Origin of the sequence: Gordonia aichiensis (genome assembly GCF_039946255.1) — a bacterium.
GTDB lineage: Bacteria > Actinomycetota > Actinomycetes > Mycobacteriales > Mycobacteriaceae > Gordonia > Gordonia aichiensis_A.
In genome coordinates this window covers 1-56,895 of record NZ_JBCDWL010000018.1, presented here as the reverse complement: position 1 = coordinate 56,895, position 56,895 = coordinate 1, and the positions used below count along the sequence as shown (strand labels likewise).

Here is a 56,895-nt window from a genome sequence, read left to right as displayed (position 1 = left end):
CGAGGTGCTGGCGGCCGTCGTCGTCACCGAACCGGTCAGCCCCGCCGAACTCCTCGAGTTCTGTGACGGCAGGATCCCGGCGTTCGCGCGTCCCCGATTCATCCGAATCGTCGACGCCCTGCCGAAGACACCGTCGGAGAAGGTCCGCAAGGCCGTCCTGCGCGAACAGGGTGTGACCCCGGATACGTTCGACGCCGAGGCGCTTTCCGATCCGGAACCCACCGGCGACACAGTCACCGTCTGATACCGACCATCACGAGAGGACAGTCCCAGTGGACTACACACCCGACTCCACCCACGAGGACATCCGCAGGGCCGTCGAGCAGTTGTGCGGGCGCTTTCCCGACGAGTACTGGATGGAGCACGACGACTCCCACGAGTTCCCGTGGGAGTTCTACAACGCGGTCGCCGAAGGCGGCTGGCTCGGTCTGACGGTCCCCGAGGAGTACGGCGGCGGCGGGCTCGGCGTCACCGAGGCGGCGGTCGTCGAGCGCGCGATCTCCGCATCCGGCGCAGGCATGGGCGGCTGCAGCGCCGTCCACATCGGCATCTTCGGATTCGAGCCGATCATCCACCACGGCAGCGAGGAGATGAAGCGCAAGTATCTGCCTCGCGTCGTCACCGGCGAGTTGCACACGTCGTTCGCGGTCACCGAACCCGATGCGGGCACCGACACCACCAATATCAAGACGTTCGCCACCAAGGTGGACGGCGGATGGCGCGTCACCGGCAAGAAGGTGTGGATCACCAAGGCCCAGGAGGCGGAGAAGATGCTGCTGCTGTGCCGCACCTCCCCGCGCGAAGACGGGGCCAAGCGCACGGCGGGCCTGACGCTGCTGTTCGCCGACGTCGACCGCGACCACGTCCAGATCCGGGAGATCCCGAAGATGGGGCGCAACGCCGTCGACACGAATGAACTGTTCATCGACGATCTGTTCGTCGCCGACGAGGACGTGGTCGGCGAAGTCGGGCACGGCTTCCGCACCATCCTCGGCGGTCTCAACGCTGAGCGCGTCATCTCCGCGAACGCCGCGCTCGGCATCGGCGAAGCGGCGCTCCGACGCGGCGTCCGGTATGCGAACGAACGCGAGGTCTTCGGCCGCCCGATCGGCAAGAATCAGGGCATCGCCTTCCAACTCGCCGAGGCGCGCATCAGGCTCGACGCCGCGCAGGCGGTTCTCGACAAGGCCGCCTGGATGGTCGACCAGGGTCTGCCGTGCGGCCGCGAGGCGAATGCCGCCAAGTACCTGTGCGCCGAGGCCGGCTTCTTCGCCGCAGACGTCGCGCTGCAGGTCCACGGCGGATTCGGCTTCGGCAAGGAGTTCCACGTGGAACGCTATTTCCGGGAGGCTCGACTGATGCGCATCGCGCCGATCAGCCAGGAGATGGTGCTCAACTACACCGCCGAGCACGTCCTCGGACTGCCGCGCAACTACTGATCGCCGGCCGCATCGAGACAAGCACGAGAGGCAATCATGCATCCCTACCGTTCCATCCTCTTCGTTCCCGGACATCGGCCGGCGTGGGCCGAGAAGGCGATCGCGGCGGGCGCCGACTGCATCATCCTCGATCTCGAGGATTCGGTGCCCGCCGCGCAGAAGGCGCAGGCGCGCGACACCGTCGCCGAGTTGATCGGGACGCTTCGCGCCGATCACCCGAGGGTCGGCCTGTTCGTCCGCGTGAATCCGTTGGCGACCAGGCTGACCGGCAGCGACCTGGAAGCCGTCGTCGTTCCCGGTCTCGACGGAGTCTTCGCCCCGAAGATCGAGTCCGGGACCGACGTCATCCGGTACGACGCCCTGCTCGATCACTTCGAGATGCGCAACAGTGTCGAGGGATTGGAGTACATCGTCCCCATCGAGACGGTGAAGGCCATCTGGAACTGCCGGGATATCGCGGCGGCCTCGCCCCGTGTCGGCGCGATGATCGGTCCGACCGCCGAGCACGCCGACATCGCCCGTGAGGTCGGCTTCGAGTGGACGCCCGAAGGTGAGGAATCGTTGTACCTGCGCAGCCGGGTCCTGCTCGCCTGCCGGGAGTCCGGCCTGCACGCGCTCACCGCGCTGTGGGAGGACCTGGAGAACATCGACGGTCTGCGCGCCTTCGCGACGCACGGCCGCGGCCTCGGTTTCCGCGGCATGATCGCGATCCATCCCAACCATGTCGCGACCATCAACGACGTCTTCAGCCCGTCGGCCGCAGACATCGAGTTCTACCGAGGCATGGTCGACGCCTACGAGAAGGCCGCGGCCGAGGGCGTCGGCGCGCTGCGCTACCGCGGCCTGCACATCGACAAGGCCCACTACGACAAGGCGGTCGGCTGGCTTCAGCGCGCCGCGACCGTCACCGGCGAATGACATGCTGCCCGACTCGCCGCTCGCACCGGCCCTCCCCGCCGTCGACGCCGGCCCTCGAATTCGTTGAAAGGACTCTGACATGCCTGACTCAGACCGGACCGTGGACCAGTCGTGGGTTCCGCCCAACCGCACGCTGCTGATCGGCGGCGCCGACGTGGAACCGGACGGTGCCACCTGGGAGGTCGTCAATCCGGCGACCGAGGAGGTCATCGCGACCGTCGGCGGGGCCTCCGCACCACAGGTCGACGCCGCGGTCGCCGCCGCGCGAGCGGCCTTCCCGAAGTGGGCGCGCCTGTCGGGCGAGGAGCGGAGCGTCCACATCCACCGACTCGCGGACGCCCTCGAACGCGCCGCGCACAAGCTCCTGCCGTCGATCGTCAACGAGGTCGGCACCCCTGTCGCGCTCGCCGAATACCTGCAGGTCAAAATGGCCGTCGACGAGCATCTGCGGTGGGCTGCCGAGGCAGCCAAGGTCGACCGCACGCTGCACCTGGGCGCCTACGACAAGCCCGTTCCGACGATGAGCGACGTGGTCCACGACCCGGTCGGGGTGGTCGCCGCGATCACCGGCTACAACTACCCGCTGAACCTCGCCGTGTTCAAGTTCGGCGCGGCCTTGGCCGCCGGATGCACCGTCGTCCTGTTCCCGTCACCGCGGACGCCGCTCACCACTCTCTTCCTCGCCGAGCTGATCCAGGAGTCGGGTCTGCCCGATGGTGTGATGAACATCGTCACCGGCGGCGTCGAGGTCGGCAAGCAACTCTCGTCGCATCCGGGTGTCGACCGGGTGTCGTTCACCGGCTCGGACGGGGTCGGCGCCCAGATCATGGCGCAGGCGGCCGCCAACCTCACCGGGGTGACCCTGGAGCTGGGCGGCAAGTCGCCGAACATCGTCCTACCCGGCGTCGACGTGCAGAAGATCGCCGTCGAGATGCACCTGCGGTGGTCGCGCAACGGCGGCCAGGGATGCGCCGCGCTCGCCCGACTCCTCGTTCACGAGAGCGTGTACGAGGAGTTCCTCCAAGCGGGTGCGAGCGCCTTCGATCAGATGATCGTCGGCGATCCGTGGGACCGGACCACCAACATCGGTCCCATGATCCGCCCCGATCACCGGGCGAGCGTCCAGAGCTTCATCGACGACTCGCTCGCCGTCGGCGGCACCAAACTGCTCGAAGTCACCCGCCCGCTGCCCGAGAAGGGGTACTTCATCAACCCGGTCCTGCTCGGCGACCTCGCACCGGATGCCCGCGCCGTCCAGCAGGAGATCTTCGGCCCCGTCGCGGTCATCCTGCCGTTCAAGGACACCGACGAGGCCATCCGCCTGGCCAATGACACCCCGTTCGGTCTCGCCGCCAACGTGTGGTGCGACGACCCGGCTGAAGCTCGCCGCGTCGCCGAACAGATCCGCGCCGGAACGGTGTGGATCAACGGCGGCGGCGCGATGCGCCCCGACGCCCCCTTCGGCGGATTCGGCCGATCCGGCGTCGGCCGCGAACTCGGCGAATGGGGTATGCGCGAATACCTCGAACCCAAACACATCCAGTGGAGGATCTGATGTCAGACAACGGCGCACCACTCGCCGGCCTTCGGGTCGTCGAACTCGGCACCATGTACGCCGCACCGACCGCCGGGCGCATGCTCCGCGACTTCGGCGCCGATGTGATCAAGGTGGAGGACCCGCGCACCGGCGACTACGCACGCCAGTGGATCCCGCAGAAGGACGGGCTCTCGCTCGGCTTCTCTCGCCTGAACGCCGGCAAGCGATCTGTCGGCATCGACCTGCGGACCGACGAGGGCCGGGACCTGGTCCGCAGGCTGATCGACGAGGCCGACGTGGTGGTCGAGTCGTTCCGACCCGGCCGCCTCGAAGACTGGGGACTGGGGCCGGAAGTGCTCCGCGAGAGCAACCCCGGACTGGTGATCGCCCGCGTCTCCGGTTTCGGGCAGACCGGCCCCAACCGCCTGCTTCCAGGATTCGGCACCGTCGCCGAGACCGCGAGCGGCTTCGCGAATGTCAACGGGTGGCCCGACAGCCCGCCCACGTCGCCGCCCTTCGGCTTCGCCGACTCGATCGCCGGACTGTCCGCGGCGATGGGCGTGTCGATGGCCCTGTTCAACCGCAGTCGCACAGGTCGCGGCGAGGTCGTCGACGTCGCCCTCTACGAGCCGCTGATGTTCATCATCGGCGACATGTTCCTCAAGTACACGGCGCTCGGCGAGGTCCAGCAGCGGATCGGCAACAGCACCGGCGCGGCGTCGCCGCGCGGCATCTACGAGGCCGCCGACGGCAAGTTCCTGTCGATCGCCGCCTCCAATCAGGCGATCGCGGCGCGACTGTTCGCCGCGATGGGCCGGGCCGACGTGATCGAGGATCCGCGGTACGCGACCAACGCCGCTCGGCTCGCCCACAACGACGAGGTGCAGGCCATGGTCATCGAGTGGTGCAAGCGAGCACCGCGCGACGAGGTGCTCGCGATCCTGGAGAAGTTCGAGGTGGTCTCGGCACCGGTCAACGACGCCGCCGACGTGGTGAAGGATCCCCACTTCCAGGAGCGGACCCTCGTCGAGATCACCGGCAACGAGATCTTGGCGAACACCCTGATGCCGGGCCCGGTGCTGCACCTGTCCGGCTACGACGGGCCGGTGTACGACGGTGTCCCGACCGTCGGCGAACAGACCCGCGAGATCCTGACCGAACGCCTCGGGCTCGACGACGCCGAACTGGCGCGTCTCGCCGCGGCGGGCGTCATCAACGACGGAGACAAATGATGAGCAACGACGTCCCCGGGCTCTTCGAGCTGCCCGCGAAATACCTTCAGCTGCAGGAACAGGCGCGTGAACTGGCCGTCTCGGTCCGTGACATCGCCGCCCGCGCCGACGAGTCCAGCAGCACCGATCCGGAGGTCCGTGCCCGATTGGCCGCGTCGGCGCTGACCGAGCTCGCCGTGCCCAAGCAGTGGGGCGGACGCTTCGAGGCCGTCGACTCGCTGGCGATGACGGTGGTCCGCGAGCAGCTGGCCGCCGAGAGCGGCCACCTGGACTCGATGTTCGCGATGCAGGGCATCGGCAGCTACGGGCTGGCCGTGGCCGGATCGGATGCGGTCCGCGACCATTGGCTGCCGCGGGTCGCCTCGCTCGACGCGATCGCCGCACTCGGTCTCACCGAACCGCAGGTCGGTTCCGACTTGAAGGCGTTGACCACGACCGCGGTCGTCGACGGCGACGAGATCGTCGTCAACGGGCACAAGTCGTTCATCACCAACGGCGGCGACGCCGCGTTCTACAGCGTGCTCGCACGCGAGGGCGACGGCTACTCTCTGATTCTGGTTCCGGCCGACACCCCGGGAGTCCGCACCGAGCGCCCGCACCAGATCATCGCTCCACACGTGCTGTCCGACGTCATCCTCGACGACGTCCGGGTTCGGCTCGACCATCGGATCGGCGAGCCCGGCAAGGGATTCTCGCTGGTGCTGGCGACCCTGGCGACGTTCCGCGTGTCGGTGGCCGGCGCGGCGGTCGGCATGGCGCAGGCCGCGCTGCGGCTGGCGCTCGAGCATGCGAACGATCGCCACCAGTTCGGCGGTCCGCTCTCGAGCCTGGGATCGGTGCCCGAGCATCTCGCCTCGTGCTGGACCGACATCGAAGCCGCCCGTTCGCTGACCTACCGGGCGGCGGCCGCGTCGGCGCGCGATCCACGCGCCAACCTGCACCTGTCGTCGATGGCGAAGGTCGCGGCCACCGAGATGTGCGGGCGCGTCGTCGACCGCTCCGTCCAGATCATGGGTCGTTTCGGCATCACGCGGGGCACCGACATCGAGCGGCTCTACCGCGAAGCCAGGCCCACCCGCATCTATGAGGGGTCCACCGAGGTGATCTTCGATTCCCTCGCCAAACAGCTGATCAAGAATGGCCTGTGAGGAGAAGACGATGCGCGTGCCACGAACCGCCGCCCGCCCAAAGCGCGTGATGTCATGACGGTCGAGACCGTCGACGTCCTCGTGTTGGGAACCGGCGCCTCCGGCCTCACCGCTGCCCTGGCCGCAGCGGACGCCGGGGCGTCGGTCGCCGTGTACGAGAAGGCCGACCACCTCGGGGGAACCACGGCGCTGTCGAGCGGGGTCGCATGGCTGCCGGCCAACCGGTACGCGGCTGCCGCGGGTGTCACCGACAGCGTCGACGACGGACTCGCCTACCTGGAAGCACTCTCGAACGGCATGATCCGCCCGGAGATGGCCGAGGCCTTCGTACGAACGGTCGATCCGCTGCTGGATTGGCTCGAATATCGACGCCGCTCCGGATGCGACTCGTCGCCGGATATCCCGATTACCATCCCGAGTTCCCGGGAGGGCGCCCCGGAGGCGGCCGCTCGATAGAGCCGGAGCTGTTCTGTTTCGACGAGCTGGGCCCGTGGGCGGACCGGGTGTTCGGTTCACCCCGCCGCATGTACGTCAGCGAGTCCCCCATCGGCGGCGGCACCGGCTTCCTCACCGACGAGCAGGAGCGGGCGCGGACCGGCTCGAACCTCGAGGGCCTGGGCCGCGCCATGCTGGGGGCGCTTCTCAGAGGACTGCTCGACCGCGGCGTCGAACCGGTACTCGGCAACGCAGCCGCGGAACTGATCACCGAGGGCGGCGCCGTCACCGGCGTGCGATTCGCGAACGGCGATGCAGTGCGCACCCGGCGAGGCGTGATCCTCGCAACGGGTGGATTCGAACGGGATCCCGAGCTGACCACCGCGTTCCTCCGCGGGCCGATGAGCCATCCGGCAGGCGTGCCGTCGAACACCGGTGACGGGCTGCGGATGGCGATGCGCGTCGGAGCGAAGCTCGGTGTGATGCGTGAGGCGTGGTGGGTCCCGGTCGTCGCCGAACCCGGAGACCCGGCCCGACAGTACGCGCTGAACGGTGTCCAACTCGTGCAGCGTGAGAGATCCCTGCCCCGCACGATCATGGTGAACATCCGCGGTCAACGCTTCACCAATGAGGCGGCGAACTACAACGCCCTGGGCGGCGCCTTCCACGCCTTCGATCCGACTCGGTTCCGGCACGTCAACCAACCCTGCTGGATCGTCTTCGACCAGCACTTCGTCGATCTGTACGGCGGGTACGGAGTCGCGGCCGGCGACCAGATGCCCGACTGGATCCTCCGGGCCGACTCGGTTCGCGAACTCGGCGCGAGGCTCGACCTCCCGCCGGAGGAACTCGACGCGACCCTTGCGCGGTGGAACACGCTGGTCGATCAAGGGCACGACGACGACTTCCTCCGAGGCGACAGCGCCTTCGACGGATGGTGCGGCGATCGAACCCACTACCCCGATCGTCGTTCCACGCTCGGTCGTATCGACCGCGCGCCCTTCTATGCGGCCCCGGTGTACAGCAGCACCCTCGGCACGAAGGGCGGCCCGCAGACCACCGTCGACTGCGAAGTCCTCGACGTCGACGGTTCCGTCATTCCCGGATTGTGGGCGGTCGGCAACGCGATGGCGGCGCCGACCGGCATGGTGTACGGCGGGGCAGGCGGCACGCTGGGCCCAGCGCTGGTGTTCGGCTTCCGCGGGGGCCGATCAGCCGCGGCCGCCCCGGCCCGCGAGTGATCCGGCCGCTTCGCGCGGCCCTACGCCAGATGCGTATCCGGGCGGCTCACCTTCTCAAAGGTCCGGTCGGGCCAGAAGAAGGGCAGCTTGATGCGGGCGAACTTCCACGCGCCATCCTCCTTGCGGTACTCGTCCTCGTACATCCCGAGAAAATACAACGGGTTGGCGTGCCCGCCCTTCGTGGTGCTGTGCCCGCTGCCGGCCTGCTGCCTGGTCAGCAGGTCGATGAGATAGCAACGACCGTGCGCTTGCTCGGCGCCGGTGATCGTGATCCACGGATTCGTCACCACGTGCATCGTGTCGTAGGGCTCCCCGAGCCTGCCCATCTCCCGCGCGAAATTGGCCACGATCGTGTCGCGCCCGACCCAGTCCCCGCCGAACTCCGCGGGGAACTCGCAGACCGCGTCTTCGCAGAAGAGCGTGGTGAGGCCCTCGACGTCGTGGCCGTCGAAGTAGTTCGAGTACGCCAAACGCAGTCGCCTGATCTCCTCGATCTCCAGCAGCTCATCGATTGTCATCACGATTCCTTTCTTGCAGACTGACCTCTCCGATCAGTGAAACCAGCGTCCGATCATCGGCCGCGGCTCGTCTCCGGGCAGGCATACGCGGTCATCGGCCGGCAAGATCTGGCCGTAGCGGTCCGACCGCGCCGCATACACGAAGCGGATCCGGCGGGAGGTGAACACCCACCGCCCCTCATGCACCGCGTACTCGTCTTCGTACTCGTGGGCGGCGAGGACCACGCCCCTGCCGGTCACCAGCTCCGCGTGAGCGGTCGCGATTCCCACGCCCTGTTCACCGGACACATGGACGACGTGCGTCTCCGGAGTGTGCAGCATTCGCCGAAAACCGCGCATCGACGCGGCCAGCAGTTCGAGGATCTCGCGCCGGCCGGACGCGATCTCACCGTCCCGACGCAGCACCGCCTCGGGATGGAACATCAGCTCCAAGGCCGCGAGATCATGTGCATCGACCGCCATCGCGTACAGCACGGACAGATCGCGGAGCGACTCCCGGCCCGCTGTCCGCGCACCGACCGAATCGTCCGCCGCCGACGCCGCAGTCCGGGTCAGCACCCATTCAGACAGATCCCTCATGCCACCTCGAAGCTCGGCGGCGGAAGCGTCTCGAGAAGTGCGCGCATCCGCGGCGGGACGTCGGCCCTGGCGAACTGCTCATCGCGAACAGCGAAGGTCATCTGCCCCTTGGTCACGAGCTCGCCGTCTCGGGTGAACTCGAATCCCACGCTATACGACGAGGTCCCGATCCGGTCGAGCACGGCCTGGCAGCGGATCCGGTCGAACACCCGCACCGTCTGTCGATACTGCGCCGACGAACTCACCCCGACGGTGACCACCCCGACATCAGCGAGCAGTTCCCCGCTGCGAAGTCCGTTCGCGAACATCCACGTCGTGTAGCAGCGCTCCATCCACCGGTAGTAGATGCCGAAGTAGGCGATGCCCACGACGTCGCAGTCGCCGTAAGCGAGCTGAAAGTCGAGCGTGCCGTTCCCGATCGGATCAGGTGCGACCCCGTTCTCCACTGCCATCATCTGCCCTTCACTCATGCCTGACCTCTGCTTCATCCGTCGCCGTCCCGGCCATGGCCACCGTCGCCGTCCCGGCGAGTGCCCGGTCGGCGCCGTCGACGTCCAACCACACCTCACAGTCGATGAGGCGCCCGTCCGGTCCGTCCCGCATCGCGGTCACCTCGGCTCCCGCGCGCACGGTCTGACCGGCGAACACGTTGCCGAGGAACCGAACGTGGAACTCTCGGATGCGGTCGCGGCCGCCGGCCCAGTCGGCGAGCATGGTGTGGATGTATCCCATGTTGAGCGGGCCCTGATTGATCGGCTGATCGCCGAGGCCGAGCTCGGCGACAACCCGCGCGTCCCAGTGAATCGGGTTCGGATCGGCCAGCAGTGCAGCCATCGTCTTCATCGGGGCGGCGTCGACGTACACGGCGGCACCGTGCACGAGGTCGCCGACGGCGAGGTCCGGTCTCGTCAACTCCGCTCCTTTCTCGGTAACACCAGGGAGTTCCAGCACGTGGCGACCAGTTCGCCGTCACGACGGAGGTCGAACTCATAGCCGACGACGTCGAAGATCCCGGTACGGCGACCGACCTTCCGGTCGAACGAGGTGATCCGCCCCGTCACTCGATATGTGGCGCAGGCGATCGCGGTGTGGAACGTGGTCCGGTGCTCACCGAACATCGGACCGTCGTCCGCGGTCGCGTCGAACCAGGCGAAGAGGTCGTCCCACGTCATCCCCATTCCGCCGACCGAGGCCATCCAGGCCATCACCGGTGGGGGCACGCGATCGCGCGGGTCATCACCCAGCGCATCGGCCACCAGCCATGCCTGCCAGGGTTCGATCGTGTACTCGCCGCCGGGAAACTCTCGGCCCACCAGCGCCGAGTACCGCGCGGTATCGTCAGACATTCCCGTCATGCCCTTCCCAGTACGGTCGGCGGAGTTCGCGCTTGAGGATCTTGCCCGTCGGGGCCTTCGGCAACTCGGCGACCAGTTCGATGGTCCGCGGCTTCTGGTAGCTCGCCAGGTTCTGCCGTGCCTGATCGATCAGCTCCTGTTCGGTGGCGGCCTGCCCCGGTTTGAGGACCACGAAGCCCTTCACCGACTCGCCCCACTCCTCGTCGGGCACACCGATCACGGCGCATTCGAGAACCGCCGGGTGAGTCGCGATGGCCTCCTCGACCTGCACCGAGTAGATGTTCTCGCCGCCGGAGATGATCATGTCCTTGGCCCGATCGACGATGAACACATAACGGTCGGAGTCCCAGGTGGCGATGTCGCCGGTCCACATCCAACCGTCGCGGAGAGTCCGCTCGGTCTGCTCGGGCTTGTTGAGGTAGCCGAGCATGTTGGCCGGGCTCTTCACGATGATCTCGCCGGGAGTCCGGTTATCGGTCGGGACCAGCTCGCCGGTCAGCGGATCCACCACCCGGACCTGTGTCACGAAGCCTTCACGACCGCACGACTTCAGCCGTTCGGGATGCACACCGCGGACGGCGTCGAGGTGATCCTCCTGCGAGAGGAAGGTCATCGTGGTGCCCTCGGTCTGTCCGTAGCCCTGGATCAGCGTGCACGGAAACGAGTCCAGCGCCTGCCTCACGATGTTCGACGGCATCGGACCACCGCCGTATTGGATGTTGCGCAGGCTCGACAGATCGTACGACGCGAAGTTCTCCTGAGCCATCATCCAGTTCAGCATCGTGGTGACGCCGAGGAACGCCGAGACCTTCTCGTGCTCGATCAACTCCAGCGCCAGCTTCGGCTCGAAGTTCATCAAGACCAGCGGGCATCCGTGCTTCATGTAGTTCATCGCCAGCACGATCGGGATGTGGTACATCTGCCCGGTCAGCATGTAGACGTCGGTGGCGACGATCCGCTCGGCGACGGTCTGGTTGAGCATGCCTGCCGCTGCACTCGCATGCGTGTGCAGCGCGCCCTTCGACGGCCCGGTGGTCCCACCCGTGTAGAGGAGGAAGAACGGATCGTCGTCGGCGACCGGAACCGTCAGGTCATCGGCCGATCCGCCATCGATGAGCTCGTAGAGGCTGCCGTCGCTTCCCTCGCCGAACGAGAACCAGTGCGGGATGTCGACCATCCCCTGAAGTTCGCTCGCCACGTCGACGAACTCCGCCTCGGCAATGAGGACCTTGGGTCGCGCGTCGCCGAGCAGTTCTGCCAACGCGGGTGTGGCCAATCGCCAGTTGAGCGGCTGCGTGACCAGCCCCGCCCGACCGGCCGCGTAGTACAGCGCCTGGAATTCGACGCAGTTGCGCGAGATCATGGCGACCACGTCGCCCTTCGCGAGGCCGAGAGCCAGCAGCCCGTTGGCCATCTTGCGGACCAACTCGTCGAGTTCGATCCAGGTGACGCGCCGATCGTTCGGTGCGTCGTAGATCGCCTGGTTCCGCGGTGTGAGCGCAGCCCACTTGGCGCAGATCAATCCTTGGTTCATCAGTCGCTTCTCTGTTCCGGCTCGCCGACTCAGTAGGGCCGGTCGAGTTCGAGGTCGAGTGTCTGCAGCCGCAGGTCGTCGCCTTCGACGACGATCTCGAGCCGATAGACGCCCGCGGTCAGCAGCTCGATCTCACCGTTCTCGGTCGCCAGGAGCGTCAGATAGTGAGTAGTGCGAGTGACGCCGCCTTCGGTTCCGTGGACGATGAGGTTCGAGTTGACGTGGCGACGCTGATCGGTCTGCGACTGTGCGGACTGCCGCATCAGCGCCATGATGGCGTCCCGGCCGTCGAAGCTGAGCGGGTCGTTGCCGGGCAACCGCATCCGGAAGACGGCGTCCTCGGCAAAGCAGCCGGCGATCGCGTCCATGTCAGCGGTGTCATAGCCGAGCGAGTAGCGGTTGATCAGATTCTCGATCGATTCACGAGTGGGCATGAGGTTGACCTTTCGATTCGGGGTGGGGCGCGGGCATCGGCACTCGGCGGCCGGCGAGTGACCGCAGCCAGGACAGGTCCCCGCCGGTGAGGACCTGCGGCCAGTCGGCGGGGCGTGGATCGCCGTATGCGAGGTTGCGGGCGCCTGCGGCCATGACCTGGACGTAGCGGTCGGCGGGTGTGTAGTAGAAGTACGACATCACGCGATCGGCGATCCGCCAGCCGCCGGGCGTTCGACGGAAGCGGTCACGGTACCGGAGCGCGACGATCATCGGTGTGCCGTGGCGGACGACTTCCGCGTGACCGGTGGACGTACCGGTGGCGGTGTCGGGGTCCGTCTCGTCGAACTCGACGATGAGGCCGTGCGAGTAGTGGAAGGTGGCACCGAGTGCATCGAAGCGCCCCCGGTAGGTCTGCGTGATCGCGTCGAGTCCGGTCGCATCGAAGACGCCGTCGCCCGATCCGAGGTGCGCCTCCTGGGTGAAGATCGCCGGCAAGGCGTCGAGCTCCCGCTCATCCATGACGTGGAAGTACAGCAGGATGAGCTCCGTCAGCTCCTGACGGTCCTCGACGCGTCGCAGGCGAGCCGCCAACTCCGCTGTCACCGCATCGCCCCGAAGGAGTCGATGTCGATCGGAGCCAGCATGTCCTCGGCGAACAGGGCCGTGCGGACCACCGCGATCCGCTTCGCGGTGAGGACCCACCGACCTCCGTGCGGCGCCATGGTGTCGTGGTAGCGACCCCAGATCTGGCGCGCACCACCCGCCGCGTGGGTGGTGATCGCGAGGAACGTCGACCGGACGTCCACGGTGTCGTCGCCGGTGGGCGTGGCCACGATGTTGGTGGCCATGTGCTGCGCGAGCTGGACATCGGACGCGGCGAAGCGGCGATACAGGTCGAGGAAGGCCTCGCGACCGAACGAAGTCCCGTCGCGTCGGGACAGTTCCACGTCGGGATGGATGATCTGCGCCAGGCCGTCGACGTCCTTCTCGTCGACCAGCGCCTGGTACTCGTACAGGAGGCTGGTGGCCGCGTACTGGACGGCGACCGGGTCAGAGACATCGAACGACATCGGCTTCCCTTCGATTCTTCAACGTGATCCTTGCAATCATATTCATAGAATGTGCACCACGTCACGCACTCCGCGCGGATTCGACGACAAACCCGATCCACCCAACCTCTCGCATAATCATGATTACCATGCGTATAGTTTGTGCGACACGTCGATATGTGAGCCTCACCACCTTCGGTCATGGGCACGCGATGAATCACCCTGTAAGGAGATCGATCCATGTCAGCAACTCCAACCACGACATCGGTCAGCGACTACGAGGTGCTGGTGGTCGGCGCCGGCTTCTCCGGCCTCTACCTCCTCCACCGACTCCGCGCGGAAGGCCACCTCGTCCATGCGGTCGAGCAAGCGCCCGAAGTCGGCGGCACCTGGTACTGGAACCGGTATCCGGGCGCACGCTGCGACGTCGAGAGCGTCGACTACTCCTACAGCTGGGACGAGGATCTCCAGCAGGAGTGGACGTGGACTGAGAAGTACCCCGCGCAACACGACATCCTGGCCTACCTCAAGCATGTCGCCGACCGCTTCGACCTGCGCAAGGACATCGACTTCAACACGACGCTGACCGGCGCGGAGTGGGACGAGTCGCAGGGCCTGTGGACTGCGACCGCCGCCGACGGGCGGGTCTACCGCGCCCGCTATCTGCTGATGGCGGTCGGTTGCCTGTCGGCACCGAAGGACATCGACCTGCCGGGCTTCCAGGAGTTCACCGGTCGGGTCCTGCGCACCTACGACTGGCCCGAGGGCGAGGACCTGCGAGGGCAGACCGTCGGTGTCGTCGGCACCGGCTCGACCGGCGCACAGGTGGTGCCGGCACTCGCCGAGACCGTCGCCGATCTCACCGTGGTTCAGCGCACCCCGAACTTCGTGATCCCGACCCGGAACCGCCCGCTGCACGAGGGCGAGCTCGATGCGATCAAGGCCGACTACCCGGCCCGCCGCATCCGCAACAAGACCCATCCCGCGGGCGTCTTCCGCTCGGACAACCCGAAGAACGCTTACGACGTCGACGACGAGGAGCGCCGAGCAACGTTCCAGGAACGGTGGGAGGGCGGCGGCATCAACTTCCTCGGCTCGTTCGCCGACCTGATGTTCGATCAAGCCGCCAACGACGCCGTCGTCGAATTCGTCCACAGCAAGATCGATGAGATCGTGGACGATCCGGAGACCGCGGCCTCGCTCAAGCCCGACGGATACCCGCTCGGGGCGAAGCGTCCGGTCGTCGCGACGGATTACTACGAGACCTACAACCGCAGCAACGTCCATCTCGTCGATGTGAAGAAGAACCCGCTCGAGACCTTCACCGCCACCGGCTTCCGACTCGCCGACGGCACCGAGTACGAAGTCGACACGATGGTTCTCGCGACCGGGTTCGACGCCTTCACCGGCCCGTTCACGAAGATGGACATCCGCGGCACGGGTGGGCGCAGCCTCGCCGAGATCTGGAACCGAGACGGCGCCAAGACGCACCTCGGTTTCGGCTCCGCCGGGTTCCCGAACATGATCATCGTCGCGAACGTCGGCAGCCCCTCCGTACTGGCCAACATGGTCTCCGCCATCGAACAGCACGTCGATTGGATCTCGCGACTGCTCAGCACCATGCGCGACGAGGGACACACGATGATCGAGGCCCAGGAGTCGGCCCAGGAGGCCTGGGCGCAGACCGTCGAAGACGTGGCGGCGATGACCCTGTGGCCCAACGGCGACTCCGGGTCCTGGTACCGCGGCGCAAACGTCGACGGGAAGGTCCAGCTCTTCATGCCGTACGCCGCAGGCGTCGTCGAGTACGGCACCACGATCGACAAGGCCGCGGCCAACGACTACGAGGGATTCACCCTCTCCTAGTGTCCTGCGCCGCAAGCGATCTCCGCTGCAGGACACCAGCCCGCCTTGGGCGCTACCGACCCTCCCGAACTCGACTGATCTCTCGGAACCGAAAGAGGAACTCCCATGACAATCCCCAGCTACGACAGACTGTTCATCGGCGGCGAATGGGTGGAGCCCGCCACCGATCGCAAGATCGAGGTCGTCTCCCCCATCGACGGCCAGGTGATCGCGAGCGTCCCCGAGGGGACCGAAGCCGACATGGACCGCGCCGTCGCCGCCGCCCGCAAGGCATTCGACGAGGGCCCCTGGCCCAGGATGACGCCCGCCGAGCGGGCCGTCTACCTCAAGCGCATCGGAGAGGAGGTTGTCAAGCGAATTCCGGCGATGTCCGAGGCGTTCACCAACGAGATCGGTGCACCCGCTGCCGTGTCGGCGGCCTTCCACGACAACGCCCGCAAGATGTGGGAGGACTCGTCCACCCTCTACGAGCGGTTCGAGTTCGAGGAGGAGCGCAGTTGGCCGGACGGCGGCACCGGCAAGCTGATCCGAGAACCGGTCGGGGTCACGGCCACCATCATCCCGTGGAACGGCCCGGTCGCCACCGGTTCGCTCAAGATCGGGCCGGCGCTCGCCGCCGGGTGCACGGTCGTCTTCAAACCCGCACCGGAGGGGCCGGTCAGCGTGATGATGCTCGCCGAGGCCTTCGAAGCCGCGGGACTTCCCGCAGGTGTGGTCAACGTGGTTCCCGCCGGCCGCGAAGCGGGCCAGTATCTGGTTGAGCACCCCGACGTGGACAAGGTCTCGTTCACCGGCAGCACCGCGGCCGGCCGCAAGATCATGGCAGCGGTCGCCGACCGCATCGGCCGAGTGAGCCTGGAGCTGGGCGGCAAGTCGGCCGCGATCATCGCCGACGACGTCCCCTTGGAGAACGTCCTACCCACCCTGGTGTTCGGCGGCCTGGCGAACTCGGGACAGGTCTGTGCCGCGCTGACCCGCGTCCTGGTCCCCCGCGGTCGGCAGGAGGAACTCGTCGGTGCGATGGTCGAGGCCTACCGGGGCATCAAGGTCGGCGATCCGCGCGAGTCGGACGTCGCGCTCGGCCCGCTGGCCGCCAAACGGCAGCAGGAGCGAGTTCTCGACTACATCGAGATCGGAAAGAACGAGGGCGCCCGCATCGCGATCGGCGGCGGCGTGCCCGCCGGCCTCGAGGAGGGCTGCTACGTCGAGCCGACCATCTTCGCCGACGTGACGCCCGACATGCGTATCGCACAGGAGGAGATCTTCGGCCCGGTGATCGCGGTGATGCCGTACGACACGGTGGACGAGGCCGTCGACATCGCGAACGGCACCGAGTACGGCCTGTCCGGAGCGGTGTACGCGAAGGACGACTCCACCGCGGAAGCGATCGCCCGTCGCATCCGGACCGGCCAGATCGGCGTCAACAACTGGGGCATGTGCGTCACACAGCCGTTCGGCGGCTACAAGCAGTCCGGCCTGGGTCGGGAGGGCAATGTGGAAGGCCTCGGCGCCTTCCTCGAGACCAAGCTGATCATGTACTAGTCGAGGCGAAAGGGGGCGGGATCGTCCCGCGCTCGGGGCTCCGCCGGATTCCGGTCCGGCGGAGTCCCGGTCATCGTCGCAAGAAGGTGTCCGCGAAGGCTCGTCGCCCTCCCCACGAGGCACCCCGACACTACGACAGACGCGGCCGAGCCGAACACCGCACTGAGCTCTCAGTGGCGTTCGGCTCGGCCGCGTCGTTCTGCGTGGTCTGCCGGGTCAGTCGTCGATGACCGTGAGCGCGACTTCCGGACACGACTCGACACCCAGGACAGCGGCGTCTTCGAGTTCCGCCGGGATCGCACCGGCGAAGCGCACGACGACCTGCCCCTCGTCATCCGAGTCGTAGACGTCCGGAGCCGACATCCGGCACAGGCCGTGGCCCTGACACTTCGACTGATCTGCCTGAATCCTCATCTGTCTGACCTTCCTTCATGGGCGGTGACCAGCAGTCGAACCGTGGAGCCCCGATCGACCGAGACCCGCCACTTGACGTCCAACTGGTAATAACTATTATCATAGTCATAGTGAGACGGCACACAATAAGGAGAGCACAGTGACCCACGAGCCCCGCTGCCCGGTTACGCAGTTCGATCACCATTCACCGGAGCACACCCGCGACCATGTGGCCATCTACAAGAAGCTGCGTGAACAGACACCGGTGGCGTGGAGCGAGGCACACGGCGGCTTCTGGGTCCTGTCCGATTACGCCTCGGTGTACGAGGCCTCGCGCGACGACGACATGTTCTCCTCGGCCCGCCACGACGAGTACGGCGGCCCCGGCCTGGCGGTGACCATTCCGAAGGCGCCGACGCAGTTCCACATCCCGATCGAGATCGATCCGCCGAACTCGGCGCCGTACCGCAAGCTGATCAACAAGGTGACGGCCCCCAAGGCGGTGGAGAAGCTCGAGCCGATGATCAAGCACTACGTCACCGGAATCGTCGACTCGGTGATCGAGACCGGCGAAGCCGACCTGGCCATCGTCGCCGGCGTGCCCGCGATGGCCGTCATCGACTGGCTGGGACTGGATCCCGCCGAATACCAGGTGTACGTCGACGCGATGCACACGCTCGTCTCCGCCGCTCCCGGCTCGGACGAATACCGGCATGCCGCCGAGATCTCGGTTCCGTGGGTGGAGGCGACGGTGCGCGAACACATCCGCTACCGCCGCGAGCACCCGGGCGACGACGTCACCACCTACTTCATCGACGCCGAGGTCAACGGCGAACCGATGACCGACGACGAGATCTACTCCATTCTCGAGTTGGTGATCTCGGGCGGCGTCGGCACCACCGCGTCGCTGGTGACGCAGTCCCTGGTGTGGCTGTACCAGAACCAGGACGAGCGTCGGCAGCTGATCGAGAACCCGGACATGCTCAACATCGCGATCGAGGAGTTCCTGCGCGTGTTCTCCCCGACGCAGGCGCTGGCCCGCACCGTCATGTCCGACGCCGAGTTCCACGGCTGCCCCGTGCGCAAGGGCGACCGCGCACTCCTGTCCTGGGCCTCGGCCAACCGCGACCCCGAGCAGTTCGCCGATCCCGACGAGGTCGACATCACCCGCTGGCCCAACCGCCACATCGCGTTCGGCGTCGGCGTTCATCGCTGTGCGGGCCTCTACATCGCCAAGGCGCTCGCCCGCGAGATCTTCACGCAGGTCTTCGAGCGCATGGGCGACTACGAGGTCGACATGGAGAACCTCGTCACCTACCCGGACCAGGGGACCAACGCGGGATTCCACTCGATCCCCGTCACGTTCACACCGGGTGAGCGTCTCCTGGGCGACACCCCGCTCTTCGCAGAGCACTACACGAAGGCCGGATGAGCACGGTGGCTCGGGAATCTGGAACGGTTCGGCTGGACGGCCGTGTCGTGGTCGTCGGCGGCGGCCTCGCGGCGGCGCGGGTCGCGTCGGCCCTGCGACGGAAGAAGTTGACCGGCCCCATCGACATCGTCACCGCCGAGGAGCACCTGCCGTACGATCGGCCGCCGCTGTCGAAGGACGTGTTGGTCGGATCGAAGGACAGCACCGCGCTGCCCTTCGATCCGAGCAGGCTCGACGTCACCGTCCACACCGGCCGTACCGCGACCGGCGTGGACACTCGGGCTCAGATCCTGCGCACCGACGCCGGCGACCTCGCCTACGACGGCCTGGTGATCGCGACGGGCGCGGCTCCGATCAGGCTGCCCGGTGACGGCGAGCAGTTCACCCTCCGCACGATCGACGACGCGCTGTCGGTGCGCGACAGGCTGACGCCCGGCGCCCGCGTGGTGATCATCGGCGCCAGTTGGATCGGCGCGGAGGTCGCCACCGCGGCGAGAACCCGCGGCTGCCACGTGACCTGCCTCGAGTACGCCGAGGCGCCACTGGCGAACACCCTCGGCCAGGCCGTGGCCGGGCATCTGCTGCCGTGGTGGTCGGGCATCGACCTCCGATGCGGGACGTCGGTTGAGGAGGTGACCGACGACGGCGTCGTCCTCGCCGACGGCTCCGTGATCTCCGCGGACGTCGTCGTCACGGGAATCGGCGTCCGCCCCTGCATCGGTTGGCTCGACGGGTCCGGGCTGCCGACCGATCGGGGCGTGCTCACCGACGAGTTCTGCCGAACGGCGGTCGCGGGGATCGTAGCGGTCGGCGACGTCGCGCAACGCTGGTCGCCGAGCGCGGATCGCCACCGCCTCGTGGAGCACTGGGACGACGCAGGCGGCGCGGCGGCGACCGCGGCGTCCGCACTGCTGGGCGAGGCCGCGGCCTACGACCCCGTCCCCTACTTCTGGTCCGATCAGTTCGGTCACAAGATCCAATACGTCGGGGCGCACGGACCCGACGACACCGAGACCATCACGACGACCGAGGTCGGCGAACTCGACGCGGTCGCCTGGACGACACCGAACGGCGACCTGTCCGCATGGCTCGGCGTGGACCGTCCGCGGGACGTGATTGCGGCCCGCACGGCCGTCGGCTCACCTGCTGCGGAGTTCGCCGCCGCCCATGCGTGACAGGTGACGGCGTCTCAGCCGTCCGTGCGCGCACCATCCATCTGTTCCCGCTATGAAGGAGGCGCCGATGAGCGGCGTGAACGTGACCCGGAAAGACGACGTGGTCTGGGTCGAACTCGATCGGCCCGACCGGCTGAACGCCTACGACATCGACATGGCGCGTGCCATGATCGATGCCTTCAAATCGGCGTCGGACGCGCACGCGGTGGTCTTGACCGGCGCGGGCCGCGGGTTCTGCGCGGGCGGTGCGCTCGACCAGCTCGACGACCCGGATCCCGCCCTGCTGCGCGAGCTGTTCACCGCATCGCTGCAGGTGTGCGATGCGATCCGCAGTTGTCCGCGGCCGGTGATCGCGGCAGTCAACGGTCCGGCCGCGGGCGGCGGCAACGAACTCGTCATCGCCTGCGACTTCGCGATCGCGGCCGAGAAGGCCAGCTTCGGCCAGACCGGACCCCGCGTCGGTTCATCACCGGTACTGGGGGCCACCAATGTGCTGCCGATCCAGATCGGCGAGAAGCGGGCCAAGGAGATGGCGATGCTGTGCCGCCGCTACACCGCCCGGCAGGCGCTCGAACTCGGCCTCATCAACGAGGTCGTTCCCGGCGATCGACTGCTCGACCGTGTCGGCGAGTGGATCGACGAGATCAAAGCGCTCAGCCCCCGGTATCTCGAGATCACCAAACTGAGCAGCAACCTGTACTGGAACAACGCCCAGGACTCGATGCGCAACGGTCTGGGCATGCTGCTGCAGGCCATCGGCAGCCCGGACATGGTGGAGGGCTCGAGCGCCTTCCTCGCCGGCCGCACGCCGCAGTTCCCGCCGCCGCCGCGCCCACGCGATCGGTGAAACCGAAGTCCATGATCGACCTCAGGAGTGTGAGACGAAGAATGTCCGCAACCAGCTACGACCTGACCGGCAAGGTCGCCCTGGTCACCGGCGGCAGCCGCGGCCTCGGCCGCGCCATGGTTCAGGCCCTCGCCGAAGCGGGCGCCGACGTGGTGATCGCGAGCCGCAAACTCGACGCGTGCGAAGCCGCGGCGCAGGAGATCCGCGAGTCGACGGGGCGTCGTGCGCTCCCGCTGGCCTACCACGTGGGCAACTGGGACGACGCCCAACCGACGGTCGACGCCGTGGTGCGCGAGTTCGGCCGGCTCGACGTCCTGATCAACAACGCGGGCATGTCACCGCTGTACGACGGCGTCGAGACGATCTCCGAAGCCCTGTGGGACAAGGTGTTCGACGTCAACCTGAAGGGTCCGTTCCGGTTGTCCATCGCCGCGGGCGAGCAGATGGCGAAGCAGGGCGGGGGGTCGATCATCAGCATCAGCAGTCGCGCGTCGCAGCGCCCGCGCCCGCACACCCTGCCCTATGCCTCGGCGAAGGCCGGCCTGAACGCGATGACGGTGGCACTGGCACATGCGTTGGGTCCCGATGTGCGTGTCAACGCGATCGTCGCGGGGACCTTCCTCACCGACGTCAGCAGATCCTGGGACGCCGACGCCTTCGCCCAACGCGCCCAGACCTTCGCCCTGGGCCGCGGCGGCGACCCCGCCGAGATCACCGGAGCCGCGCTCTATCTCGCCGGCGACGCCAGCTCGTACACGACAGGATCATTGTTGACCGTCGACGGCGGACAGCCCTGACCGTTCGCCGGTCTCCCGTCCTCACATCGACCGTTCCCCCATCCCCCTCCCCATCCCGACGTCCCCGTCCCCCCGTTGTAAGGAGAAGACATGCCCGGCCTGTGGTACGAAGAGTTCGAGATCGGCAAGGAGTACCGTCACGCCTGGTCGCGGACGGTCACCGAATACGACAACGTCCTGTTCACCTCGATCACGATGAATCCGGCACCGATCCACCTGGACGCCGAGTACATGGCCACTCAGCCGCACGGTCAGCGGCTGATGAACAGCCTGTACACCGCGGGCCTGGTCGGCGGCATGATCGTCTACGACCTCACGATGGGCACCACGCTCGGCAATCTCGGCTACACCAAGTTCGACTTCCCGAACCCGGTCTTCCACGGGGACACGATCCGCGCCGAGAGCACCATCCTCGACAAGCGCGAGTCCAAGAGTCGCACGGACTCGGGCATCGTCTACTTCGAGCATCGCGGTCTCAACCAACGCGACGAGATCGTTCACATCTGCCACCGTGCGGGTCTGATGCTGAAGAAGCCCACGGCCTAGCGATCCGAGAATCGACCGAGAGAGACTGAATAGAAGAGGGAGGCGAGGCCGGTCGGGCCTCGCCTCCCTCTTCTACGTCCTGCTCACCGTCTCATCGACCGAGCATCACTCACCCGCGGCGGCGGGGAAGTCCACGCTCTCGAGAGCAGCGAGCGGCTCCACCACTTCACGGCCGACGCGCTCCAGGTACGCAGTCGTCGCCGCCGCGTCCATGCCCGGCCAGTGCGGTCGGATGAGCAGCGGCCCGATCGGGAGGCGGCCCGCGATCTCGACGATCTGCCGGCACACCTGCTCTCCGGACCCCAGCAAGACGTGGTCCTGCACGTTCTCGAGGAACTCTCGCTCCACACGCTCCTTGTCGAGCAGGCCCATTCCCTGGTCGGCGTACGAGACGTACTTGCCGCGTGCGACGCGCGCGAAATCGCTCAGCGCCTCCTCGAAGGTGTCGGCGATCTGCAACTCGCGGCGCAGCGGGAACTTCGTCAACGGGAGACCCCGCGCCCGACGTTCACCGACGTAGACGTCGATGAGGTCTTCGACCTGCTCGATCGTCTGCTGCGGCGTGATCGTCCAGACATCGCCGTGGCGGGCGGCGCGGCGCACGCCCTGCTCCTTCATCGCGCCGAGCCAGATCGGCGGGCGCGGCTTCTGGATCGGGTGAAGATGCGTGGGGCGATCCTCGACCTGCCAGAACCTGCCGTGGAAGGTCACCCGGTCCTGGGTCCACAGCTGCGTCATCAGATCGATCTGCTCCTCGAGCAGGCTGTATCGCTTCTTGTAGGGCCGGTCGAAGACCTCGTACTCGTGCTCGAGGTAGCCGGTTCCGATCCCGACCACGAGCTTTCCCTTCGTGATCACGTCGAGCGTCGCGAGGTCCTCGGCGAGTTGCACCGGGTGGCTGAGCGGCCCGATGAGCACCGTGGTCCCGATCCGCACGTCGTCGTCGAGCTCTGCGGCGAGTCGGGCCAGCAGCGGGATCGGTTGGAACCACCGGAAGTCCTGGTAGAGAAAGTGCTGTCCGATCGTCAAGTACTTGAAGCCCGCCTTCTGGGCGGCTTCGACCTCGCGGAGGATCAGGTCGAAATGCTCACCGGGCGGCGTTGAGACCGGCTGGTCTCCCATCAGGATTCCGAAATCCACGTCGTTCCTTTCACAGCGCTGTCGGTCGGCGGGCACGAGCCGCGGATCTCTGCGCCTACCGCAGGTCCGACTATGACCGTCGTCTCATCCCCAATCTAGTCAATCATAATGATGAATATCAATAGGCTCCGGAAGCTTCAATCGCCTCGTTATTCATGATAATAATTATAGTGATGCAGGCCACTGCCCTGCTTGCCCCGCCGACACCGCGGCGGCGGATCGCCTCACCCCAGAGTTCCAGAGGAAGTGCATCGATGACCTCCAACGCCCCCGAGCCCACAGCTGTCCCCGCCGACACGAGCGCGCCCAAGACCGCGATCGACGCCGTCGTGATCGGAGCCGGCTTCTCCGGCATCTACATGGTCCACAAGTTGCGTGAACTCGGTTTGACCGTCCAGGCCTTCGAAGCAGGCGACGGCGTCGGCGGGACGTGGTTCTGGAACCGCTACCCCGGCGCCCGCTGCGATGTGATCAGCATGGAGTACGCGTACACGTTCTCCCCCGACCTCATCGAGGAATGGGACTGGACCGAGCGCTACCCGTCGCAGCCGGAGATCCTGCGGTACCTGAACTTCGTCGCCGACCGACTCGAGGTGCGGCCCTGCTTCCAGTTCCAGACCCGAGTGGTGTCGGCGTCGTTCGACGACGCCGCCGGCCAGTGGCTCGTCACGGTCGACAGCGGCGAGGTGACCCGCTCGAAGTACCTCGTCACCGCCGTCGGGTGTCTGTCGACGTCGATGACCCCGGACTTCCCCGGTCTGCACGGCTACGCCGGCGAGGTCTACCACACCGCCGACTGGCCCTCCGGCGGCGTCGATTTCTCCGGCAAACGGGTCGGCGTCATCGGTACCGGTTCATCCGGCGTCCAGGTGATCCCCCTCGTCGCCGAGCAGGCCGAGCATCTGACCGTGTTCCAACGGACACCCGCGTTCAGCCTCGCCTGCGGCAATCGCGCCCTGTCCGACCAAGAACTGCGAGACTTCAAGGACGGCATCGAGGAGCACAAGGCCCGGTCGAAGGCCAGCCCGACCGGCCAGTACACCGACACCCTCGCCGAGAGCGCCCTGGATCACACGCCCCAGGAGCGCCAGGCGATCTACGAAGACCGATGGAATCGCCATCGAGCGATCGACCTGATCGCCTGCTACCCCGACCTGTTCGCCAACCGTGAGGCGAACGAGACGATCGCCGAGTTCTTCCGCAGCAAGATCCGCGAGGTGATCTCCGACCCCGATCTCGCCGAGCGACTGTCGCCGCGGACGTATCCACTCGGCGCCAAGCGGATCACCCTCGACACGAACTACTACCAGACCTACAACCGAGACGACGTCGACCTCGTCAGCCTGCGCGAACAACCGCTCGAGACCTTCACCGAGAACGGAATCCAGGCGGGCGGGGTCAACCACGAACTCGACGCCGTGGTCCTCGCAACCGGCTTCGACGCGATCACCGGTCCCCTGCTCGGCATGGACATCCGCGGCATCGGCGGGCGTCGTCTGACGGACAAGTGGAGCGACGGGCCGACGACATACCTGGGCATCGCCGTCGACGAGTTCCCCAACATGTTCATGCTGACCGGCCCGGGCAGCCCGAACGTTCTGACCAACGTGGTCTGCGCCATCGAACAGCACGTCGAGTGGACCGGCGACTTCATCGCCGAACTGGAGCGACGGGGCGCCTCCCGCGTCGAGCCCTTGGCCCACGAGTCGAGGAAGTGGACCGACGACGCGGCCGAACTGGCGGAGGCGACGCTGTATCCCGAGGGTGACTCCTGGTACACCGGCGCCAACGTTCCCGGCAAGCCGCGCGTCATCATGTCGTATGTCGGCGGGCTCGATGCCTACCGCAGGATCTGCGACGAGGTGGCCGCCGACGGCTACCGCGGCTTCGCGATCGCCTGACACTCGGGTCGGCTCGTGACCGAGAGCGGACGCCGCACCCGGCCGACTCCGGGTACGGCGTCCGCTGACCGATCCGGCCGGTCGGAGCCCGTCAGGCGAGCAGCTGCCCGTTCCGCCAACCGATGTCCCAGGTGATGGGGCGGGCGAGGGCCTCGGGGTATCGGCGCGCCATGTACTTCGAATACTCGTCGATGTGATCGGTCATCGCCGCCTCGGACGCGTCCCCGTCGCGAAGCTTCAACGCATCGAGAATCCGGCGGTGCGCCTTGAGCACGGCCTGCCGACGACGCTCGTTGTAATCAACCCCGACCGCGGTGCCGTCGAAGATGTCGAGCATCGCGTCGACGAGGAACCCGAACAGCGAGTTCTGGGTCGCCCACGCCACCGAGTTGTGGAACTCCTTGTTGGTCTCCAAGAAGGTCTCCAGGTCGTTCAGATGCGCGGCCATCCGATCGACCGACCCCTCGAGGTCGGCCAACCCCGCGTCGGTCATGCGTGAGGCGGCGAGTCTGGCCAGGAGCGGCTCCAGCCCGCCGCGCGTCTCGGCCACGGTGGAGAACGGCGCGCTCTCGAACTGAAGGAGCAGCAGCATCGCGTTCGCCAACGCCGACGAGTCGGGCTTCTCGATGGTCGGCCCGCCTCCCGGACCAGGTTTCAACGACAGCACGTTCTGCAGTTCCAGAAAGCGCAGCGCCTCCCGGAGCGTGCCCCGCCCGACCCCGTAGCCCTCGAGCATCGCGCGCTCGGCCGGCAATCGGTCGCCCACCGTCAGCCCGCGCCGATCGATGTCGCGAACGATCTCTCGCGCGACGATCAGTGCGGCCTTCTCCGGTCGCGATCCACCTCGGTGCAGCGTCATCTGTGAAGTCCTTTCTCAGGCGATGGCCACGCCTGCGAGATCGGCTGCCGACTCACGGCGAGCCGCCGTCACCGAACCAGCGAACAGGGACCATCGGTGCCATCTATTATGATGATGTATCGATCAATCCTGAGATCTGGTCACCCCCGTGAGACAAATGCCCGGACTGCGTCCCGATGGTCGTCGGTGTCGAAGAGCAGGGCCGTGGCCTCCACCGATTCCGCATAACCCGATCCGGTGTCGCGATTGATGAAGGACTTCCCGACCCGAACACCGAGTGTCGAGAAGCCGGCGATCTCTCGCGCCATCGCGACCGCCCGCTCGACCAGGAGCTCGTCGGCGAAGGTCTCGATCACGAGTCCGGCACGTTCCATCGTGCGGGGTCCGACGGTTCGTCCGGTCAGAGCGAGATACCTTGTCCAGTGGCGCCCCATCACCTCGGGCGCGCGGATCACCCCGTATCCCGGCATCAATCCGACGGTGACCTCTTTGAACGAGAACTCCGCCGACTCACCGGCGACCACGATGTCGCAGGCCAGCGCCAACTCGGTGCCGCCGCCGAAGGCGATGCCGTTGACCGCACCGATCACCGGCACCGCGCAGGTCTCCACGTGATGGAAGGCCTCGTAAACGCGTCGCAGATGCGGTCGCACCCGAGAGACGTCACCGTCCAGATCAGCGAACATGTCGATATCACCGCCGGCCGAGAACGCCCGCCCCTCCCCGGTCAGCACAACGGCCCGCACGTCGGACGCCTCGCCGAGCTCGGACGTCCACTCGGTCAGCTCGGCGAACCACTGTCGGTCCATCGCATTGAGCTTGGCCGGTCGACACATGGTCACCAGCCGCACCCCGTCTCCGACATCGTCGATCCGGAATCGCCGGTCGTTCATGCGCTCGTCGTTCATTCGCTCGCGCCTTCCCTGTCCCAGGTGTCGGCAGTCACGCCTTGGGCCCGCAGGCGGTACTTCTCGACGCGTTGGCTGTGCGTCAGCGGTAGCGCATCCATCACGCGGACGTACCGTGGCCGCGCGAAGGACGTCAATCGGGGGTCGATGCGGTCGACGAGGGCTGCGGGCTCGAGCCGAGTGCCCGGTGTCGGCACCACTGCGATCGCCACCTCCTCCTCAGACAGCTCCGAGGGGAGGCCGTAGGCGGCGACCGCGACGACGTCGGGTTCGCCTGCGACCACTCGCTCGATCTCCCACGACGAGACGTTCTCACCGCGCCGCCGAATCGTGTCCTTCACCCGGTCGACGAAGGTCAAGAAGCCGTCATCGTCCAGTCGCCCGCGGTCCCCGGTGTGAAACCACAGGTTCTGCCATGCCTGCACCGATGCGGTCGGCCGACCGTCGTAGCCGTCGAACATGAAGCCCGCCTTCTTCGGCCGGACCACGATCTCACCGATCGCCCCGGGCGCGACGGGTTCGTCGTACTCGTCGACGACGGCGACGTGATAGTTCACCGACTCGGTTCCCGCCGTCCCGATCCGTCTCCGGGACGGCGGCATGTCGCAGACTATCGAGACCTCGGTGCTCCCGTAGATCTCGGTGAGCTCGATTCCGTAACGAGCCTCGACGGCATCGAAGATCTCCTTCGGACACGGCGCCCCGAACGCCGCCCGAACCCGGTGATCCCGGTCGCCGTCTCCCGGCTCCTGCTTGAACAGGATGCTCATCATCGCACCCTGATAGTTGAAGGCGGTGATCTTCTCCTCGCGGCAGATGTCCCAGAATCTGCCGGCGGAGAATCGTCGGTGCATGATCAGGTCGGCGCCGACTTCGATCGCCGCCATCACCGAGCAGTACCTGGCATTCGAGTGGTACAGCGGGAACACGCTGTAGAGGCGGTCCTCGGCGGTGTACTCCATGAGTCCCACGGTGTGACGAGCCAGATTGACGTTGGCGCGATGACTCAGCAGGACGCCCTTCGGCGGTCCGGTGGTCCCCGACGTGTACAGGATGACCGCGGTCGATCGGGGGTCCACCGCGGGCAGGTCCACGACCGGAGCCCGCAACAGCTCATCGAACTCGTCGACACCGCTCGCACCGACGCCGGCGACGATCACCGTCGCAATGCCCCCGGCGATCTCATCGACCATGTCGCGGTACTCGGCATCGCAGATCACCGCGCGAACCGCGGCCTGCTCGAGGCAGTGCTTCAGCAGCATCGGGCCGCTGTCCGGATTCAAGGGGACTTCGACGAGCCCGGCTCGGGCGATCGAGAACCATGCGTGCAGTGCGGCCACCGACGCCTTCATCACCACGCCCACGCGATCACCGGTCTCGAGTCCGAGGGCCCGGAGCCCGGCCGCCCCGCGCGGCGCCGTCGCATCGAGCGCCGCCGCCGTGGTCCTCACCCCGTCGACCTCGATCGTCGACGACCGGTGCGCGCACTGCGCCAACCAGTCACCGATGCTGGGAACGACCGTGCCCGTTGCTGTCGAGACCACCTCGGTCATCGTCATCGGCCTTTCGTGTCGGTGCCGGTCGGGGCCGGTCCGCCTCGTCCGTCGCCCGCCAGCCTGCGCGAATCGTGACTGGCGACCGTCGCCGTCGGGGTCACCTCGATGAGCAGACGCCCCGGGCTCAGCAGCAGCGCGCGGAACTTCTCCGGGTGCTCGGGAGCGAGCCGCCTGACGAGCAGGTCGAGTTCGTCACCCAGACCGGCGATGTCGCGGTGGACGGTCGCCGTGCCCTGGATCGCCACCATCTGGCGACCCGGCCTACCGGTGCCCGTGCCGGAGACGACGAGACAGACCCGCGGATCCCGCTCCACTCCGCGGACCTGGACGCGCCCGGCCACGCTCGTGATCCAGAAATGACCGCCGGCGACGGCGAAGCTGAGCACCACGGCCGTCGGCCCTCCGTCGGCGTCGAGGAAGCAGAAGGTGCACTCGGTCTGCTCGGCGAGCAGGGTCGCCTCGGCAGATGCGGTGAGTCTGGCGTCGGCCAGCTTCTCGATGTTCTTCGTCCCGGGCACCTCGGAGGCCGTCTGCGCGTGGAGCGGCGTGGCCATCTCAATCGCCTCCCGCCAGCGCCGCCTCGCCGAGCATCGCGTGCATCGCCGCCTTGTCCGCGTCGGCGGCATCGCCTGTCCAGACGGTCTTCCCTCGCGTGATGACCGCAACGCTGTCGGCGATGCTGAGGCCGGCGTCGGCGTTCTGCTCGACGATCAGCACGGCGATACCGCGATCGGCGATCTCCCGAACCTTCTTCATCACCGAGTCGACCATCGTCGGTGCCAGTCCCATCGACGGTTCGTCCATCAAGATGACCTTCGGTTGAGACATGACGGCTCGGCCGAAGGCGAGCATCTGCTGTTCGCCGCCGCTGAGCAGACCGGCCTGCTGATGCCTGCGGTCGGCCAGGATCGGAAACTGCTCGTACACTTCGGCGATCGTCTCTTCGACGGCCGACCGGGGTGCTCGGTACCCGCCGATCCGCAGATTCTCTTCGACGGTCAGCGTCGAGAAGACCCGGCGTCCCTCGGGGACGAGGACCAGCCCGTTGCCGACCATCCTGTGGGCCCGACTGCCCGCGAGGTCTGTGCCGTCGACGAGGACCGATCCGGAGTTCGGTCGGTGATAGCCGGCGACCGCTCGCAGGCTCGTCGTCTTTCCCGCGCCGTTCGGTCCGAGCACCAGCGTGACCTCACCGACGTCGGCGCGCAGGCAGACACCCTGGACCGCGTTGACGGCGCCGTAACTGACGTGCAGATCATTGACTTCAAGCATCATCGTTCACCCGCTTTCCTAGATAGGACTCGCGGACGGCTTCGTCGGCGACGACGCTGTCCGGGTCGCCCTCGGCGATCAGTTCTCCCTGATTCATGCCGAACAGGTAGTCACAGACGTCGACCATCATCTGCACGTCGTGCTCGACGAGCAGCTGCGTGAGACCCTCCCGCTGCAGCGCACGCATCAGTTCGCTGATCTCATCGCGTTCGCCGGTGTTCATGCCGGCGGTCGGCTCGTCCAGAAGCAGCAGTCGCGGCCGCCCGACGATCGCTCGCGCGATCTCGACGCGACGCTGCATCCCGTACGACAGTTCGCTGGGGCGCATCCGCCGCACCCCGGTGATTCCGACGCGTTCCATCACTTCGTCGACCGTCGATTCGAGCTCGCGGCGGCGACCACGCGGAACGGTGTCAAGCCCGAGCCGGACGTTGTCGGCGACGGTGCGGTCGTCGATGAGGCGTACCGTCTGAAAGGTTCGGGCCACACCCAGGTGTGCCACCTGGTGCGGTCTCACCCGGGTGAAGTCGACGCCGTCGAACTCGAGCCTGCCCCGGGTCAGCGGGTTGAGCCGGGTCACGGCGCCGAGCAGCGTCGACTTCCCCGATCCGTTCGATCCCATGATCCCGTAGATGAGGCCCTCGTCGAGGGTGATGGATACTCCATCGACCGCTTTCACGCCGCCGAAATGCACTGCGACATCGGTCAATTCCAGGAGCGGGGTGGGACCGCCCGCCATGCTGTCGGTCGTCGTCACGGTGCCGCCTTCACGATCTCGGGCCGAGCGGGTTCATCGTCGTCGCGGACATCGCGTATCCGGATCCGATGCCATGCGTCGCGAAGGACGCCGAAGACTCCGTTCGGCAGGAACAGGGCCGCCAGGACCACGACGACGCCGTAGATGAACTCTTCCCACTCGCCGACGAACGACACCACGGTCGGCAGCCAGACGAACACGACCGAGCCGATGGCGACACCGATCCACGATCGCGTGCCGCCCACGACGATGACCGTCAGTGCCAGAACGACGAGATGGAAGTTGACCTCCGCCGGGGTGATCGTGCTGCGCAGCAGCGTCGTGATGCCGCCCGCGAGTCCACCGACGAGGCCGGACGCCAGGAAGCTGAGCCGGCGATAGCGCACGACGTCGATCCCCAGCGCACTGGCGAGTTCGGGATCCTCCCGGACCGCGTCGATGCGACGACCGAGCCCGCCCGACTCGGTGACCTGGGTGATCGCCACGACGACGACCGTGACGACCAGAATCGACTCGAAGGTGAGGTCGCCGAGGGCGCCGAACAGGCCTGCGGCTCCGCCGGTGAGATCACCGCCGTTGACGGCGACCACCGAGACGATCAATGTGAACGCGATCGTCGCCATGCCCAGGTAGAGACCGGTCAGCTTCTGGATGATCAGGCCGAGCAGGTAGACGACCACGCCCGGGATGAGCATGCCGAGGACGATCGACGGCAGCGTCGCCCATCCGAGGTGCAGCATCGCTGCTGCCGCCGCGTAGCCGCCGATGCCGAAGGCACCGATGCCGGCGAACGAGAACACGCCCATTCGCATCGGGATCTGGATGCTCAACGCCATCAGTAGAGTGGTGAGCGTCTGCTGGAGCAGCACCGTGTTGGAGTAGTACCAGTCGCTCATGTGCGCCTCACTTCCTTGGTTCCGAAGATGCCCTGCGGGCGGAACAGGAGCACCAGGAAGATCAACCCGAACGACACCCCGTCCACCCAGGTACCGAATTCGAAATGGATCATCAGGGTCTCGGATGCGGCGAGGATGTACGCCCCCAGTACGGCGCCGCCCATCGATCCGAGGCCGCCCAGCACGATGATCGCGAAGGCCTTGATCAGCAACGGATCGCCCGAATCGGGTGAGATCGCACCGAGTTGGAGGGTCAGGAGTGCACCCGCGAGTCCGGCGAGCCCACCCGCGACGGCCATCGTGCCGAGCGCCAGCGCGCCGCGGTTGACGCCCATTCCCTCGCTGATCTCCTGGTCGACGCCGATGGCGCGCAATGCCAGGCCCTGACGGGACTTCTTGAGCCACGCGGTCAGACCGACTCCGATGCCGACCGCGGCCACCAGGATGATGACGGTGGTGGTGGTGAATCGGACGCCGCCGACCGCGTACAGCGAGGGCTCGTATCCGGTGTCGAACCCGAACGGGCTCGCACCGCTCACACGCTGAGCGATGGCGATGGGGATGGCGGACACACCGATGCCGGCGATGATGATTCGCAGCTCGGTCGTACGACGGTCGGCGCCGGCCTCGACGACCTTCTGGAACACCAGGAGCTGGGTTGCCAGCGACAGTGCCGCGCCGATGACGACGGCGACGATCAACACCACCGGGAGGGGGAGTTCGGACGCCTTCGTGATCATGTGCACGACGAGCACCGAGAACACGAAGGTGGCACCGTGCGCGAAGTTGAGGATGCCGATCGTGCCCCATGCCAACGCCATTCCGAGCGCGAACAAGAGGTACACCGAACCCAGCGTCGCTGCATTCAGAATTTCCTGCATGTCGGACTTTCTCTGAGTAGGTAGAAGCGGTCGCACCGCTGCCGCTGGGCCGATCGCCGCCCCGCCGGGGCGGCGATCGCTCGGTGCCTCAAGCCGCTCAGCGGACGATCGACTCCTTGCCGCCGGACCACTTGACGATCGCGCCGGTGACCCGCATGTCGTTGCCGTCGAAGGTCAGCTCCCCCATGGCGCCGGGGAATCCCTCGCTCGCGACCTTCACCAGGCCCCGCTGAATTCCCATGCGCGAGGAGTCGTTCGACGCCTTGATCGCGCGGGCGATCCACCAGATCGCGTCGAAGCCCTCGGCGGCGTACGCGTCCGGTTTCTGGCCGTACTTGGCGACGAAGGCCTCGGTGAACTGCTTCGAGGTCTCGCCTTCCATCGCGGCGGAGAAGTCGACCGGATACACGAGTCCCTCGGCGGCAGCGCCGGCGGAGGCGACGTTGCCGGATCCCTGCACCGAGGTGCCGACGATCTGCCCCGTGTAACCGGCCTGACGCAGCTGCTTCATGAAGGTCACCGATTGCGAAGCGATCAGCATCATGACCACGGCGCGGGGGGCGGCCTGGGCGATTCGTTGGGCCTGCCCGGTGAAGTCCTGAGTGGTCGACTGGACCTCGATCGACTGGCCGATCTTGATGCCGTTCGCCTCGGCCTCCTTGGGAAAGACGGTCTTCCCGAGGTTGGCGAAGGTCGGATACGTCGCGTTGTAGATGACCGACACGTCCTTGAGGCCGTTCGCCCCGAGCCACTTCGCGGCGATGTCGTAGTAGCTCTCCATCGGCGCGGTGGCGCGGAAGGTGTAGTCGTTGACCACCACCCCGTCCGCCCCGGACTGGGTGAAGACGGTCGGCACCTTGCGCTGACCGACCATCGGCGCGACCGCTGCGGCCTGCTGGGCCATGGTGGGTCCGAGGATGGCCGACACCTTGTCGTCGGCCATCGTCTTGGTCATCTCGCTGACGGCGCGATCGATCTCGCCTGCGGTGTCGACCTGGTCGAGAGTCAGCGTGACGCCGTCTCCCAGGTAGTGCTGCCCGTTGACCTGGTCGACCGCCAGTTGCGCACCCTTGCTGGCCCCGACGCCCGCATACGCGACCGGTCCGGTCTGGTCGTTGACCGCCTCGATGGTGATGTTCTTGGCGATGCCCTGCCCGCCCTGCGGGCTCCCGCCCCCACCACCGCACGCGCTCAAGGCGAGCGCAGCCACTGATGCCACCGCGATGAGTGCGGTCTTCGTCGTTCGGATCTTCATTGGATGGGAGTTTCCTTTCGAGTACCCGGAGATCACGGGAGAGGTGCACCCGTGATCTCCGGGGCGACGCCGGCTGCCGGCGGGAATCGATGCTGACGATCGGAGACCATCCGCTCGCCATTTCATGATCATAGTAAATATGATTATCACCACAGTGTCAATCGTTGGTCGACGATCGACCCGGCGCGGGCCCTCCGATCCGCCGAAGCGTCAGCGGATCGCCGCGCCCGCGTCGACCGGCAACGTGACACCGGTGACGTAGCGGGCCTCGTCGCTCGACAGGAACAGCACCGCGTTGCTGATGTCGATCGACTCGACCCACGGCACCTGCAGGGCGTTGAGTGACAGGAAGCCCTCGCGGGCGTCGTCGACCGTCGGCTCAGCGACGTCCGGCGCGAACATCCCGTACGTGCCGGGGTTCTGGATCATCGCGGTGTCGACATTCGTCGGATGCACCGTGTTCACCCGGATCCCGTGTGGTGCCAGCTCATTCGCCATCGTCCGCATCAGTCCGACGATCCCGTGCTTCGTCGACACGTAGTGCGCCACATGCTGGATCCCTTTGAGCCCGCCGATCGAGGAGATGAACACCATCGACCCGCCGCCTGCGGAGATCATCGACGGCATCGCCACCTTGGCGGTGTGGAACACGCCCGTCAGATTCACATCGAGCATGTCCTGCCACTCGTCCGACGTCAGCTCCCACGATTTGGCGAACGACGCGATGCCCGCGTTCGCCACGACCGTGTCGACGTGACCGAACTCGGCCAGGCCGATGTCGAAGGCAGCCTGCAGTCGGTCCAGATCGCGGACGTCGGCGACCTCGGCGACCATCCGCCGACCGGTCTTCTCGACCAGCTCGACCGTCTCTTCCAGGTCTTGGCGTGTCGCGAGCGAGTACGTCGACACCGAGTCGATGTCGGCGCACAGATCGACGCCGATGATGTCGGCGCCCTCCTCCGCCAGCCGGATCGCGTGGCTGCGCCCCTGACCTCGCGCCGCACCGGTGATGAACGCGACCTTGCCCGCCATTCGCTCACCCATGGACCGCTCCCATCTGTGCGTGGTCGCCGACCCGTTCGTGATCGTGATGAGTCGGTTCGGCCTGCCGGGGAATCGGCTTGCCCGCCAACTCGTGTCCGATGAGATATGCCAGAGTCAGACCGCGGCCCAGGGCGATCCCGGAGTTGTACGCCGTTCCCGTCGTGGTCAATGCGGCGACCGAGCCCGCGGCGTACAGACCGTCGATCGGTGCCCCGGACCGGTCGAGAACGTGCCCGTCACCGTCGATGTGCACACCGCTCGTCCCGATCCCGGTACCCACGAACCGCAGTCGGATCCCGTAGAACGGAGCCTCCTCGATCGGCCCGAGGACCGGCGACGGAGCGTTGTCCGGGTCGCCGGCGAAGCGGTTGACGTAGTCGACGCTGCCTCGACCGAAGTCCGGGTCCTTCCCGTCGCGTGCGAACCCGCTGAACCGGTGCGCGGTCTTCGTCAGCTCCGCTCCGTCGATGTCGAGCTTCTCACCGAGTTCGGCCAGCGTCGCACCCTGCTGCACCCAGCCCTCGGGATACTCGCCGCCCGGCGGCGTCGCGGCCAATCCGTACTTGCGCCGGTGCTGATCGTCCCAGATGAGGAAGAACGGCAGGTGACGATCGTCGGGGTCCAGCGTCTTGCGGCAGATGTCGACCCAGTACGAGTCGTTGCAGTAGCGTCGACCGCTTCGATCCACGATCATCGAATGCGGCATCGCGTACTCCGGCCCGTAGCCGAATCCCGTCCCGACCTGCGAGCGCCAGCCCGGCAGGATCGGAGTGGCATTGGCCGGGATCCGAGCGAGTTCGCCGCCGACCGACCGCGCGAGCCGCAGGCCGTCACCGCGGATCGACTCCGGCGCCACCGAACCCCAGTCCTCGGGATCGAGCCCCAGGATGTCCGAGACCGCCTCCGGGTCCCAGTCGTAGGTGCTGGTGGCGAGAACGACGGGTCCGCGGAACTCGACATCGCCGGCCGGCGATGAAGCACGGACTCCGCTCACCGCACCGTCGACGTCCTGGAGCAGTGCTGTCACGCGGTGCGCGAGGCGGATGTCGATCGAGGGTTCGGCCAAGACTCGTCGCAGGAACGACGCCACCACGCCGGTTCCGTACGTCAACGGATCCCCGGCGTCCGGTCCGTCGAAGCCGTTGTCGTCGGCGAGCCCGAAGGCGGGCAGGCCGGCGTGCGAGTGCTTGGCGGCCGTGCCGTCGTGCCCGTCGTCGTCGACGTACGTCGCTCGACGCCCCTTCTCCAGAAGCTCACGGTAAGTGGTCCCGACGGGGAAGTACGGGCTGTAGCGCAACTTCTCGCGCCATGGTCCGAGGGTGGATCCGTCGATCACCTCGTTGGTGAGGTAGCGGCCCTGCGGAAGCGCGCCGTCGGCTTCATTGTGGTAGTCGGCCAGACCCGGGATCACCGTCCAGGCGATCGCACCGAGGTCCTCCCAGAACTTCATCGCCGCGGGCGAGGTCTGCAGCCATCGCGTGAATGCGTCGTCGTCGAGCGTCTCGGGCGCGAGATGTCGTGCGACATCTCGAATGTAGGTCTCGGCGAGGTCGAGGGAGTCCTCGATGCCTTCCCGCGCGGCGACGTGGTTGGCGCCGCACCACACCTGACCGCCCGAGTACGCTGCGGCTCCGCCGACCAGGTCGGCTGCTTCGAGAACGACTGCGGGCCTGCCCTGCGTCGCAGCCGCCAATGCCGTCGCCAGACCCGAGAGCCCACCGCCGACCACGATGATCGGTTCCGTCTTGTCCATATCTTGTTCCTCCTAGTTCGCAGCTCTTCGTGCGCGGCCGACTCGCCCGGGTACGGGAACGGTGAGCGCCTTCTCGACCCCTCGGAGTCGAGAAGGCGCTCACCGAACTCGCTACTCGGGCATCGCCCGGAATCAGACTTCGAACCCGTCCATCTGCGGGGTCAGCATCGGCGTGATGACTCTCGCGGAGATCCTCCAGCCGTCCGATGTCCGTACGTACTCGTCCCGATTGAGTGCGATGGCCTTGATCGCCGCGCCGTTCCGCATCTCGCACTCGGCGTACACGTAGTTGGTGCCGTGCGCGTGATCGTCGTCGTCGAAGTCGACGATGTGATTGGTCAGGATGTGCGCACCGCGCTCGACGGCCGCCGCATCGGCGACGAAGAAGGCGTGAATCGCCTCCTGGCCTTCGTAGCGCTCCAGCCCGACCGCGGTCGCGTCCCAGACGGCATCGGCCGTGAACGCCGAAGCCGCCTCGTCGGGGTTCCCCAGATCCAGGCCTCGCGCATACAGATTCGTCGCCCGGATGATCTCGTTGATGTCGTCTGCCCTCATGTGTCCCCCGTCCGTTGCGGTCATCGGAGGCCGATCACAGGTCGTACATGATGACGCCGCGGATGTTCTTGCCCGCACGCATGTCGGCGACCGCCTCGTTGATCTGCTCCAGCTCGTAGGTCTTGGTGACGAGCTCATCGAGCTTGAACTCGCCGCGGCGGTACATGTCGGCGATCAGCGGGATGTCGCGTCGAGCGTTGGTCGACCCGTAGAGCGTTCCCTGCAGGCGCTTTCCACTCATCGCGAACGTGAACAGGTCGAAGGGGACGTCGCGTTGAGTGACCGGGGCCGCGGAGGTCACCACCAGGGTGCCGCCGCGGCAGACCATCTCCTGTGCCGGGTTGAGGAGGTGCCCGTAGGCGATGTCGACGGTGATGAGGACCTTGTCCGCCCCCTGCCCACCGGTCAGCTCGGAGACGAGGTTCGCCGCCTCCTCGAGATCCTTGACCGCATGGGTGGCACCGAACCGCTTGGCCTGGTCACGCTTGTACTCGACCGGGTCGACGGCGATGATGTTCTTCGCGCGCTTGTGGACCGCGCCCTGCACGGCGTTCATGCCGACGCCGCCGGTGCCGATGACGACCACCGTCTCGCCGATCTGCACGTCGGCGGCGTACACCGACGACCCCCAGCCGGTGGGGACGCCGCAGCCGATCAGTGCGGCCTTGTCGAGGGGGATGTCCTTGCCGATCTTCACGCAGGAGTCGATGTTGACCACCACGTACGGGGAGAAGGTTCCGAGGTACGAGAACGGACCGACGCCCTGACCACGCGCGTGGATGCGGTGCGTGCCATCGGGCGCGAACCCGCCCAGGACGCCTGCACCCATGGTGCACAGGTTAGTCAGACCGACGTTGCACTTCTCGCAGTGTCCGCATGCCGGCATGAAAGAGAGCACGACGTGATCGCCGACCTCGAAGTCGGTGACGTGGGGCCCGACTTCTTCGATGATGCCCGCGCCCTCGTGGCCACCGATGATCGGCGCCCAGTCGAGCGGGATGTCGCCGGTGTCGACGTGGTCGTCACTGTGACAGATCCCCGATGCGGCGAGCTTCACCCGCACTTCGCGGCTCTTCGGCGGATCGATCTCGATCTCTTCAACGCTCCAGCCCGAGCGGGTTCCGGGCTCCCAGATCAACGCACCCATTGTCTTCATCAAGTCCTCCTCGGAGTCATTCGCCGCGCAGCATGCGCGATGTAGAACACTTCGCAGCCGTCACATGATCAGGCTCTCGTGACGCTAATCACGCTAACCATTATCATGATAGAAGTAAAGGGTGAATCGAGAAGAAGCACGTTCGCATGGCTGAGGGCCTGGAATCCATGCAGGTGAGAGGCTTGAAGTCAGCCGTCGAACCGCGAACGCGGCATTCCGCGGCAGCGTACGGACTCGTAGCGACAGCCGCTTTCTGCCTACTGGTGGTCGGCTCCAACATCCCCGGTCCGCTCCTGCCCGTCTATCGCGATCGGCTCGAACTGAGCACGTTCACCGTGACCGCACTGTTCGCTGTCTACCTCGTCGGGCTCGTCGTGACCTTCACCGTCGTCGCCCGCACCGGACTGCCCGCGCACGCGACGCGCGTGCTGCCCGCGGCGGTCGTCGTCTGCCTGGTCGGCGATCTCGCACTCCTCGCGGGCAGCGAGGCCGTCGCCTGGCTGTTCGTCGGTCGGATCCTCGTCGGAGTCTCCGTCGGCCTCGGTACCGGCTCGACCGCGACGATCGTCCTCGCCACCCGCGGCGAACGCGGGCGCGCCATCGCCGCGACGGGCACCCTGCTCGGCTCATTCCTCGGACTCGTCGCGTCGGCCGCCGTCGCCGACCTGCTGCCCGCACCGACCACGACCATCTACTGCATCCACGCGACGTGGCTGGCAGTCACGGCGGTCGCACTGGTCGTCGCGCACCGTCGCTCCCGCGGCACGGTGACGCGATTGATCCTCGCCCCCGATGAGACTCGGCCCAGCGGGCTCACCCACCCGGCCACACGGCGAAGCACACCCCGACTGCGAATGGCCGGGATCGCACTGGGCGCCGCGGGATGGGCGATCGGCGGCATCGTCGTCGGACTGCTTCCGACCGTGGTCACCGACATGACCGGCTCAGGCTCCATCACCGTGACGTCACTGGCGCCGATCGTGTTGATCGGCGTCGCCTGCATCGCACCCCGCGTCGTCGGCAGCCTTCCGTCACCGGTCGCCGCCGGAGCCATCGCCGTCGGGGCCGGCCTCTGCTTCGTCGGGGTCTGGGCCGAGAGCCTTTCGACCATCTTCGCGGCCTGCGTCATGTGGGGCGTCGGCCAGGGGTTCGCCTACGCGAACGGTCTGAGGATCGTCGCGGCAGGCGTTCTGCCGGTCGAGCAGGGCCGGGTCGCATCGCAGTACGCTTCGATCGCCTACGGCTTCACGGGCGTGGTCGCGGTGACGACCGGTTGGATCGCCACCGCGGCCGGGACGGTGAGCGGTGTGGGGTTCGCCGGCGTCGTCTTCGCCGCGCTGTCTGCGGCGGCCGTTGCGCTGGGCTTCCGCAGGTGGCCGCAAGGTCGCTGACGCCGGGCCCGGGGGTCGACGACCCGATGAGGCCCCCAGATCGTGTGAGATGCCGTCAGATCGCGGTCGCGAGCAGACTCGCCTCACGGGTGCCGCGGCGTTGATGCTCCGACGACGACGGGGCGGCGCAACCGTACAGGACGTCGCCGCGCACACCACCGACCGCACACGCGAATACGCCGGTGCCGAACCGCCTCTCGTCCAGAATCGCGCCGCCCTCGGCAACCCGGATCACCCGCTGGTTCAGTGCATCGGCAACCCAGATCGTCCGATCCTCGCCGAGGCAGATGCCGTCGGGTGCCACCTGCGCGGCCGCCATCGCATCGCGCACCGACGTCCGGGGAACTTCCGGGCCGAACGCCGCCCAGACGCGCCGATTCGCGAGCCGCCCCGACCGGTCGAGATCGAATGCAGTGAGCCGATTGCCCATGCTCTCGGCGATGACGAAGGTCCGCACCGCGTCCCCCGCCTCACCGAGGATCACCGAACCGTTGGGGAACAGCAGGTCGTCCGCGGCGATTCGGGCCGACCCGTCGGGTGCGACATGGATCAGGACGGCCGATTCGACGTACGAGTGTGAACGGAACTCGAAGCCGAACGTCGAGATGAACGCATGCCCGTTCTCATCGACCGTCATGTCGTTGAGCTTGCCCGTCGCAAGATGCGAGACGTCCGCGTGCACCGACAGGGCCGCGGGGTCGTTCGCGTCGTCCCGCACCAGAACCCGACCGTCGACCATCGACACGATCAGCAGTCGACCGTCGGGCAACCAGCCGAGCCCCGACGGCTGATCCCCCATCGTCGCCTCGACTCGCACATCGGCATCCGCGCCGATCGACAGCACTTCGTGCGCGTACAGATCGGACACCCAGAGCCGATCCCCGCGCCAGCGCGGGCACTCCAGAAACGCGCGTTCACCCACCACCGTGGTGACCACAGACTCGTCCGTCATCGGTTCTCCTCACTCCGGTTCACAGGCCGCCAACCGGCCGACTTCACAATAATCATGCACATAGATTCAATCCCAAAACAATCTCCGATGTGACCGTTGACACTCTCCATGACCATCCATATGATGTGCATGAATATCCCAATTGACGTCGAAGAAGGCGGGCCCGCGATGAGTTTGGACGAAGCAACCACAGGATTCCTGGCGAAGGCGGCCGAAGGCGGCGGCAGACCGCTGTACGAGATGACGCCCGACGAGGTCCGAGCGATGAACGACGGCTTCATCGAGCTGTACGGTCCCGGTCCTCAGATGGCCGCGGTCGAGGACGTCGCCGTCGTCGCGTCGGACGGCTACCCGATCCCGGTACGCGTGCTGACCCCTTCCGACAGCCCGCGCGGTGTCCTGGTGTACTACCACGGCGGCGGATGGGTCGTCGGAAACCCCGACCAGTTCGACACACTGGCGCGCCAGCTCGCCGCAGGCACCGGATGCACCGTCGTGCTACCGGACTATCGTCTTGCGCCGGAGAACATCTATCCGACCGCCGCCGACGACGCGTGGGACGTTCTCAATTGGACCGCGAAGCAGTTCCCCGACCTTCCCCTGCTCGTCAGCGGCGACAGCTCCGGCGGCAACCTGGCGGCCGTCGTCGCGCAGCAGGCAGCTCGTGCCGGCGGCCCCGAGATCGCCTTCCAGGCTCTCGTGTACCCGGTCACCGACAGCGACACCGAGAACGCCACGTACCTCGACCCCGCGAACCAGCTGATGCTCGACAAGAAGGCGATGGATTGGTTCTGGGACCTGTACACCCCCGACAAGAGCACTCGCAGCAATCCGAACGTCTCGCCGTTGCAGGGCGATGTCGCCGGTGCGGCACCGGCGGTCGTCCTGCTCGCCGAGTACGACGTCCTCCGTGCGGAGGGTGAAGCGTACGCAGCCAAACTCGAAGCCGCGGGCGTCCCCGTCCAGATGCGCGTGTTCGACGGTCAGATGCACGGCTTCTTCCAGTTCGTGAACATCCTGCCCGGATCGGCCGCAGGCGTCGAGTACTTCTCCACCGCGATCACCCGCCACCTCGACTCCCTGTAGCACCGCGCCCCGCAGTGCCCGACCCTCCATCCGACTCGCCCCGCCGGAAAGGCCATCATGTTCCGCATCACCGTCAACTATCATCACCCCGAAGATCCCGAACACTTCCTCACGCACTACCGAGACGTCCACGCCCCACTGACGATGACGATGCCCGGCGTCACCTCATTCGAGTGGGGCGTGTGCGAAACTCTCGACGGAACCAGACCCGAGCATTTCGTCGTCGGTGTGCTGACCTTTCCCTCCAAGGACGCGGCGATCGCCGGCCTCAGTTCCGCCGAGGGACAAGCGGGGGCGGCGGACATGGCGAACTTCGCCACCGCCGGCGCGGTCATCGACATGCATGAGGTCAATGTCGCCTGATCGTCCGAGCATCTCCACGGCGCCGACCGAACACTTCTGCCTCTGAGAACATTTCGGTCGGCGCCGTTCTCGACCACTGCGTCGAGTAGTCGTACATCAGTAGTACCGTGATGTCTGTCATGTTTCATCCGCTCCGCAAGTTGTGCGAGTGCGGACCCGCATATCCAGAGGGGGGCGATCGAGTGCGCACCGGAAGGTTCCAGCATCACACGGTCGGAGATCGAGAGTGACCGCCTCGACGCGAGCCCCGAAAGCCGCCGTCGTCATCAGCCAGCAGATCGTCCAGGAGGCACTCGACGCCGGCCTCGGACCCGGCGATCTGCTGCCGTCCGAGAAGGTCATGGTCGAGAAGTACCAGATCGGCCGTGGCACCCTCCGTGAAGCGCTGCGGTTGCTTGAATTCCAAGGTGTAGTCGTGATGAAGCCCGGCCCGCGCGGCGGCCCGGTGCTTCAGGAACCGACCGGGTCGTTCCTGTCGGGCGCCTTCGTACTGCTGATGCAGTTGCGAAACGCCCCGCTGCGGTCGATCTTCGAAGCTCGGCTCAGTATCGAACCGGTCATTACTCAATTAGCGGCCGCCAATATCTCGGACGAACGTCTCTCCGAGGTCGGCGCGACCGTCGAACAGATGAAGGTCGCACTCAAAAGCGATCGCCGCGCATTCCTGGAGGCGAACAAGGAATTCCACGATCTCATCGCGTGGTCGACGGACAATCCGTTGCTCGGTTACCTCGCGGATTCACTGCTGGAGGTCACAAACGGCACGATTGTCGGAATGGATTTCCCGCAGTCGAGACGAAAGGCCACTCTCGCCGCGCACGAGTCGATCTTCACCGCAATGAGTAATCGGGACGCGAACGCGTCGATGGAGGCGATGAACGAACACATCGCCGAGTATCTGAATTATGCGGAGCGGAAATTCCCCGACATCATCGGATCCGTGGTCCGGTGGGACCAGGATCTGTAGGCCTCTCCGTCCTCCCGCACGCCGTTCCGTTGACACCGGTCCCCGATCCGGCCCGAATCAGCCCAGCGCCACCGTCAACTGCTCAACCCAGGCTGCGGCGACGCCCGCCCGTCGACGCGAGTCGTCGGACAGGGTGTCGGCCAGACCCAGCCCTCGCGCCAGATCGAGGGTGATCTGCGCCAGACGGTGGGCCTGCGGGTGTGTCCCGTCCGGATCGAGGCCGGCGACGACGAACTTGTGCGCGGCCCGGCCCAGTTTGGCCTCCAGGGGGCGGATCACGTCACCGAGCGCGGGATCGGAGGCGGCGGCCGACCAGACCTGCAACGCCGCCTTGAACGGCTTGCCGGTGTAGATCGACACGGCTTGGTCGACGACGGCCTCGATCCGGTCCGCACCCGACGGGACTGCGGCCAACGACTGCGTCGCCTCGACCATCATCGTCTCGTACATCTCCTCGATGACCGCGTGGAACAGCGCCTCCCTGGTCGGGAAGTGATGCTGCGCCGCCCCGCGCGACACCCCGGCCTCCTCCGCGACCTTCGCCACCGTCGTCGCGGCCCAGCCGCGCGTGGCGAGCAGATCGACCGCGGCGGCCACCAGCCGCTCCCGGGTGGCCCGGGAGCGGTCCTGCTGAGGTTCACGGACCGGCGAGTTCACGACCGACTCGTATCCCACGCCGGGCGCCGCTTGCTCAGGAACGCGGTCATGCCCTCCCGCGCCTGGTCGGAGGCGAACAGCTTCATCGACTCCTCCGCACGCGCGGCGGCGGCCTCGTCGAATCCGTCGAGCAGCGCGGCGGTGGTGAGCTTCTTGCTCACCGACAGCCCCTGCGGCGACGCCTTGCGGATGCCTTCCAGGACGCTGTCGAGTTCGGCGGCCAGCGCGTCGGACGTCTCGGACGCGGCGGTGACGAGGCCGATCTGCTGAGCGAGTTCGCCGCCGAACTTCTCGCCGGTCAGGAAGTAGCGACCGGCCGACCGCGGGGTCATCTTCGCCAGCAGCGGGATGGAGATGATCGACGCCGCCAATCCCAGTCGAGACTCGGTGAGCGCGAAGGTCGCTGCGGGGCCGACGAGCACGATGTCGGCCGCCCCGACCAGCCCGAGGCCACCCGCTCGAACATGGCCGTCGGCGACCACGATCACCGGCTTGTCCAGTTCCAGAATGGTCCGGATCAGTCCGACCATCGCCTTGCCGCCCTCGGCTGTGGCCTCCTCCGGACTGAGGCCGCGTTTCAGCGCCTCCCCCAGGTCGGCGCCGGCACAGAACGTCCCGCCCGTGTGGGTGAGGACGACGGCGCGGATCGCGTCGTCGGCCGCCCCGTCGAACGCCTGCTGCAGCTGCGCGACGAGCGCGCCGCTGAGCGCATTCCGGTTGGCGGGCGAATCGAGCGTGACAGTAAGCACCGCCGCCTCGACGGCGGTCTGGACGAGCGTGTCGGTCATGATTGTCCTCCTTGTGTTTTGCTGTCCCGATCCCTCGGCTCCGAGGTTCCGCCCAGGCTGATCGAGTAGCCCGCGAACGAAGTGAGCGAGCCCCTCAGGCTGATCGAGTAGCCCGCGAACGAAGTGAGCGAGCCCCTCAGGCTGATCGAGTAGCCCGCGAACGAAGTGAGCAAGCCCCTCAGGCTGATCGAGTAGCCCGCGAACGAAGTGAGCGAGCGTATCGAGATCCCCCCTGGCCTCGATACACCCTCGGCTAGCGCCTCGGCCTACTCGACCACCCTGCCCAGGCGCACCAGGCCCCCAGGCTCATCGACCACGAACGCACCCAGCGAGCCCCAGGCTCATCGAGTAGCGATCGAACGAAGTAGCGAGCCCCCAGGCTCATCGAGTAGCCCGCGAACGAAGTGAGCGAGCGTATCGAGATGCCGGCGACGTACCCGTACACCAGCCCGGGCCCAAACTCTCAGTACGACTTCGGCAGGCCCAGGCTCGTCTGCGCCACGAAGTTCAGGATCATCTCCCGACTCACCGGCGCGATCCGCGTCAGGCGCGAGAGCGGGAGCATCGCGGCCAACCCGTACTCGACGGTCAGACCGTTGCCGCCGAGGGTTTGAATCGCCTGGTCGACGAGCTTGGCCGTCGCCTCGCCCGCGGCGTACTTGGCCATGTTGGCCGGGACCGCGGCACCCCAGTCGTCGCCCGCGTCGTACAGGGTCGCGGCCTTCTGCATCATCAACTTGGCCATCTCGAGTTCGATCTTGCCCTGCGCGAGCGGATGGGCGATCGCCTGGTGCGCGCCGATCGGCGTCTTCCACACCGTGCGGTCGTTGGCGTATTCGACGGCACGGTCGAGGGCGTAACGCCCCATGCCGACCGCCGACGCCGACGCCATGATGCGCTCGGGATTGAGTCCGGCGAACAGCTGGCTCAGCGCGGCGTCCTCGGAGCCGACCAGCGCGTCGGACGGCAGCCGCACGTCGTCGAGGAACAGGGTGAACTGCTTCTCCGGGTTGATCAGCTCCATCTCGATGATCTGCGCTTCGAACCCGGGCGCGTCGGTCGGGACGATGAACAGCGCGGGCTTGAGGCGACCCGTCTTGGCGTCCTCGGTCCGCGCGACGATCAGCACGGCCTGCGCCTGGTCGACGCCGGAGATGAACACCTTGCGGCCGTTGAGCACCCACTCGTCTCCGTCACGCGCCGCGGTGGTGGTGATCTGGTGCGAGTTGGAGCCGGCGTCGGGTTCGGTGATGCCGAAGGCCATCGTGATGGTGCCGTCGGCCAGTCCGGGGATCCAGCGCTGCTTCTGCTCGTCGGTGCCGAAACGGGCGATGATGTTGCCGCAGATGGCCGGCGAGACGACCATCATCAGCAGCCCGGTGCCGCCGGCCGCAAGTTCCTCCATGACGATCGCCAGCTCGTACATGCCGGCACCGCCGCCGCCGTACTCCTCCGGCAGGTTGACGCCGATGAAGCCGAGTTCACCGGCCTCGCGCCACAGCTCGTCGGTCTTGCGTCCCTGTCGGGCGCAGTCGACGAAGTACTGGTGCCCGTACTTCTTCACCAGTCCCGCAACGGCTTCGCGCAGGGCGGTCTGTTCTTCGGTTTCGATGAAACTCATGGGGGTCCTTCGTGAGTTGTGTTGCGGGTGTGTGTTTGCGGGGTCTCGATACGTCCTCGGCTAGCGCCTCGGACTACTCGACCAGCCTGGGTTGGGGCCGACCCGACCGGCCTGGGGTGGAGTCGGCGCCGGTCAGGCGCATCGAACGGTTCAGGCTCATCGAGTAGCCCGCGAACGAAGTGAGCGAGCGTATCGAGATGCCGACGGGTCTCGATACGTCCTCGGCTAGCGCCTCGGACTACTCGACCAGCCTGGGGCGGAGCCGGCGCCTTACTCGACCAGCCTGGGGAGCCGCCTGCCCGGCGCGGGCTTCGGGGCTACTCGGCTTCGGCCTCCTCACTGATGACGGCCAGCACGTCGCCGACGGCCAGCTGGCGGCCGGCCTCCACGGCGAGGACCGACACGATGCCGTCCGACGGCGCCGAGACGGTGTGCTCCATCTTCATCGCCTCCAGCCACAGCAGCGGCTGACCTGCGGTGACGCGGTCGCCCTCGGAGACGGCCACCCGGATCACCGAGCCGGGCATCGGCGCCAACAGCGAGCCGGGCCGCTGCACGGCCGCCGGATCGACGTACCGCGGGGCCCGCCGCAACGTCACCGCCGCACCCGGCCAGTCGACGAAGACCTGATCGCCGACCACGCTCACCCGGTACCGACGCGCCACACCGTCGCGGATCAGCACCACCGTGTCGGGCGACACGGACGAGACGGCCGCCCCGTCGAGGTCCGGCAGTTCGACGACGCCGCCGCGCCCGAACCGGTACCGCGCGACGATCTCGGTGCCGTCGGCGGCCACATACGTCTTGCGCTGATAGTCGGAGGCCAGGTTGCGCCACCCCGACGGCGCCCCCGGGACCGCACGCGCGCGGGCCCGATTGCCCGCCGACTGCGCCAGCGCGGCGACCGTCGCCGCCACCAGATCGGCACCCTCACCGGCCAGCGGCTTCGCCAGCTCGGCCACCCGCTCGGGCGTCAGGTAGCCGGTATCGGTGGCGCCGGCGAGGAAGTCCTTCTCACGCAACGTGTTCACCAGCATGTCGCGGTTGGTGACGACGCCGTGGATCTCGGCGTCGGCCAGGGCGCGGGCCAGGATCGCCGCGGCCTGAGCACGGTCGGGCGCCCACGAGATCACCTTCGCCAGCATCGGATCGTAGAAGGTCGAGATCTCGCTGCCGTCGGCGACACCGGAGTCGACGCGGATGCCCGGCCGCTCCAGCAGCCCGAACCGGGTCGTCGCAGGCAGGTCGATGCGGGCCAGCGTGCCCGACTGCGGCTGCCAGTCGTGCGCCGGATCCTCCGCGTACAGGCGCACCTCGATGGAATGACCGAAACCGCCGGCCTTCGCCGCCACCGGAGCGTCACCGAGCGGCTCGCCCATCGCCACCCGCAGCTGCCACTCCACCAGGTCGACACCCGTGGTGAGCTCGGTGACCGGATGCTCCACCTGCAGGCGGGTGTTGGTCTCCAAGAAGAAGAACTTGCCGGTCTCGTCGGCCAGGAACTCGACGGTCCCCGCGCCGCGGTAGCCGATCGAGGTGACGGCCTTGCGGGCCGCGGCGAACAGTCGGTCGCGCATGTCGCCGCCGACCCGCTCCACCAGCGGCGCGGGCGCCTCTTCGACGACCTTCTGGTGGCGTCGCTGAATGGAGCACTCGCGTTCGCCGACGGTCCACACCTGGCCGTGCTCGTCGGCCATCACCTGAACCTCGATGTGGTGGCCGCGTTCGATGTACGGCTCGCAGAAGACCGTCGGGTCGCCGAACGCCGACTCCGCCTCGCGGCGGGCGGCGGCGACCTGCTCGGCCAGTTCGCCGAGCTCGCGGACGACGCGCATTCCGCGGCCGCCGCCACCGGCGGAGGCCTTGATGAGCAGCGGCAGGTCGTCGGCGGTGACCGCATCGGGTTCGATGTTCCCGAGCACCGGCACCCCGGCGTCCTTCATGAGCGCCTTGGCGTTCACCTTGGAGCCCATCGCGGTGATCGCCGTGGGCGGCGGACCGACCCAGGTCAGCCCGGCGTCGATCACCGCGCGCGCGAACTCGGCGTTCTCCGACAGGAATCCGTATCCGGGATGGATCGCGTCCGCGCCTGCGGCCCGGGCGGCGGCGATGATCGCGTCACCGCGCAGATAGGTCTCCGCGGAGGTCGAGCCGGGCAGACGGACCGCCGCATCGGCGGCCGCCACGTGCGGGGCGTCGGAGTCGGGGTCGGAGTACACCGCGACGGTGTTCAGACCCATCTCGACGCAGGTGGCGAACACCCGTCGGGCGATCTCGCCGCGGTTGGCGACCAGGACAGAAGTGATGGCGGAAGGCATAGAGGAGTTCCTCGCTGTAGTCATGTGTGACTCCGTCACATCCGGAAGACGCCGAAGTTGCTGGTGCCCTCGACCGGTGCCGATGCGATCGCCGACAGCGCCTGGCCGAGCACCGTGCGCGTGTCGCGCGGATCGATGACGCCGTCGTCGTAGAGCATCCCGGACAGGAACATCGGGACCGACTCCGCTTCGATCTGCGCCTCGATCATGGCGCGCATCCCGGCGTCGGCCTCCTCGTCGACGGTGCCGCCGCGGGCCTCGGTGGCCGCGCGGGAGACGATCGAGATGACCCCGGCGAGCTGCGCCGCACCCATGACGGCGCTCTTGGCGCTGGGCCAGGCGAACAGGAACCGCGGATCGTAGGCACGACCGCACATGCCGTAGTGGCCTGCGCCGTAGCTGGCGCCCACCAGCACCGAGATGTGCGGGACCGTCGAGTTCGACACCGCATTGATCATCATGGCGCCGTGCTTGATGATGCCGCCCTGCTCGTACTCCTTGCCGACCATGTAGCCGGTGGTGTTGTGCAGGAACAGCAGCGGCGTGTCGCTGCGGTTGGCCAACTGTATGAACTGGGTCGCCTTCTGCGCCTCGGCAGAGAACAGCACGCCCTGCGCATTGGCCAGGATCCCCACCGGATACCCGTGAATCCGCGCCCACCCGGTGCACAGCGATGCACCGTACTCGGGTTTGAACTCGTCGAAGTCCGAGTCGTCCACCACGCGCGCGATCACCTCGCGCGGATCGAACGGAATCTTCAGATCCGGCGGCACGATCCCCAGCAGCTCCTCCGGGCTGTACCGGGGCTCGGCCGGGGCCGCGCCGTCGACGGATTCGATCGGCCCCGGACCGGCCTTGCGCCAGTTCAGCCGCGCGACGATCCGCCGCCCGATCCGGACCGCGTCCTGCTCATCGGCGGCCAGGTAGTCGCCCAGACCCGAGACGCGGGCGTGCATCTTCGCCCCGCCCAACTCCTCGTCGTCGCTCTCCTCACCGGTGGCCATCTTGACCAGCGGCGGACCGCCGAGGAAGACCTTGGAACGCTCGTCGATCATCACCACGTGATCGCTCATGCCCGGCACGTACGCGCCGCCGGCCGTCGAATTGCCGAAGACCAGCGCGATGGTCGGAATGCCCGCCGCCGACAGCCGGGTCAGATCCCGGAACATGCCGCCACCCGGGACGAAGACCTCCTTCTGCGTCGGCAGATCGGCGCCGCCCGACTCCACCAGCGAGATCACCGGCAGTCGGTTCTTCATCGCGATCTCGTTGATGCGCAGGATCTTTCGCAGGGTCCACGGATTGGACGTGCCGCCCTTCACCGTCGGATCGTTGGCGACGAGCACGCATTCGGTGCCTTCGACGACACCGATGCCGGTCACCAGCGAGGCGCCCACCGTGAACTGCGAACCGTACGCCGCCAACGGGCACAGCTCCAGGAACGGCGAGTCCTCGTCGATCAACAGCTCGATCCGCTCGCGCGCGGTCATCTTGCCGCGCTTGCGATGCCGCTCCACGTACTTCTCGCCACCGCCGGCGAGGACCTTGCGGAACTCCAAGTCGAGCTCGGCGAGCTTGGCGTTCATCGCCTCGACGTTGGCCGCGAACTCCGCCGACTCGACGTCGACCTTGCTCTTGAGAATGGTCACGCCTGATACCCCAATCGCTTCGCCGCCAATCCGGCCAGGATCTCGTTGGTGCCGCCGCCGATGCCGATGAGCCGCATGTCGCGGTACTGGCGCTCGACTTCGGATTCGCGCATGTAACCCATGCCGCCGTGCAACTGCACCGCCTTGTTCGCGACCCACTCGCCGGTCTCGACGGCGGTGTTCTTCGCGAAACAGATCTCGGCGATCAGATCATCACCGGAACTGACTCGTCGTTCCACGACCGCCCGCGTGTAGGTGCGGGCGACGTCGATGCGGCGGGCCATCTCGGTGACGGTGTCCTGCACCGACTGCCGCTTGATCAGCGGCTTGCCGAAGGTCTCCCGGTTCCGGACCCAGTCCAGGGTCAGATCCAGGCAGCGCTGCGCGCTCGCGTAGGCGAGGATCGCCAGGGAGGCGCGCTCGGTGACGAAGGCCTGCGCGATCTGCGCGAACCCGGAGTTCTCCGGCCCCACCAGGTTCTCCACCGGAACACGCACATCGGTGAACGACAGTTCGGCCGTGTCGGAGGAGAGCCAGCCCATCTTGTCGAGCTTGCGGGTCACCTCGAAGCCGGGAGTCCCCTTCTCGATCACCAGCAGCGACACGCCCGCGGCGCCGTCGCCCCCGGTGCGGACCGCGGCGACGATGAAGTCCGCGCGCACCCCCGAGGTGATGAAGGTCTTCGCGCCGTTGACGACGTAACTGTCGCCGTCGCGTACGGCCTTGGTGGTCAGGTGCCCGACGTCGCTGCCGCCGCCGGGTTCGGTGATGGCCAGGCTGCCGATCTTCTCGCCTGCCAGGGTCGGCTTGACCCACTTGTCGAGCTGGGCCGGATCGTTCGCGGCGATCAGGTGCGGCAGGGCGATGCCGTGGGTGAACAGCGAGGCGAAGACACCGCCGGAGGCACCCTGGTAGGCGAGTTCCTCGGTCAGGATCGACGCGTCGATCAGGTCGCCGCCGGAGCCGCCGATCTCCTCGGGCACGCCGAGGCCGAACAGGCCGAGCTCGGCCGCCGCGCGGTGCGTCTCACGCGGGATCAGGCCGTCGCGCTCCCACTCGTCCTGGTACGGCAGGATGTGCCGCTGCGCGAACCCGCGCACGGTCTTGCGGAGCTGACGACGCTCGGGCGAGTCCCAGATGTCACTGGCGATGGGCACTGGTCAGTTACCTTCCGTCGGGAGGAATCGGGTCGGGATCGGCACCACGCGCGAACGCAGCCATTCGCCGAGTCCCTTGGCCTGGGGGTCGAAGCGCACGTTCTCGGCGACGCCGCGTCCCAGAATGTCTTCGATGACGAAGTTGATCGCCCGCAGGTTCGGCAGCGGATAACGATGCACCGTGAGCCCGGCGACCTCGGGCAGCAGTTCGCCCAGCCGGGCGGTGCTGAGGGTCTCCAGCAGCCAGGCGTACTCGTCGTCGCCGCGCGCCCACAGACCGATGTTGGCGCTGCCGCCCTTGTCGCCGGACCGGGCGCCGATCAGCGTGCCGAGCGGCCGCGGAACCGTCGGCCCCCAGTCGGTGCCCGCGGGCGACGACGGCACTGCCACATCGGCGATCGGGTCGGTCCGCAGGGGCGACGGCTCCACCCGGACGGTGACGCCGTCGGGCTGGTTCACCTGATGCGGGACGAGCGCGGCGTCGACGTAGGCGGGTTCGAAGACCCCGTACGGCGAGCCGCTCGCGGGCGGCGCCGACAGGGTGAACCCGGGATAGCTGGCCAACGCCAACTCCACCGCGGTGTTGGTGAACGCCCGGCCCGCGACCTTCGGGTCGGGGTCGCGCGCCACGCAGCGCAGCAGCGCGCTGGCCTTCTCCTCGGTGTCGGCGTCGGGGCGGTCCAGCCGCACCAGCTCCCAGGCGAGCTCGGCCGGACGCGCGGGCAGCGCGGCCTCGAACTGCTGCTGGAACAGGGCCGCCTTGGCCTCGATGTCCAAGCCGGTGAGGATCACCTGGAACTCGTTGCGGATGCCGCCGAGGTGGTTGAGCGAGACCTTGAGGTTCTTCGGCGGCGCCTCCCCCTTGACACCGGAGATGCGGACGCGGTCGGGGCCGTCGTCGCTGAGCGCGATGGTGTCCAGGCGCGCGGTGGCATCGGGGTTGTAGTAGCGCGGCCCCTGGACCTCGTACAGCAGCTGGGCGGTGACCGTGCCGAGCTGCACGGCGCCGCCGGTTCCGTCGTGCTTGGTGATCACCGAACTGCCGTCGGCGGAGATCTCGGCGATCGGGAAGCCGAGGCGCCCCATGTCGGGGATCTCGGTGAAGAACGAGTAGTTGCCGCCGGTGGCCTGCGCGCTGCATTCGATGACGTGGCCGGCGACCACCGCGCCCGCCAGCTGATCGAGGTCGGCATGACCCCAGTCGAACGCCGACGCCGCGGTCCCGACCACCAGCGAGGCGTCGGTGACGCGTCCGGTGACGACGATGTCGGCGCCCCGGTCGAGTGCGTACTTGATGCCGAATCCGCCCAGGTAGGCGTTGGCCGTGATCGGATTGCCCAAGCCGAGTTCGGCGGCGCGTTTGACGATGTCGTCGCCGTTGACGAAGGCCACCTGCGTGTCCACGCCGAGCTTGCCCGCGAGTTTGCGCAATGCGACGGCCAGCCCGTGCGGGTTGAGTCCGCCCGCGTTGACCACGACCTTGACGCCCTTGTCGGAGATGAGCCCGAGGTTCTCCTCCATCTGCCGCAGGAAGGTCTTGGCGTAACCGAGGTCGGGGTCCTTGAGTCGGTCGCGGCCCAGGATCAGCATGGTCAGCTCGGCCAGGTAATCACCGGCGAGGTAATCGAGGTCGCCGCCTTCGAGCATCTCGCGGACCGCGCTGAAGCGGTCGCCGTAGAAGCCGGAGACGTTGCCGATGCGGATGGGTGTGTCAGTCATGGGATCCTTCGCAATCGTTCGTCGTCACATGCGGTGGGGAATGTCGGTGTCGCGGTGCGGGGTCTCGATGCGGCGGCCTCGCTCCGCTCGGCTGCCTTACTCGACCAGCCTGGGACGTCGGCCCCGCCGAGCCGTTCGATCGCAGCCTTCCGACCAGCCTGGGGAGCCGTGCCCTCGGCGAGAGCGCGGCCGAAGGTTCCCCAGGCTGGGAAGTCGGGGCGTTCTGCGAGCGCACGGCCGACGGTTCCCCAGGCTGGTCGAGTAAGCGACCGGAGCGCAGCGGAGGGAACGCATCGAGACCCCCGCACCGCTCACCCGGCACGACCTTCAGCGTGCGGCTCGCGCCCGCCGCCGGGCGGTCCGGCGAACGCCTGCGCGATCGACGCCCAGGTGGCGGCGTCGTCGCCGACGATCTCCAGGGCCAGGTCGGACAGGTGCCTGCGCTGGGTGATCAGCTCGCAGAAGTCGACCGCCGGGCCGCGCACCACGTTGCTCGCGTCGGCCGGCCCCCACGTCCACACCTCGCCCGAGGGCGCGGTGATCTCGTAGCGGAACTCCTCGGTCGGCGCCTCCAGCCCGTTGACCAGGTAGGCGAAGTTCCGGGTCCGCACCCCCAGGTGCACGATGTTCTTGATGCGGTCGTCCGCGACCCGCGCCGCGCCGAGCGCATCGGCGACGTCGAGTCCGTGCGCCCACGTCTCCATCAGCCGCGCCGTCGCCATCGACGCCGCCGACATCGGCGGGCCGAACCAGGTCAGCTTGGTACCGTCCGGGACCGCGACCAGTGCACCGCCGAGCCGGGCTCGCGTCTTGCGCCAGTCGGCGAGCAGGTCCGCGGGGGCGCGCACCGCCTCCGCCTCCGCGGCCGCGTCGACGAAGCCCAGCGGATCGCCCATCGCCTCGCCGACAACGGCGGCGAAGCCGTCCGGATCGGTGATCGACAGGAGCGACACCCGGTCGGTCCACAGCAGATGCCCGATCTGATGCGCGACGGTCCAGCCCTTCGCCGGGGTCGGCGTCGCCCATGCCTCGTCGGGGAGGTCGGCGACGAGATCGTCCAGAGATTCGGATTCAGCCTGCAGAGCCTGCACCAGTTCGTCCACAATCGGCATGCGACCAGCGTCACACGGATGCGTGAATAAATCAAGCGCGCATGATTGTTTCTGGTTTCGGCGCGTCCGAGTGGCACCCGTCTCATCCGGCTCCGATGGACTTCTCAGTACCGGCGACCGCCTGATAGGACGGACCCATGACGACTCAGCCGGCGATCGCCGATCCGTTCACCGTGTTCGCGATCGGCCGCGACCGCGCCGCCGCCGGCGTCCTCACCCAGCGGCTCGGCACCGCCCTCACCGACCACCGCGGTCTCATCGACCTGCCCGCGCTCACCGTCTTGTTCGACGACATCGGCGGCATCCCGTTCTACCGTCTGGACCCGACCAACTCGTCGATGCAGGCCCGCCTGACGATGTCGATGGTGAGCCGTCCGGCAGTGAGCGAAGAACTGCGCGCCGAGGCCGCACTGCAGATGCACGACGACGCGTACGGCACGACCGCCGTGACGATCACCGGCCAGACGAGCGGCCCGGTGTGCTTCGGGACCGCCCGCAACATCCGGGTGGGCCGGCCGGTCACCGACGACTCCGCCATGGAACTGCGCCCCGCACCGCCCGCGCCCGACCACGTCCCGGCGGTGGCCGCGCTCGACCCGACCCTCGACGGCGGCGAGGTGATCGCGCAGCTCGTCGACGGATCGCTGCCGGCGGGCCCGATCACCGAGCTGCTCGGCGGCGTCGTCGTCGGCACCGATGACGACGGCTCGGTCCGGGCCGAGTTCACCACCGACACGTGGATGGCGAACATGATGGGCACGATGCACGGCGGGGTGATCGCCGCGATGCTCGCCCAGGCCTGCTCGTTCGGCGCCCAGCGCCAGGTCCGCCCCGGCGGCGGCTACCAGCTCATCGACTTCACCTGCGAGTTCCATCGCTCCCCGATCGTCGACGGCCGCCGGGTGCGGATCGACGTGACACCGGTCAAGCTGGGGCGGCGCCTGAGCCTGTTCGACGCCCGCATCTACGACGGCGACCAGCTGCTCGGTCGCGCGACGGCCGACGCCCGTTTCGATCTGTGAAGTCGTGAAGACTCCCGGTGCGATCGTGGTTCGCCGTGAACCACGATCGCACCGAGATCTTTCGGCGGATCAGTTCGCCCGGGCCGCACTCCGCGACCACAGCAGCACCGGCAGCATGACGAGCGTCAAGACCGCCGTCGAGATCGCCAGGAAGCCGAAGCCCGCGGCGGCGGCCACCACGCCGGACGCCGCGCCGGCGCCCGCCCCGGCCAGAGCGATGAGCACGTCGATCGAGCCCTGCACGCCCGCGCGGTTGCGGACGCTGGTGCCGTCGACGATCAGCGCGGTGCCCGCGATCAGACCGAAGTTCCAGCCCAGCCCCAGCAGCGCGAGAGCCACGATGAGCAGGCCGAGCGAGTCCGCGGGCGCCAGCGCGGCGACCAGCCCCGCGGCCAACAGCGTGACACCGCCGGCCACCGACATCCACAGCCGACCGATCCGGTCCACCAGGGCCCCGGTGACCAGCGACGGCAGGAACATCGCGCCGATGTGGATGCCGATCACCAGGCCGACGTCGCCCAGTGAGTGATCGTGCGCGCGCATGTGGACCGGCGTCATCGTCATGACCGCGACCATCATGATCTGGGTCAAGATCATCACCGTGGCGCCGGCGATCACGCTTCGGCTCCATCGCGGCGCCGCGCCGTCGTCGGCGGTGAGCTCGTCGTCGGGTCCGGACAGTCGTTGGGCCAGGATGTAGGGGTCGGGGCGCAGGAGCGCGAGCAGGGTCGCGCCCGCGGCGAGGTAGGCGACGGCGGCCAGCAGGAACGGTCCGGCCAGAGCGGGAATCCCGAGCGCGGTCGCGAGCGAGCCGAGCGGCTCGATCAGATTGGGGCCGGCCACCGCGCCCAGCGTGGTCGAGACCATCGCGACGCTGATCGCCCGGCCGCGATGCTCGGGGGCGGCGAGGTCGGCGCCGGCGTAGCGCGCCTGCAGGTTGGTCGCAGTGCCCGAGCCGTAGACGAAGAAGGCGACGAACAACAGCGGCACGCTGCCGATGACGGCGGCGATCACCACGCCGATCGCGCCCAGCCCGCCGGCCGCGAATCCGACGCCGAGACCGGTGCGCCGACCCAGCCGCTGGGTGTAGCGACCCACCAGGAAGGCGGCGAGGGCCGACCCGAGGGTGAACAGCGCGGTCGGCACGCCGGCATAGCCCTCCCCGCCGAGCATGTCGGCGGCCAGCAGCGCACCAACCGCCACCCCGGCGGCCAGTCCCGCACCGCCCAGGACCTGGCTCGCGACGACGACGCGCAGCGTGCGCCGCTGCACCGCCGCGAGGTGATCAGGATCGAGGATCTGCGTCGCGCTCAAGATCCACCTCCCCCTCGGCTCGCCATTCGAGCACCCCGTCGGCCAACGCCGTCGCATCGAAGCCCCGCTCGCGCAACCATTGCGCGCTGGTTCGGGCCAGGCGGCACAGTTCGCCCCGGCAGTAGATGACGACCGGCCGGTCGTCGGGCAGCTCTCGCCATCGGTCGGGCAGCTCGTCCGCCGGGATCGACACGGCGCCGCCGAAGTGGCCGGCCGCGTACTCCTCGGCGCGGCGCACGTCCAGAACCAGTGCGTCGTCGGCGATCGCCGCGGTCCCGACGACCGACGTGGTCGGATCGCCCAGATAGCGGCCCACCTCGTCGCGCAGATGCGACGACCGCTTCATCCCGACCTGCTGGGCGACGACGAACAGTCTCGCCACATCGTCGCCGGCCAACCGGTAGAAGACGGTGGTCCCCTCCCGCCGACACTCCACCAGTCCGGCCCGCTTGAGCGTCTGCAGGTGCGCCGACACCGAGGTCACTCCGATCCCCGACAGCCGCGCCAGCGCATCGACGGACTGCTCCCCCTGCGCCAACACCTCGACCAGGCCGAGCCGCCTGGGGTTCGCCATCGCCTTCAGCACGTCGGCGAGCGCGTCGAGGACCGCGACGCGGTCCCCCGCCTCACTGTTCCATGAGTTCATGGAATACGAGGATAGCGGCTGCGGCCCGTAAATGAATCCCCGATTCCGGCCGAATCGCTGGGTGTCAAGCTGTTTTGAGTCGGTCTGTCGACTTTCTTATGCTGTTTTCTGAAGCGCCGGTCGGCTGGGTCTGTGATGCAGGTTGATGCCTACTTCAGCAGCCGGCGTGGGCAGTTTCGGTG

At 67.6% G+C, this 56,895-nt stretch carries 54 protein-coding genes and 1 pseudogene (1 of these 55 only partly in view); 20 read left to right on the top strand and 35 right to left on the bottom strand.

The features are described 5' to 3' along the window. The 7 genes and pseudogenes from AAFO60_RS17370 to AAFO60_RS17340 form a co-directional block, all read left to right on the top strand. Positions 1-244 carry the 3' portion of an AMP-binding protein gene (locus AAFO60_RS17370; RefSeq protein WP_347957488.1) on the top strand. The gene continues 1,439 nt to the left of window position 1, outside the view, so the window shows 244 of its 1,683 coding nt (coding positions 1,440-1,683); its start codon lies off the left edge, out of view; the stop codon is at positions 242-244. A 28-nt stretch (positions 245-272) separates the two neighbouring features. After that, a complete protein-coding gene (locus tag AAFO60_RS17365; protein ID WP_347957487.1) occupies positions 273-1,439 on the top strand; it encodes an acyl-CoA dehydrogenase family protein in 1,167 nt (388 codons plus the stop codon). Between the two features lie 36 nt (positions 1,440-1,475). Further along, entirely contained in the window at positions 1,476-2,357 is an 882-nt protein-coding gene (locus AAFO60_RS17360) for an HpcH/HpaI aldolase/citrate lyase family protein (RefSeq protein ID WP_347957486.1), read from the top strand. A 79-nt stretch (positions 2,358-2,436) separates the two neighbouring features. Then, complete coding sequence (locus AAFO60_RS17355; protein WP_347957485.1) at positions 2,437-3,912, top strand: aldehyde dehydrogenase family protein; 1,476 nt, start codon at positions 2,437-2,439, stop codon at positions 3,910-3,912. Next, the gene (locus tag AAFO60_RS17350; RefSeq protein WP_347957484.1) at positions 3,912-5,126 is read left to right on the top strand and encodes a CaiB/BaiF CoA transferase family protein; all 1,215 of its coding nucleotides are present in this window, start codon (positions 3,912-3,914) and stop codon (positions 5,124-5,126) included. The genes AAFO60_RS17355 and AAFO60_RS17350 overlap by 1 nt, the downstream gene beginning before the upstream one ends. Beyond that, the gene (locus AAFO60_RS17345) at positions 5,126-6,274 is read left to right on the top strand and encodes an acyl-CoA dehydrogenase family protein (RefSeq protein ID WP_347957483.1); all 1,149 of its coding nucleotides are present in this window, start codon (positions 5,126-5,128) and stop codon (positions 6,272-6,274) included. Before AAFO60_RS17350 ends, AAFO60_RS17345 begins: the two co-directional genes overlap by 1 nt. A gap of 54 nt (positions 6,275-6,328) precedes the next feature. Next, positions 6,329-7,950: pseudogene (locus AAFO60_RS17340) on the top strand (FAD-dependent oxidoreductase). 20 nt (positions 7,951-7,970) lie between these two features. Here AAFO60_RS17340 and AAFO60_RS17335 read toward each other — a convergent pair. The 9 genes from AAFO60_RS17335 to AAFO60_RS17295 are packed head-to-tail and all read right to left on the bottom strand — an operon-like array spanning position 7,971 to position 13,441. Further along, on the bottom strand, positions 7,971-8,468 hold the full coding sequence (locus tag AAFO60_RS17335) for a nuclear transport factor 2 family protein (protein WP_347957482.1): 498 nt from the start codon (positions 8,466-8,468) through the stop codon (positions 7,971-7,973). A 33-nt stretch (positions 8,469-8,501) separates the two neighbouring features. Beyond that, positions 8,502-9,047 carry a nuclear transport factor 2 family protein gene (locus AAFO60_RS17330; RefSeq protein WP_347957481.1) on the bottom strand — a complete coding sequence of 182 codons (546 nt, stop codon included), beginning with the start codon at positions 9,045-9,047 and terminating at the stop codon, positions 8,502-8,504. Next, positions 9,044-9,517 (bottom strand): acyl-CoA thioesterase, encoded by a 474-nt coding sequence (locus tag AAFO60_RS17325; protein ID WP_347957480.1) that lies wholly within the window; start codon positions 9,515-9,517, stop codon positions 9,044-9,046. Before AAFO60_RS17325 ends, AAFO60_RS17330 begins: the two co-directional genes overlap by 4 nt. Continuing rightward, entirely contained in the window at positions 9,510-9,959 is a 450-nt protein-coding gene (locus tag AAFO60_RS17320; protein ID WP_347957479.1) for a MaoC family dehydratase, read from the bottom strand. Before AAFO60_RS17320 ends, AAFO60_RS17325 begins: the two co-directional genes overlap by 8 nt. Beyond that, positions 9,956-10,393 carry a hypothetical protein gene (locus tag AAFO60_RS17315; RefSeq protein WP_347957478.1) on the bottom strand — a complete coding sequence of 146 codons (438 nt, stop codon included), beginning with the start codon at positions 10,391-10,393 and terminating at the stop codon, positions 9,956-9,958. The genes AAFO60_RS17320 and AAFO60_RS17315 overlap by 4 nt, the downstream gene beginning before the upstream one ends. Continuing rightward, positions 10,386-11,936, bottom strand: coding sequence for a class I adenylate-forming enzyme family protein (locus AAFO60_RS17310; protein WP_347957477.1), 1,551 nt, complete (start codon positions 11,934-11,936; stop codon positions 10,386-10,388). Before AAFO60_RS17310 ends, AAFO60_RS17315 begins: the two co-directional genes overlap by 8 nt. Positions 11,937-11,965: 29 nt before the next feature. After that, positions 11,966-12,370 (bottom strand): nuclear transport factor 2 family protein, encoded by a 405-nt coding sequence (locus AAFO60_RS17305; RefSeq protein ID WP_347957476.1) that lies wholly within the window; start codon positions 12,368-12,370, stop codon positions 11,966-11,968. Beyond that, positions 12,357-12,974: a nuclear transport factor 2 family protein gene (locus AAFO60_RS17300; protein WP_347957475.1), complete on the bottom strand. Its 618-nt coding sequence runs from the start codon at positions 12,972-12,974 to the stop codon at positions 12,357-12,359. The genes AAFO60_RS17305 and AAFO60_RS17300 overlap by 14 nt, the downstream gene beginning before the upstream one ends. Continuing rightward, positions 12,971-13,441, bottom strand: coding sequence for a nuclear transport factor 2 family protein (locus AAFO60_RS17295; RefSeq protein ID WP_347957474.1), 471 nt, complete (start codon positions 13,439-13,441; stop codon positions 12,971-12,973). Before AAFO60_RS17295 ends, AAFO60_RS17300 begins: the two co-directional genes overlap by 4 nt. A gap of 219 nt (positions 13,442-13,660) precedes the next feature. On the opposite strand from AAFO60_RS17295, the gene AAFO60_RS17290 reads away from it, so the two are divergent. Next, positions 13,661-15,286: a flavin-containing monooxygenase gene (locus AAFO60_RS17290; protein WP_347957473.1), complete on the top strand. Its 1,626-nt coding sequence runs from the start codon at positions 13,661-13,663 to the stop codon at positions 15,284-15,286. A 105-nt stretch (positions 15,287-15,391) separates the two neighbouring features. After that, a complete protein-coding gene (locus tag AAFO60_RS17285; protein ID WP_347957472.1) occupies positions 15,392-16,828 on the top strand; it encodes an aldehyde dehydrogenase in 1,437 nt (478 codons plus the stop codon). A gap of 216 nt (positions 16,829-17,044) precedes the next feature. On the opposite strand, the gene AAFO60_RS17280 is transcribed toward AAFO60_RS17285, so the two are convergent. After that, positions 17,045-17,242 carry a ferredoxin gene (locus AAFO60_RS17280; RefSeq protein ID WP_347957471.1) on the bottom strand — a complete coding sequence of 66 codons (198 nt, stop codon included), beginning with the start codon at positions 17,240-17,242 and terminating at the stop codon, positions 17,045-17,047. A 139-nt stretch (positions 17,243-17,381) separates the two neighbouring features. Between AAFO60_RS17280 and AAFO60_RS17275 the strand changes: the two genes are divergently transcribed. The 5 genes from AAFO60_RS17275 (at position 17,382) to AAFO60_RS17255 (ending at position 22,018) form a co-directional block, all read left to right on the top strand. After that, positions 17,382-18,653, top strand: coding sequence for a cytochrome P450 (locus AAFO60_RS17275; RefSeq protein WP_347957470.1), 1,272 nt, complete (start codon positions 17,382-17,384; stop codon positions 18,651-18,653). Then, positions 18,650-19,828, top strand: a complete 1,179-nt coding sequence (locus AAFO60_RS17270; RefSeq protein ID WP_347957469.1) for an FAD-dependent oxidoreductase — start codon at positions 18,650-18,652, stop codon at positions 19,826-19,828. Before AAFO60_RS17275 ends, AAFO60_RS17270 begins: the two co-directional genes overlap by 4 nt. A gap of 67 nt (positions 19,829-19,895) precedes the next feature. Beyond that, complete coding sequence (locus tag AAFO60_RS17265; RefSeq protein ID WP_347957468.1) at positions 19,896-20,675, top strand: enoyl-CoA hydratase/isomerase family protein; 780 nt, start codon at positions 19,896-19,898, stop codon at positions 20,673-20,675. A gap of 41 nt (positions 20,676-20,716) precedes the next feature. After that, positions 20,717-21,472: an SDR family NAD(P)-dependent oxidoreductase gene (locus AAFO60_RS17260; RefSeq protein WP_347957467.1), complete on the top strand. Its 756-nt coding sequence runs from the start codon at positions 20,717-20,719 to the stop codon at positions 21,470-21,472. A 90-nt stretch (positions 21,473-21,562) separates the two neighbouring features. Next, positions 21,563-22,018, top strand: a complete 456-nt coding sequence (locus AAFO60_RS17255) for a MaoC family dehydratase (protein WP_347957466.1) — start codon at positions 21,563-21,565, stop codon at positions 22,016-22,018. Between the two features lie 105 nt (positions 22,019-22,123). Here AAFO60_RS17255 and AAFO60_RS17250 read toward each other — a convergent pair whose 3' ends face one another. Further along, positions 22,124-23,158, bottom strand: a complete 1,035-nt coding sequence (locus AAFO60_RS17250) for an LLM class flavin-dependent oxidoreductase (RefSeq protein ID WP_347957465.1) — start codon at positions 23,156-23,158, stop codon at positions 22,124-22,126. A gap of 254 nt (positions 23,159-23,412) precedes the next feature. Here AAFO60_RS17250 and AAFO60_RS17245 point away from each other — a divergent pair, with 254 nt between their 5' ends. After that, positions 23,413-25,059, top strand: coding sequence for a flavin-containing monooxygenase (locus AAFO60_RS17245; protein WP_347957464.1), 1,647 nt, complete (start codon positions 23,413-23,415; stop codon positions 25,057-25,059). Positions 25,060-25,150: 91 nt separating this feature from the next. Here the strand turns inward: AAFO60_RS17245 and AAFO60_RS17240 are convergent, their stop codons facing one another. From AAFO60_RS17240 to AAFO60_RS17180, 13 genes are all read right to left on the bottom strand, one after another. Next, on the bottom strand, positions 25,151-25,918 hold the full coding sequence (locus AAFO60_RS17240) for a FadR/GntR family transcriptional regulator (protein ID WP_347957463.1): 768 nt from the start codon (positions 25,916-25,918) through the stop codon (positions 25,151-25,153). A gap of 140 nt (positions 25,919-26,058) precedes the next feature. Continuing rightward, on the bottom strand, positions 26,059-26,826 hold the full coding sequence (locus AAFO60_RS17235) for an enoyl-CoA hydratase/isomerase family protein (protein WP_347957462.1): 768 nt from the start codon (positions 26,824-26,826) through the stop codon (positions 26,059-26,061). Beyond that, on the bottom strand, positions 26,823-28,385 hold the full coding sequence (locus AAFO60_RS17230) for an AMP-binding protein (protein ID WP_347957461.1): 1,563 nt from the start codon (positions 28,383-28,385) through the stop codon (positions 26,823-26,825). The genes AAFO60_RS17235 and AAFO60_RS17230 overlap by 4 nt, the downstream gene beginning before the upstream one ends. After that, positions 28,382-28,936, bottom strand: a complete 555-nt coding sequence (locus tag AAFO60_RS17225; RefSeq protein ID WP_347957460.1) for a pyridoxamine 5'-phosphate oxidase family protein — start codon at positions 28,934-28,936, stop codon at positions 28,382-28,384. The genes AAFO60_RS17230 and AAFO60_RS17225 overlap by 4 nt, the downstream gene beginning before the upstream one ends. A gap of 1 nt (position 28,937) precedes the next feature. Beyond that, a complete protein-coding gene (locus AAFO60_RS17220; protein ID WP_347957459.1) occupies positions 28,938-29,657 on the bottom strand; it encodes an ABC transporter ATP-binding protein in 720 nt (239 codons plus the stop codon). Continuing rightward, on the bottom strand, positions 29,647-30,393 hold the full coding sequence (locus AAFO60_RS17215) for an ABC transporter ATP-binding protein (protein ID WP_347957518.1): 747 nt from the start codon (positions 30,391-30,393) through the stop codon (positions 29,647-29,649). Before AAFO60_RS17215 ends, AAFO60_RS17220 begins: the two co-directional genes overlap by 11 nt. A 14-nt stretch (positions 30,394-30,407) precedes the next feature. Further along, positions 30,408-31,307: a branched-chain amino acid ABC transporter permease gene (locus tag AAFO60_RS17210; protein WP_347957458.1), complete on the bottom strand. Its 900-nt coding sequence runs from the start codon at positions 31,305-31,307 to the stop codon at positions 30,408-30,410. Continuing rightward, entirely contained in the window at positions 31,304-32,188 is an 885-nt protein-coding gene (locus tag AAFO60_RS17205; RefSeq protein ID WP_347957457.1) for a branched-chain amino acid ABC transporter permease, read from the bottom strand. The genes AAFO60_RS17210 and AAFO60_RS17205 overlap by 4 nt, the downstream gene beginning before the upstream one ends. A 97-nt stretch (positions 32,189-32,285) precedes the next feature. Continuing rightward, positions 32,286-33,443, bottom strand: coding sequence for an ABC transporter substrate-binding protein (locus AAFO60_RS17200; protein ID WP_347957456.1), 1,158 nt, complete (start codon positions 33,441-33,443; stop codon positions 32,286-32,288). Between the two features lie 210 nt (positions 33,444-33,653). Beyond that, a complete protein-coding gene (locus AAFO60_RS17195) occupies positions 33,654-34,487 on the bottom strand; it encodes a mycofactocin-coupled SDR family oxidoreductase (RefSeq protein ID WP_347957455.1) in 834 nt (277 codons plus the stop codon). After that, on the bottom strand, positions 34,480-36,240 hold the full coding sequence (locus AAFO60_RS17190) for an FAD-dependent oxidoreductase (protein ID WP_347957454.1): 1,761 nt from the start codon (positions 36,238-36,240) through the stop codon (positions 34,480-34,482). Before AAFO60_RS17190 ends, AAFO60_RS17195 begins: the two co-directional genes overlap by 8 nt. A gap of 132 nt (positions 36,241-36,372) precedes the next feature. Next, a complete protein-coding gene (locus tag AAFO60_RS17185) occupies positions 36,373-36,795 on the bottom strand; it encodes a nuclear transport factor 2 family protein (protein ID WP_347957453.1) in 423 nt (140 codons plus the stop codon). A 34-nt stretch (positions 36,796-36,829) separates the two neighbouring features. After that, positions 36,830-37,951, bottom strand: a complete 1,122-nt coding sequence (locus tag AAFO60_RS17180; protein ID WP_347957452.1) for an NDMA-dependent alcohol dehydrogenase — start codon at positions 37,949-37,951, stop codon at positions 36,830-36,832. A gap of 182 nt (positions 37,952-38,133) precedes the next feature. Between AAFO60_RS17180 and AAFO60_RS17175 the strand changes: the two genes are divergently transcribed. After that, positions 38,134-39,342 (top strand): MFS transporter, encoded by a 1,209-nt coding sequence (locus AAFO60_RS17175; protein ID WP_347957451.1) that lies wholly within the window; start codon positions 38,134-38,136, stop codon positions 39,340-39,342. A 55-nt stretch (positions 39,343-39,397) separates the two neighbouring features. On the opposite strand, the gene AAFO60_RS17170 is transcribed toward AAFO60_RS17175, so the two are convergent. Beyond that, positions 39,398-40,294, bottom strand: a complete 897-nt coding sequence (locus AAFO60_RS17170; RefSeq protein ID WP_347957450.1) for an SMP-30/gluconolactonase/LRE family protein — start codon at positions 40,292-40,294, stop codon at positions 39,398-39,400. 168 nt (positions 40,295-40,462) lie between these two features. Between AAFO60_RS17170 and AAFO60_RS17165 the strand changes: the two genes are divergently transcribed. From AAFO60_RS17165 to AAFO60_RS17155, 3 genes are all read left to right on the top strand, one after another. Next, on the top strand, positions 40,463-41,380 hold the full coding sequence (locus AAFO60_RS17165) for an alpha/beta hydrolase (protein WP_347957449.1): 918 nt from the start codon (positions 40,463-40,465) through the stop codon (positions 41,378-41,380). Between the two features lie 57 nt (positions 41,381-41,437). Beyond that, positions 41,438-41,743, top strand: coding sequence for an EthD family reductase (locus AAFO60_RS17160; RefSeq protein ID WP_347957448.1), 306 nt, complete (start codon positions 41,438-41,440; stop codon positions 41,741-41,743). Positions 41,744-41,969: 226 nt separating this feature from the next. After that, positions 41,970-42,710, top strand: coding sequence for a FadR/GntR family transcriptional regulator (locus AAFO60_RS17155; protein WP_347957447.1), 741 nt, complete (start codon positions 41,970-41,972; stop codon positions 42,708-42,710). Between the two features lie 57 nt (positions 42,711-42,767). Here the strand turns inward: AAFO60_RS17155 and AAFO60_RS17150 are convergent, their stop codons facing one another. From AAFO60_RS17150 to AAFO60_RS17115, 8 genes are all read right to left on the bottom strand, one after another. Beyond that, complete coding sequence (locus AAFO60_RS17150) at positions 42,768-43,367, bottom strand: TetR/AcrR family transcriptional regulator (protein ID WP_347957446.1); 600 nt, start codon at positions 43,365-43,367, stop codon at positions 42,768-42,770. Further along, positions 43,364-44,155, bottom strand: a complete 792-nt coding sequence (locus tag AAFO60_RS17145; RefSeq protein WP_347957445.1) for an enoyl-CoA hydratase family protein — start codon at positions 44,153-44,155, stop codon at positions 43,364-43,366. The genes AAFO60_RS17150 and AAFO60_RS17145 overlap by 4 nt, the downstream gene beginning before the upstream one ends. Positions 44,156-44,618: 463 nt before the next feature. Further along, the gene (locus AAFO60_RS17140) at positions 44,619-45,776 is read right to left on the bottom strand and encodes an acyl-CoA dehydrogenase family protein (protein WP_347957444.1); all 1,158 of its coding nucleotides are present in this window, start codon (positions 45,774-45,776) and stop codon (positions 44,619-44,621) included. A gap of 317 nt (positions 45,777-46,093) precedes the next feature. Next, entirely contained in the window at positions 46,094-48,094 is a 2,001-nt protein-coding gene (locus AAFO60_RS17135; protein WP_347957443.1) for a biotin carboxylase N-terminal domain-containing protein, read from the bottom strand. A gap of 35 nt (positions 48,095-48,129) precedes the next feature. Continuing rightward, the gene (locus AAFO60_RS17130) at positions 48,130-49,743 is read right to left on the bottom strand and encodes an acyl-CoA carboxylase subunit beta (RefSeq protein WP_347957442.1); all 1,614 of its coding nucleotides are present in this window, start codon (positions 49,741-49,743) and stop codon (positions 48,130-48,132) included. Then, positions 49,740-50,900 (bottom strand): acyl-CoA dehydrogenase family protein, encoded by a 1,161-nt coding sequence (locus AAFO60_RS17125; RefSeq protein ID WP_347957441.1) that lies wholly within the window; start codon positions 50,898-50,900, stop codon positions 49,740-49,742. The genes AAFO60_RS17130 and AAFO60_RS17125 overlap by 4 nt, the downstream gene beginning before the upstream one ends. Positions 50,901-50,903: 3 nt before the next feature. Continuing rightward, positions 50,904-52,619, bottom strand: a complete 1,716-nt coding sequence (locus AAFO60_RS17120; protein ID WP_347957440.1) for an acyclic terpene utilization AtuA family protein — start codon at positions 52,617-52,619, stop codon at positions 50,904-50,906. 311 nt (positions 52,620-52,930) lie between these two features. Further along, the gene (locus AAFO60_RS17115) at positions 52,931-53,731 is read right to left on the bottom strand and encodes a TIGR03084 family metal-binding protein (RefSeq protein ID WP_347957439.1); all 801 of its coding nucleotides are present in this window, start codon (positions 53,729-53,731) and stop codon (positions 52,931-52,933) included. Between the two features lie 137 nt (positions 53,732-53,868). On the opposite strand from AAFO60_RS17115, the gene AAFO60_RS17110 reads away from it, so the two are divergent. Further along, a complete protein-coding gene (locus tag AAFO60_RS17110) occupies positions 53,869-54,753 on the top strand; it encodes a PaaI family thioesterase (RefSeq protein WP_347957438.1) in 885 nt (294 codons plus the stop codon). A gap of 69 nt (positions 54,754-54,822) precedes the next feature. Here the strand turns inward: AAFO60_RS17110 and AAFO60_RS17105 are convergent, their stop codons facing one another. Continuing rightward, positions 54,823-56,067: an MFS transporter gene (locus AAFO60_RS17105; protein WP_347957437.1), complete on the bottom strand. Its 1,245-nt coding sequence runs from the start codon at positions 56,065-56,067 to the stop codon at positions 54,823-54,825. Continuing rightward, positions 56,039-56,713, bottom strand: a complete 675-nt coding sequence (locus AAFO60_RS17100) for an ArsR/SmtB family transcription factor (protein ID WP_347957436.1) — start codon at positions 56,711-56,713, stop codon at positions 56,039-56,041. Before AAFO60_RS17100 ends, AAFO60_RS17105 begins: the two co-directional genes overlap by 29 nt. Between the last annotated feature and the right edge of the window lie 182 nt (positions 56,714-56,895).

Bases quoted from the DNA above. Each gene is read 5' to 3' on its own strand.
- AAFO60_RS17220 (WP_347957459.1), bottom strand. From the start codon at position 29,657: ATGATGCTTGAAGTCAATGATCTGCACGTCAGTTACGGCGCCGTCAAC.
- AAFO60_RS17335 (WP_347957482.1), bottom strand. From the start codon at position 8,468: ATGACAATCGATGAGCTGCTGGAGATCGAGGAGATCAGGCGACTGCGT.
- AAFO60_RS17215 (WP_347957518.1), bottom strand. From the start codon at position 30,393: ATGGCGGGCGGTCCCACCCCGCTCCTGGAATTGACCGATGTCGCAGTG.
- AAFO60_RS17240 (WP_347957463.1), bottom strand. From the start codon at position 25,918: ATGACGCTGCACCGAGGTGGATCGCGACCGGAGAAGGCCGCACTGATC.
- AAFO60_RS17360 (WP_347957486.1), top strand. From the start codon at position 1,476: ATGCATCCCTACCGTTCCATCCTCTTCGTTCCCGGACATCGGCCGGCG.
- AAFO60_RS17325 (WP_347957480.1), bottom strand. From the start codon at position 9,517: ATGAGTGAAGGGCAGATGATGGCAGTGGAGAACGGGGTCGCACCTGAT.
- AAFO60_RS17255 (WP_347957466.1), top strand. From the start codon at position 21,563: ATGCCCGGCCTGTGGTACGAAGAGTTCGAGATCGGCAAGGAGTACCGT.
- AAFO60_RS17315 (WP_347957478.1), bottom strand. From the start codon at position 10,393: ATGTCTGACGATACCGCGCGGTACTCGGCGCTGGTGGGCCGAGAGTTT.
- AAFO60_RS17200 (WP_347957456.1), bottom strand. From the start codon at position 33,443: ATGAAGATCCGAACGACGAAGACCGCACTCATCGCGGTGGCATCAGTG.
- AAFO60_RS17115 (WP_347957439.1), bottom strand. From the start codon at position 53,731: ATGCCGATTGTGGACGAACTGGTGCAGGCTCTGCAGGCTGAATCCGAA.
- AAFO60_RS17245 (WP_347957464.1), top strand. From the start codon at position 23,413: ATGACCTCCAACGCCCCCGAGCCCACAGCTGTCCCCGCCGACACGAGC.
- AAFO60_RS17170 (WP_347957450.1), bottom strand. From the start codon at position 40,294: ATGACGGACGAGTCTGTGGTCACCACGGTGGTGGGTGAACGCGCGTTT.
- AAFO60_RS17180 (WP_347957452.1), bottom strand. From the start codon at position 37,951: ATGAAGACAATGGGTGCGTTGATCTGGGAGCCCGGAACCCGCTCGGGC.
- AAFO60_RS17280 (WP_347957471.1), bottom strand. From the start codon at position 17,242: ATGAGGATTCAGGCAGATCAGTCGAAGTGTCAGGGCCACGGCCTGTGC.
- AAFO60_RS17135 (WP_347957443.1), bottom strand. From the start codon at position 48,094: ATGCCTTCCGCCATCACTTCTGTCCTGGTCGCCAACCGCGGCGAGATC.
- AAFO60_RS17345 (WP_347957483.1), top strand. From the start codon at position 5,126: ATGAGCAACGACGTCCCCGGGCTCTTCGAGCTGCCCGCGAAATACCTT.
- AAFO60_RS17195 (WP_347957455.1), bottom strand. From the start codon at position 34,487: ATGGGTGAGCGAATGGCGGGCAAGGTCGCGTTCATCACCGGTGCGGCG.
- AAFO60_RS17290 (WP_347957473.1), top strand. From the start codon at position 13,661: ATGTCAGCAACTCCAACCACGACATCGGTCAGCGACTACGAGGTGCTG.
- AAFO60_RS17185 (WP_347957453.1), bottom strand. From the start codon at position 36,795: ATGAGGGCAGACGACATCAACGAGATCATCCGGGCGACGAATCTGTAT.
- AAFO60_RS17190 (WP_347957454.1), bottom strand. From the start codon at position 36,240: ATGGACAAGACGGAACCGATCATCGTGGTCGGCGGTGGGCTCTCGGGT.
- AAFO60_RS17265 (WP_347957468.1), top strand. From the start codon at position 19,896: ATGAGCGGCGTGAACGTGACCCGGAAAGACGACGTGGTCTGGGTCGAA.
- AAFO60_RS17120 (WP_347957440.1), bottom strand. From the start codon at position 52,619: ATGACTGACACACCCATCCGCATCGGCAACGTCTCCGGCTTCTACGGC.
- AAFO60_RS17100 (WP_347957436.1), bottom strand. From the start codon at position 56,713: ATGAACTCATGGAACAGTGAGGCGGGGGACCGCGTCGCGGTCCTCGAC.
- AAFO60_RS17235 (WP_347957462.1), bottom strand. From the start codon at position 26,826: ATGAACGACGAGCGCATGAACGACCGGCGATTCCGGATCGACGATGTC.
- AAFO60_RS17110 (WP_347957438.1), top strand. From the start codon at position 53,869: ATGACGACTCAGCCGGCGATCGCCGATCCGTTCACCGTGTTCGCGATC.
- AAFO60_RS17160 (WP_347957448.1), top strand. From the start codon at position 41,438: ATGTTCCGCATCACCGTCAACTATCATCACCCCGAAGATCCCGAACAC.
- AAFO60_RS17145 (WP_347957445.1), bottom strand. From the start codon at position 44,155: ATGACCGACACGCTCGTCCAGACCGCCGTCGAGGCGGCGGTGCTTACT.
- AAFO60_RS17305 (WP_347957476.1), bottom strand. From the start codon at position 12,370: ATGCCCACTCGTGAATCGATCGAGAATCTGATCAACCGCTACTCGCTC.
- AAFO60_RS17270 (WP_347957469.1), top strand. From the start codon at position 18,650: ATGAGCACGGTGGCTCGGGAATCTGGAACGGTTCGGCTGGACGGCCGT.
- AAFO60_RS17225 (WP_347957460.1), bottom strand. From the start codon at position 28,936: ATGGCCACGCCGCTCCACGCGCAGACGGCCTCCGAGGTGCCCGGGACG.
- AAFO60_RS17350 (WP_347957484.1), top strand. From the start codon at position 3,912: ATGTCAGACAACGGCGCACCACTCGCCGGCCTTCGGGTCGTCGAACTC.
- AAFO60_RS17330 (WP_347957481.1), bottom strand. From the start codon at position 9,047: ATGAGGGATCTGTCTGAATGGGTGCTGACCCGGACTGCGGCGTCGGCG.
- AAFO60_RS17310 (WP_347957477.1), bottom strand. From the start codon at position 11,936: ATGAACCAAGGATTGATCTGCGCCAAGTGGGCTGCGCTCACACCGCGG.
- AAFO60_RS17230 (WP_347957461.1), bottom strand. From the start codon at position 28,385: ATGACGATGACCGAGGTGGTCTCGACAGCAACGGGCACGGTCGTTCCC.
- AAFO60_RS17295 (WP_347957474.1), bottom strand. From the start codon at position 13,441: ATGTCGTTCGATGTCTCTGACCCGGTCGCCGTCCAGTACGCGGCCACC.
- AAFO60_RS17165 (WP_347957449.1), top strand. From the start codon at position 40,463: ATGAGTTTGGACGAAGCAACCACAGGATTCCTGGCGAAGGCGGCCGAA.
- AAFO60_RS17205 (WP_347957457.1), bottom strand. From the start codon at position 32,188: ATGCAGGAAATTCTGAATGCAGCGACGCTGGGTTCGGTGTACCTCTTG.
- AAFO60_RS17210 (WP_347957458.1), bottom strand. From the start codon at position 31,307: ATGAGCGACTGGTACTACTCCAACACGGTGCTGCTCCAGCAGACGCTC.
- AAFO60_RS17355 (WP_347957485.1), top strand. From the start codon at position 2,437: ATGCCTGACTCAGACCGGACCGTGGACCAGTCGTGGGTTCCGCCCAAC.
- AAFO60_RS17285 (WP_347957472.1), top strand. From the start codon at position 15,392: ATGACAATCCCCAGCTACGACAGACTGTTCATCGGCGGCGAATGGGTG.
- AAFO60_RS17140 (WP_347957444.1), bottom strand. From the start codon at position 45,776: ATGAGTTTCATCGAAACCGAAGAACAGACCGCCCTGCGCGAAGCCGTT.
- AAFO60_RS17260 (WP_347957467.1), top strand. From the start codon at position 20,717: ATGTCCGCAACCAGCTACGACCTGACCGGCAAGGTCGCCCTGGTCACC.